49 protein-coding genes and 1 riboswitch are annotated in these 51,346 nt (G+C 29.1%); of the genes, 4 read left to right on the plus strand and 45 right to left on the minus strand.

The annotated features are described in order from the left end of the window. Window positions 1-51: 51 nt before the first annotated feature. Complete coding sequence (locus tag GOQ29_RS05345; protein WP_203371616.1) at window positions 52-240, minus strand: hypothetical protein; 189 nt, start codon at window positions 238-240, stop codon at window positions 52-54. 52 nt (window positions 241-292) lie between these two features. Further along, window positions 293-1,999 (minus strand): ABC-ATPase domain-containing protein, encoded by a 1,707-nt coding sequence (locus tag GOQ29_RS05350; protein ID WP_203371617.1) that lies wholly within the window; start codon window positions 1,997-1,999, stop codon window positions 293-295. Between the two features lie 188 nt (window positions 2,000-2,187). Between GOQ29_RS05350 and GOQ29_RS05355 the strand changes: the two genes are divergently transcribed. Then, on the plus strand, window positions 2,188-2,529 hold the full coding sequence (locus tag GOQ29_RS05355) for a phage holin family protein (protein ID WP_203371618.1): 342 nt from the start codon (window positions 2,188-2,190) through the stop codon (window positions 2,527-2,529). A gap of 341 nt (window positions 2,530-2,870) precedes the next feature. Further along, window positions 2,871-3,029, plus strand: a complete 159-nt coding sequence (locus GOQ29_RS05360; RefSeq protein ID WP_203371619.1) for a hypothetical protein — start codon at window positions 2,871-2,873, stop codon at window positions 3,027-3,029. 38 nt (window positions 3,030-3,067) lie between these two features. Here the strand turns inward: GOQ29_RS05360 and GOQ29_RS05365 are convergent, their stop codons facing one another. The 16 genes from GOQ29_RS05365 to GOQ29_RS05440 form a co-directional block, all read right to left on the minus strand. Continuing rightward, window positions 3,068-4,279, minus strand: a complete 1,212-nt coding sequence (locus GOQ29_RS05365; RefSeq protein ID WP_203371620.1) for a DUF438 domain-containing protein — start codon at window positions 4,277-4,279, stop codon at window positions 3,068-3,070. A 276-nt stretch (window positions 4,280-4,555) separates the two neighbouring features. After that, the gene (locus tag GOQ29_RS05370) at window positions 4,556-4,969 is read right to left on the minus strand and encodes a bacteriohemerythrin (RefSeq protein ID WP_203371621.1); all 414 of its coding nucleotides are present in this window, start codon (window positions 4,967-4,969) and stop codon (window positions 4,556-4,558) included. Window positions 4,970-5,119: 150 nt separating this feature from the next. Next, complete coding sequence (locus GOQ29_RS05375; protein WP_203371622.1) at window positions 5,120-8,545, minus strand: pyruvate carboxylase; 3,426 nt, start codon at window positions 8,543-8,545, stop codon at window positions 5,120-5,122. A 96-nt stretch (window positions 8,546-8,641) separates the two neighbouring features. Beyond that, window positions 8,642-8,827: a hypothetical protein gene (locus GOQ29_RS05380; protein ID WP_203371623.1), complete on the minus strand. Its 186-nt coding sequence runs from the start codon at window positions 8,825-8,827 to the stop codon at window positions 8,642-8,644. 73 nt (window positions 8,828-8,900) lie between these two features. Further along, window positions 8,901-9,320: a PPC domain-containing DNA-binding protein gene (locus GOQ29_RS05385; protein ID WP_203371624.1), complete on the minus strand. Its 420-nt coding sequence runs from the start codon at window positions 9,318-9,320 to the stop codon at window positions 8,901-8,903. Between the two features lie 62 nt (window positions 9,321-9,382). Then, complete coding sequence (locus GOQ29_RS05390) at window positions 9,383-10,630, minus strand: MDR family MFS transporter (protein ID WP_203371625.1); 1,248 nt, start codon at window positions 10,628-10,630, stop codon at window positions 9,383-9,385. Between the two features lie 159 nt (window positions 10,631-10,789). Further along, a complete protein-coding gene (locus tag GOQ29_RS05395) occupies window positions 10,790-10,957 on the minus strand; it encodes a hypothetical protein (protein WP_203371626.1) in 168 nt (55 codons plus the stop codon). 57 nt (window positions 10,958-11,014) lie between these two features. Then, a complete protein-coding gene (locus GOQ29_RS05400; protein WP_203371627.1) occupies window positions 11,015-11,395 on the minus strand; it encodes a DUF4363 family protein in 381 nt (126 codons plus the stop codon). Then, entirely contained in the window at window positions 11,392-12,084 is a 693-nt protein-coding gene (locus tag GOQ29_RS05405; RefSeq protein WP_203371628.1) for a DUF421 domain-containing protein, read from the minus strand. The genes GOQ29_RS05400 and GOQ29_RS05405 overlap by 4 nt, the downstream gene beginning before the upstream one ends. Before the next feature lie 207 nt (window positions 12,085-12,291). Then, window positions 12,292-14,172, minus strand: coding sequence for a molecular chaperone HtpG (gene htpG / locus GOQ29_RS05410; RefSeq protein WP_203371629.1), 1,881 nt, complete (start codon window positions 14,170-14,172; stop codon window positions 12,292-12,294). A 259-nt stretch (window positions 14,173-14,431) separates the two neighbouring features. Further along, window positions 14,432-15,685, minus strand: a complete 1,254-nt coding sequence (locus GOQ29_RS05415) for a TRAP transporter large permease (protein ID WP_203371630.1) — start codon at window positions 15,683-15,685, stop codon at window positions 14,432-14,434. After that, a complete protein-coding gene (locus GOQ29_RS05420) occupies window positions 15,682-16,176 on the minus strand; it encodes a TRAP transporter small permease (protein WP_203371631.1) in 495 nt (164 codons plus the stop codon). Before GOQ29_RS05420 ends, GOQ29_RS05415 begins: the two co-directional genes overlap by 4 nt. 65 nt (window positions 16,177-16,241) lie before the next feature. Beyond that, the gene (locus tag GOQ29_RS05425) at window positions 16,242-17,279 is read right to left on the minus strand and encodes a TRAP transporter substrate-binding protein (RefSeq protein ID WP_203371632.1); all 1,038 of its coding nucleotides are present in this window, start codon (window positions 17,277-17,279) and stop codon (window positions 16,242-16,244) included. Then, window positions 17,279-19,288: an FAD-dependent oxidoreductase gene (locus GOQ29_RS05430; RefSeq protein ID WP_203371662.1), complete on the minus strand. Its 2,010-nt coding sequence runs from the start codon at window positions 19,286-19,288 to the stop codon at window positions 17,279-17,281. Before GOQ29_RS05430 ends, GOQ29_RS05425 begins: the two co-directional genes overlap by 1 nt. A gap of 5 nt (window positions 19,289-19,293) precedes the next feature. Beyond that, a complete protein-coding gene (locus GOQ29_RS05435; protein ID WP_203371633.1) occupies window positions 19,294-20,049 on the minus strand; it encodes a 3-ketoacyl-ACP reductase in 756 nt (251 codons plus the stop codon). Continuing rightward, entirely contained in the window at window positions 20,042-21,412 is a 1,371-nt protein-coding gene (locus GOQ29_RS05440; RefSeq protein ID WP_203371634.1) for an oxidoreductase, read from the minus strand. The genes GOQ29_RS05435 and GOQ29_RS05440 overlap by 8 nt, the downstream gene beginning before the upstream one ends. 143 nt (window positions 21,413-21,555) lie before the next feature. On the opposite strand from GOQ29_RS05440, the gene GOQ29_RS05445 reads away from it, so the two are divergent. After that, a complete protein-coding gene (locus tag GOQ29_RS05445; protein ID WP_203371635.1) occupies window positions 21,556-22,374 on the plus strand; it encodes an AraC family transcriptional regulator in 819 nt (272 codons plus the stop codon). A gap of 426 nt (window positions 22,375-22,800) precedes the next feature. Here the strand turns inward: GOQ29_RS05445 and GOQ29_RS05450 are convergent, their stop codons facing one another. The 4 genes from GOQ29_RS05450 to GOQ29_RS05465 all read right to left on the minus strand — a co-directional run bounded on the left by GOQ29_RS05450 (window position 22,801) and on the right by GOQ29_RS05465 (window position 25,888). After that, entirely contained in the window at window positions 22,801-23,046 is a 246-nt protein-coding gene (locus GOQ29_RS05450; protein WP_203371663.1) for an NUDIX domain-containing protein, read from the minus strand. 269 nt (window positions 23,047-23,315) lie between these two features. Continuing rightward, on the minus strand, window positions 23,316-24,113 hold the full coding sequence (locus GOQ29_RS05455) for a nucleotidyltransferase domain-containing protein (RefSeq protein WP_203371636.1): 798 nt from the start codon (window positions 24,111-24,113) through the stop codon (window positions 23,316-23,318). 222 nt (window positions 24,114-24,335) lie between these two features. Continuing rightward, the gene (locus tag GOQ29_RS05460) at window positions 24,336-24,782 is read right to left on the minus strand and encodes a hypothetical protein (RefSeq protein WP_203371637.1); all 447 of its coding nucleotides are present in this window, start codon (window positions 24,780-24,782) and stop codon (window positions 24,336-24,338) included. A gap of 410 nt (window positions 24,783-25,192) precedes the next feature. Next, entirely contained in the window at window positions 25,193-25,888 is a 696-nt protein-coding gene (locus GOQ29_RS05465) for a hypothetical protein (protein WP_203371638.1), read from the minus strand. Window positions 25,889-26,179: 291 nt separating this feature from the next. Between GOQ29_RS05465 and GOQ29_RS05470 the strand changes: the two genes are divergently transcribed. After that, complete coding sequence (locus tag GOQ29_RS05470; RefSeq protein WP_203371639.1) at window positions 26,180-27,142, plus strand: AEC family transporter; 963 nt, start codon at window positions 26,180-26,182, stop codon at window positions 27,140-27,142. 36 nt (window positions 27,143-27,178) lie between these two features. Here the strand turns inward: GOQ29_RS05470 and GOQ29_RS05475 are convergent, their stop codons facing one another. The 23 genes from GOQ29_RS05475 to GOQ29_RS05585 form a co-directional block, all read right to left on the minus strand. Continuing rightward, window positions 27,179-28,783: an ABC transporter permease gene (locus GOQ29_RS05475; RefSeq protein WP_203371640.1), complete on the minus strand. Its 1,605-nt coding sequence runs from the start codon at window positions 28,781-28,783 to the stop codon at window positions 27,179-27,181. After that, window positions 28,783-29,676, minus strand: coding sequence for an ABC transporter ATP-binding protein (locus tag GOQ29_RS05480; RefSeq protein WP_203371641.1), 894 nt, complete (start codon window positions 29,674-29,676; stop codon window positions 28,783-28,785). The genes GOQ29_RS05475 and GOQ29_RS05480 overlap by 1 nt, the downstream gene beginning before the upstream one ends. A 14-nt stretch (window positions 29,677-29,690) precedes the next feature. Continuing rightward, complete coding sequence (locus tag GOQ29_RS05485; protein ID WP_350445977.1) at window positions 29,691-30,314, minus strand: TetR/AcrR family transcriptional regulator; 624 nt, start codon at window positions 30,312-30,314, stop codon at window positions 29,691-29,693. A gap of 450 nt (window positions 30,315-30,764) precedes the next feature. After that, window positions 30,765-30,905 carry a FeoB-associated Cys-rich membrane protein gene (locus GOQ29_RS05490; protein ID WP_203371643.1) on the minus strand — a complete coding sequence of 47 codons (141 nt, stop codon included), beginning with the start codon at window positions 30,903-30,905 and terminating at the stop codon, window positions 30,765-30,767. Between the two features lie 14 nt (window positions 30,906-30,919). Beyond that, window positions 30,920-33,088 (minus strand): ferrous iron transport protein B, encoded by a 2,169-nt coding sequence (gene feoB / locus GOQ29_RS05495; RefSeq protein WP_203371644.1) that lies wholly within the window; start codon window positions 33,086-33,088, stop codon window positions 30,920-30,922. A gap of 28 nt (window positions 33,089-33,116) precedes the next feature. Beyond that, window positions 33,117-33,338, minus strand: coding sequence for a FeoA family protein (locus tag GOQ29_RS05500; RefSeq protein WP_203371645.1), 222 nt, complete (start codon window positions 33,336-33,338; stop codon window positions 33,117-33,119). Between the two features lie 14 nt (window positions 33,339-33,352). Then, window positions 33,353-33,562 carry a FeoA family protein gene (locus GOQ29_RS05505; protein ID WP_203371646.1) on the minus strand — a complete coding sequence of 70 codons (210 nt, stop codon included), beginning with the start codon at window positions 33,560-33,562 and terminating at the stop codon, window positions 33,353-33,355. A gap of 536 nt (window positions 33,563-34,098) precedes the next feature. Then, window positions 34,099-34,815, minus strand: a complete 717-nt coding sequence (locus GOQ29_RS05510) for a hypothetical protein (protein ID WP_203371647.1) — start codon at window positions 34,813-34,815, stop codon at window positions 34,099-34,101. After that, the gene (locus tag GOQ29_RS05515) at window positions 34,812-35,513 is read right to left on the minus strand and encodes a fluoroquinolone export ABC transporter permease subunit (RefSeq protein WP_203371648.1); all 702 of its coding nucleotides are present in this window, start codon (window positions 35,511-35,513) and stop codon (window positions 34,812-34,814) included. The genes GOQ29_RS05510 and GOQ29_RS05515 overlap by 4 nt, the downstream gene beginning before the upstream one ends. Further along, window positions 35,510-36,364 (minus strand): ABC transporter ATP-binding protein, encoded by an 855-nt coding sequence (locus tag GOQ29_RS05520; RefSeq protein ID WP_203371649.1) that lies wholly within the window; start codon window positions 36,362-36,364, stop codon window positions 35,510-35,512. The genes GOQ29_RS05515 and GOQ29_RS05520 overlap by 4 nt, the downstream gene beginning before the upstream one ends. A 48-nt stretch (window positions 36,365-36,412) precedes the next feature. Continuing rightward, window positions 36,413-37,015 (minus strand): TetR/AcrR family transcriptional regulator, encoded by a 603-nt coding sequence (locus GOQ29_RS05525; RefSeq protein WP_203371650.1) that lies wholly within the window; start codon window positions 37,013-37,015, stop codon window positions 36,413-36,415. Window positions 37,016-37,530: 515 nt separating this feature from the next. After that, window positions 37,531-37,716: riboswitch (cobalamin riboswitch) on the minus strand. 135 nt (window positions 37,717-37,851) lie between these two features. Beyond that, window positions 37,852-38,703: a Cof-type HAD-IIB family hydrolase gene (locus GOQ29_RS05530; protein WP_203371651.1), complete on the minus strand. Its 852-nt coding sequence runs from the start codon at window positions 38,701-38,703 to the stop codon at window positions 37,852-37,854. Then, complete coding sequence (gene dgoD, locus GOQ29_RS05535) at window positions 38,681-39,826, minus strand: galactonate dehydratase (RefSeq protein WP_203371652.1); 1,146 nt, start codon at window positions 39,824-39,826, stop codon at window positions 38,681-38,683. Before dgoD ends, GOQ29_RS05530 begins: the two co-directional genes overlap by 23 nt. 67 nt (window positions 39,827-39,893) lie before the next feature. Then, window positions 39,894-41,258 (minus strand): PTS galactitol transporter subunit IIC, encoded by a 1,365-nt coding sequence (locus tag GOQ29_RS05540; RefSeq protein WP_203371653.1) that lies wholly within the window; start codon window positions 41,256-41,258, stop codon window positions 39,894-39,896. 42 nt (window positions 41,259-41,300) lie between these two features. Next, window positions 41,301-41,576 (minus strand): PTS sugar transporter subunit IIB, encoded by a 276-nt coding sequence (locus tag GOQ29_RS05545; RefSeq protein ID WP_203371654.1) that lies wholly within the window; start codon window positions 41,574-41,576, stop codon window positions 41,301-41,303. A gap of 29 nt (window positions 41,577-41,605) precedes the next feature. Further along, window positions 41,606-42,067: a PTS sugar transporter subunit IIA gene (locus GOQ29_RS05550; RefSeq protein WP_203371655.1), complete on the minus strand. Its 462-nt coding sequence runs from the start codon at window positions 42,065-42,067 to the stop codon at window positions 41,606-41,608. Between the two features lie 22 nt (window positions 42,068-42,089). Further along, window positions 42,090-42,707, minus strand: a complete 618-nt coding sequence (locus tag GOQ29_RS05555; protein WP_203371656.1) for a bifunctional 4-hydroxy-2-oxoglutarate aldolase/2-dehydro-3-deoxy-phosphogluconate aldolase — start codon at window positions 42,705-42,707, stop codon at window positions 42,090-42,092. A gap of 46 nt (window positions 42,708-42,753) precedes the next feature. Further along, entirely contained in the window at window positions 42,754-45,717 is a 2,964-nt protein-coding gene (locus GOQ29_RS05560) for a sigma 54-interacting transcriptional regulator (protein WP_203371657.1), read from the minus strand. Window positions 45,718-45,936: 219 nt separating this feature from the next. After that, window positions 45,937-46,731: an EcsC family protein gene (locus tag GOQ29_RS05565; RefSeq protein ID WP_203371658.1), complete on the minus strand. Its 795-nt coding sequence runs from the start codon at window positions 46,729-46,731 to the stop codon at window positions 45,937-45,939. 379 nt (window positions 46,732-47,110) lie between these two features. Beyond that, window positions 47,111-48,121 (minus strand): ATP-binding cassette domain-containing protein, encoded by a 1,011-nt coding sequence (locus tag GOQ29_RS05570; RefSeq protein WP_203371659.1) that lies wholly within the window; start codon window positions 48,119-48,121, stop codon window positions 47,111-47,113. Next, complete coding sequence (locus GOQ29_RS05575; RefSeq protein ID WP_203371660.1) at window positions 48,114-48,815, minus strand: GTP-binding protein; 702 nt, start codon at window positions 48,813-48,815, stop codon at window positions 48,114-48,116. Before GOQ29_RS05575 ends, GOQ29_RS05570 begins: the two co-directional genes overlap by 8 nt. A 2-nt stretch (window positions 48,816-48,817) precedes the next feature. Then, window positions 48,818-50,047 carry an ABC transporter substrate-binding protein gene (locus GOQ29_RS05580; RefSeq protein ID WP_350445976.1) on the minus strand — a complete coding sequence of 410 codons (1,230 nt, stop codon included), beginning with the start codon at window positions 50,045-50,047 and terminating at the stop codon, window positions 48,818-48,820. Window positions 50,048-50,283: 236 nt separating this feature from the next. Continuing rightward, window positions 50,284-51,156, minus strand: coding sequence for an AraC family transcriptional regulator (locus GOQ29_RS05585; RefSeq protein ID WP_203371661.1), 873 nt, complete (start codon window positions 51,154-51,156; stop codon window positions 50,284-50,286). Window positions 51,157-51,346 lie beyond the last annotated feature (190 nt).

The following is a 51,346-nucleotide window of genomic DNA, read 5'->3' on the forward strand; positions in this document are numbered from 1 at the left end:
GTATCACTCCATGCTCTTTATGAACATGGGAGGCTGTCAACATTGTAACTGTTAGTTACCTCCTGGAATAAAGTGAATATCCATATTATCCTTACCAAGAAGATTTTTGATGTAGGCCTTTGCTTTATTGCTATGTATATCTTCTCCATATCCTATATTTTGCTCAAGATTATATTTCATTAATAATTCTAATATTCTCGGATGAGCCCCTTCGCTATAATCATTCATAAAACTATACATATATATACCCTCCGTTATTATAAAATTTATTTTTTATTATATCATTATAAATTTACTTTATTTTCAAATTTCTAAATCTATTTAACATAGCAGCAATTTCATATTTCCTTGGAAGAACCATATCTCCAGGATTACCTCTATGAAAAGATACCACATCTAATCCCTTTATATACATATCATCATATACTCTTTCAACTATTTCTGATAAAGTCATCTTATTATCAACTATTTTATTCATAATATATTCTAAAACAAAAGCCATAGTATTTACTTGATTAGAATCTATTAATTGTTCTAAATCTCTAAGCTCAATATCCAATTTATTATATGTTATTTTATCTAATCCTCTAGGCTTTATTTTAACTCCTTTTTTCCCTTTTAAAAATGAGGATTTCGATACAATTCTTGGACTGTCATCTTTCAAAGATATTTTTGATTCTATTTTTCTTGAATTCTTTATTTTTTTAACTATGTTTTTTGCCTTTTCTGTTACATCCTTTGGTTTATATTCATCCATCATTATCACATGATCTGCAACTTCAAAATAATCTCCTGAACCTCCAATTACTAAAACTGATGATACTCCTAACTCACTATATAGAGTTCTTACATTGTCAATAAAAGGTGTTATGGGTTCTTTTTCCCTTATAACCAAATTCTGCATCCTTCCATCTCTAATCATAAAATTAGTCGCACTGGTATCTTCATCTATTAATAACAAATCTGTTCCTATTTCTAAAGCCTCCATTATATTTGCAGCTTGAGATGTACTTCCACTAGCATTCTCTGTAGAAAACCTTCTTGTATCTTCCTTCATAGGTAAATTATTAATAAAAGGAGATATATTCACTTTTTCTACTCTTCTGCCATCTTCAGCCTTAATTTTTACAGCATCTTCTCTAGTAACAACGTACTCTCTACCATCTTCTGAAATATGGTCATATATCCCTAATTCTAATGCCCTAAGTAATGTAGACTTCCCATGAAATCCTCCTCCTACTATAAGAGTAACTCCTTCTTTAATTCCCATTCCTTTAATTTTTCCTTTATTAGGTAATTCAATTTCTATTTCATATTCTTCTGGACTTATAAATGGTACCACATCTTTTTTCATAGGACGTTCTGATACACCACTTTCTCTGGGAAGTACACTTCCATTAGCAATAAAAGCTATTAAATCCCTTTTTTCTATTTCTTTACGAATGTAATTCTGATCCTCTACTAATTTTACTTGATTAATAAGACCATCACTATCAATAGCATTATAGAATAAAGAAGATTCTACTATCTTAGGTATAGCTTCAAAAAAAATACTTTTTGCCTTTCTTCCTAAAACTCTTCTACCTGCTGCAGGAAGTCCTACTGTTAATCTAGCCTCTACTATATTTTCATCTATTATAACATAATTTCTTTCTAAGATTTCTTGACCACAATATCCAATAGAAAGCAATCCACTTTTCCCTGATCCCTCCACTCCTTTATAGTTTTTATGTATATTTTTAGCCATAGTTCTACTTAAATAATCTACTACAGCTCTTTTCTTGTATTTAGTATCATATAACGTTGACTTAAATCCAGCCTTTTTTTCTGGTACAGTTACCCTAATTCTTGATGGAGCAGCAAAGGGATCACCTTGTACATAATCAATAGATAATGTAAAATTCATAAAATTATATTGTCCTCGTAATTCTTTATATGCCTTATATCCCTTTCCATCAATTTTATCTAATATTTTCTCTAGTTCTTTAGATGGTTTCAATTTTATTTCTCCTTTCTCTGATAACTCTTACTATTATTTTATCCATAGTTAAAGATTTTTTCAAAAAAATTTTATTAAAAAGTAATAATATACATATAAATTATTAAATCTTCTAAATTAAATATTTAATATTCATAGTTTTGGATATATTAATAATATACTTATTTTAAAAAGGAGAGTGTAAAATTATGAGTATAGGTAAATTAATTATTAAAATTATTGTTGCAGCAATTGCAATTGCAATTGCAACATTCTTTACTCCCGGAATGTCTAATCAAGGTGGTATATGGTCTTTAATATTAGCAGCTATTGTAATCGGAATATTAGACTGGCTTATTTTAAAAGTAACAAAAATAGATGCATCTCCCTTTGGAAGAGGCATTATAGGTTTTATTGTTGCTGCAGTAATACTTTATATCACTGGATTAATAGTCGATGGTTTTACTGTAACTCTATTAGGAGCTATTATCGGTGCACTAATATTGGGAGTAGTAGATGCGATTATTCCTGGAGAAACAACAACAATGTAGCATCATAAAAAGTTCTGTAATCCAAAACAAGCAAAAGAAATTTTAGATAAGACTATAAAAAATAATTAACGATAATGAATTATCTAATATTTGAAATAGAACTTAAATCTACAATAAATAAAATCAAATAAAACAAATAAAACTTAGTGTTTATTAATTCTTTTTTATCCTCTAAACACTAAGTTTTTAATTGCTTCAAATTTTTTACCATCTACTATAAAAAACATATTATATAATTCATATATTTCTTAAAATTTATCATTATTATGTATAAAAATTTAAATAAAATTCAAATAATAGTAAATAATAACCAAGAACCCATTATATAGGAGGTGAGTAAGATGAAAAACAACAGAAAAAATAAAAATAACAGAAACAATAATCTTAAAAATGAAAATAATAATTTTAATGTAGAAATGGCAGATGAATTTGATTTTAATAACAACAACGAAAATAATAAGAACAACAAAAATAACAAAAACAATAGAAACAACAGATAATTAAATGAATACACAGTTTCAAAAATAGCTCCTATTTATTAATGAATAGGAGCTATTTGTATTTTCCAATCTAATAATCTATTTTCTCCTTCTAATTTTTGTATTTCAGTTATATCTTGACTAACTTCCAATACTCCCTTATATTCCCCATTACTATTTCTCAATGGAAAATATTGAATTAATATTTTTCTTCCTTTTAAATCAATCCAAAATCTAGCATTATCCTTCTCTCCACTACGAAAACTTTCTATTATTTTATTTACAATATGTACACTATTAGGTGGATGACAATTTTTTACGTCTCGTCCGATTATAGCTGGTGAACGAGAAAAAACTCTATCTTTAGGTTTAGTAAAATATTTAACTTTATTATTTTCATCTACAAAAGTTAAATCCACTGGTAATTGATTAAAAATCATCAATACCTGTTCAAGCTCTAATTCTCCAGTTTCTGTTCTAAACAATATTTTTTCATCATCACTATTTATATATTTAATTTCACTATCGCTATCTCCGATATCTTCTCTCTTCTTATCTATAAATGGAAATCCATATTCTAAACTCTGTTTATGCATTTCATACCAATCCTGATTACTTAAAACTTCACTGGCAGATGGAAAAAGTATTAAATTTTCTTTTTTCACTAAACCTAGAATAGCAAAAAATAACTTTCCTATAGCTATATTGATTTCTTTTTCATTACTTTCCTTATCCTTCAAAATTCTAATCATTTCTTTAACTTTAATTCTTACTTCATCATGAAGTGCCCACATTATTTTCAAGCCTTCAAATCTTTCCATTCTTTTTTCTAAATATGGAAATAGTATATTTTCCTTTTTCAAATAATGTTCATTAAATTCTTGTAATTCTTTAATTCTAGATAATAATATTTCCTTTTTATTTTCAACTTCTTTATTCTTTAATATTTTTTTGATTATATTAGTTTTCTTTTCTAATGCTTCATTTTCATAGATTAAGTCCATAAGAAAATTATCATTTTCAGGTTTTTCCCACCTATAATTATATAAACTTTTATAAAATACATTTATAACTTTGTCTAAAAATACTAATATTTCCTCTGAGTCCATTCCTTCTTCTAATAAACTATAAAAAATTTCAAAGGCTTCTTGAGGTTGCACATTCTCAATATCTTCTTTGTATTTTAAGTAAAGTTCTTTATTATCATCATTATCCCTAATTCCTTGAACGTACTCAATTAATCTATCAACTCTTTTCTTATCTACATTCATTTTTTCGCCCTCTCTAAATCAACTTATTCATATATTTAGAATCACCCAAATAGTATAGAAATTACACAATATATTATTCTTTAATTTGAATTTTCTCCAGTAATTACATAAAATTCATCATTCAAATCAATAATCATAATATTACTAAATCCTAAATCTCTCAAACCCTTATAAAAATGTTTAAACTATACTATTCAATTTAGCAATTTATATGATATCGTATATTAAGTTAACTAAAAAAACAGTTAGAAAATTTCTTAACTGTTTCTTAGTTATTTAGTATACTCCTTTTTCATTTAACATATCCTTATATTTATGATCAATTTTTAATATATGTTTTTCTATCCAATCAGCTACAAACATCAATGCATCCATCACAACTTTATCCTGTTTTAAATCTATATCTTCTGTTTGTAATTCTTTTATTCTTTCAACAAACATAACATGTTGCTTTTTATGTTCTTCTAATTGATCATAATCATACTTTTCCATAAGCTTTTCTTCATAATCAAAATGATATATAGTATAATCTTCTAATTCTTTCATTATAGCCATTATCTCATCATAATGGTCTAAATCATCCTTTGAAGTTACTAGAGTATATAAATTTCTTCCGATCTCAAATAATCTCTGATGTTGTTTATCTATCTCCTCTATATTGCAACTAAAATCATCTTTCCACTTAAACATAAGATTCCTCCTCTAAATAATATATATTTTTTATACCCTCTCATAACAATTTTAACCTTTTATAATTGATTATAACGACTTTTTTATTTTTAAAATTCTGTAGTAATTTTAAAAAATCTCTAGAAGCATATCAAAACTCCTAGGGATTTTCTATTGAAGTTTTAATAATAATTCTCCTGATTTAATCTGCTGTCCTTCTTTTACCTCTAGACTTTCAACTATGCCATTATTTGTAGCCTTTATATTTACTTCCATCTTCATAGCTTCTAATATCATCAAAGTTTGATTTTCCTTTACATTATCTCCTTCATTTACTAATATCTTCGCTATAATACCTGGGATATTTGCTCCAATTTCATTTTCATTTGCTGGATCTGCCATTTTACTGATAGATTCTAAATTATTTATCCTAGCAGCCTTATCTAAAATTTTTATTTCTCTTCTATTTCCATTAACTTGAAAAGCTACAGTAATATATCCATCATTATCTCTAACTCCTATACTTAAAAGCTTAATTATAAGAGTTTTACCCTCTCCTATTTCAACCTCACAAGTTTCTCCTACTTCTAAACCATGGAAAAATATATCACTTCCCATTCTACTTAAATCACCATATTCTTCTAAATATCTTAAATAATTCTCAAATACCTTTGGATAAAGAGCATAACTCAACAATTCACTTTTATCAAAGCTTTTATTATATCTGTCAGATAAATATTTATCAGCATCGTCAAAATTAAAATCATCTAAAAGCTCTCCTGGTCTACACTCAATAGCTTTCTCTTCTTTTAATATAATATTTCTAATATTTTCAGGAAATCCTCCCATTGGCTGTCCCATCATTCCTTTAAAATAATTCACTGAAGAATCTGGAAATGTAAGATTTTTACCCTTTTCTTCTATGTTCTCTGGTGTTAAATCATTTTGAACCATAAATATTGCTAAATCTCCTACTACTTTTGATGATGGAGTAACCTTTATTATGTCACCAAGCATTTCATTTACTTTCTTATACATTTCTTTTACTTCTATAAATCTATGCTCTAATCCAAAACTTTCAACTTGAGGCTTTAAATTTGAATATTGACCTCCTGGAATCTCATATTTATATATTTCAGCAGTACCTGATCTAAGATCAGATTCAAAATCTCTATAAACAGGTCTTACCGCATTCCAATAATTAGATATTTGTTGTAAATTTTCAAGACAAAATCCTGTTTCTCTAGATGTATTCTCTAATGCTGCAACTACAGAATTTAATGCTGGTTGACTAGTAAGTCCTGACATACTATCAAAAGCTGTATCTACAATATCTACTCCAGCTTCAGCTGCCATAAGTAATGTAGCTACTCCATTTCCACTAGTATCATGAGTATGAAGATGTATTGGTATAGATATTTCTTTCTTTAAAGCCTTAACTAAATTATAAGCAGCATAAGGTTTAAGTAAAGCTGCCATATCTTTTATACCTAATATATGAACTCCCATATTCTCCAATTTCTTTGCTGTTTTTATATAATAATCTAAAGTATATTTATTTCTAGTATTATCTAATATATCTCCTGTATAACATATACAAGCTTCTGCTACTTTTCCTGTTTTTAATACCTCATCTATTGCTACTTCCATACCTTTTATCCAGTTTTGTGAATCAAATATTCTAAATACATCAATTCCTTTATTTGCAGATTCTCTTATAAATTCTCTTATCACATTATCAGGATAGTTTTTATATCCAACACCATTAGAACCCCTTATAAGCATTTGAAATAATATATTTGGTACTCTTCTTCTAAGTTCTTCCAATCTTTTCCATGGAGATTCATTTAAAAATCTATATGAAACATCAAAAGTTGCTCCTCCCCACATTTCGAGAGAAAATAAATCTTTTGCTAATATAGATGTATCCTTTGCAATCTTTATCATATCTCTACTTCTCATTCTTGTTGCCATCAGTGATTGATGGGCATCTCTCATAGTTGTATCTGTTAAAAGCAACTTATCCTGATTCTTAATCCATTTTACTAATCCTTCTGGTCCCTTCTCATCCAATATTTGTTTCGTCCCATTTTCAACTTCACCATTGTTTCTTGGTACTATAGGTATATTAAACTCATTTTTTACTCCCTTTGTTTCATTTACAACTTTTTCTCCAAGATACTTCAATACCTTAAGTTCTTTATCTTTCTTAGGTTTTATATTAAAAATATCTGGATTATTTTGTATAAAACCTGTATCACATTCTCCCTTTATAAATGCATCATGACTTAACACATTGATTAAAAAATCTGAATTAGTTTTAATTCCAGTTATTTTATGTTCTCTTATAGCCCTAATATTTTTCCTTATTGCATCCTCAAAAGTTCTAGCCCAAGATGTGGTCTTAACTAAAAGACTATCATAATAAGGACTAATATAAGCTCCAGTAAATCCATTACCACCATCCAATCTCACACCAAATCCTGAACCTGTTCTATATATATCTATCTTTCCAGTATCTGGAGCAAAATTATGAAATGGATCTTCAGTAGTAATCCTTGATTGTATAGAATATCCTCTAACCTTTATAGAATCTTGAGAAGGTATACCTATTTCCTTTGAATCTAACGAATATCCTTGAGCAATAAATATTTGACTTTGTACTATATCTACTCCTGTAACCATCTCTGTTACCGTATGTTCAACTTGAATCCTAGGATTCATCTCTATAAAATAATGATTACCATAGATATCAACTAAAAACTCTACTGTTCCTGCACTTCTATATCCTACATATTTTGCAATTTTCAAAGCATCTTCACATATTTCTTCTCTTTTCTCTTGATTTAAGGAAAAAGCAGGAGTAAATTCTATAAGTTTCTGATGTCTTCTCTGTATAGAACAATCTCTCTCATGTAAATGAACAATATTTCCATATTTATCTCCTAATATTTGTACCTCTATATGCTTTGGTTTTTCAAGATACTTCTCAATAAATATATCATCTCTCCCAAAGGCTTTTTTTGCTTCACTTCTAGCACTATTAAACTCTTTTATTAATTCGTCTTCCTTCCTCACTATCCTCATACCTCTTCCTCCACCACCGGATGAGGCTTTTAACATTACTGGATATCCACACATTCCTGCAAACTTCAAGGCTTCTTCCTCTGAGCCTATAGGTTTTTCAACACCTGGAATCGTTGGTATTCCTGCTTTCTTTGCAATCAGTTTTGAATTGATTTTATCTCCTAACATATCCATCATTTTATAATCAGGACCTATAAACTCCATACCTGCTTCCATACATTTCTTTGCAAATTCTACATTCTCAGATAAAAATCCATATCCAGGATGTATTGCATCTACGCCCTTATTAATTGCTAATTTTATAATTTCATCTATATTTAGATATGCTTCCACTGGACCCTTATTCTTACCTATTTCATAAGATTCATCGGCCTTAGTTCTAAAAAGGGAATGTTTATCTTCATTAGTATATATTGCAACAGTTCTTATTCCAAGTTCTTGGCAAGCCCTAAATATTCTAATTGCTATTTCGCCTCTATTGGCTACTAAAATTCTTTTAAGTTTCACCATAATAAATTGCCTCCTTACAATATTACTTTATTTAAATGTATCTTTACTATTATATCATAAATATTATAATTTTGTAATAAGTATTGTGTGTTTATCTTAATTGGTTCCTAGAGTAATTTCTGAATCAAATACTAATTCATTATCCATATACGTACTTCCAATCTCTTCTACTATAGCATTTGAAACTTGTCTAGTAATAAATTTAAACCCATCATCAGTTAATTTTTTCCATGTCAAGTTGTAATAATTTCTTTGATACAACACTAGAACTAAAAAAGGCATATTTTTTCTTAAGAAAAAATATGCCTTTTTTAGTGTTTAGATAAATATAAAAAACTTTTATATTACAAATTTACTAAAACTTTAAGATATTTAGCCCTATATTATCATCATGAATTCTATCTAACTCCCCTTCATATACATCAACAAATATCTCACAAGTAGCAGATATACTAGCAGAATTTAGATGTCCACCAAACGCTCTATTTTTTTCATCTCCTATAGTTATATGTAAATGTAAATAAGGTTCATTCTCTATAGAAGAAATATTACCTATCAATGCTGTAATTTCATATTCTCCTTCATAATCATTAGAAATATATTTTCTTTTATTTACATCATATAATCCTATAGTAACTTTATCTGCTGCACCAATACCTGTAACATTAGCAAGTTTAACATTAGTTTCTTGAATGAATCTTTTAATAGACTCCACTATTTCTTCACCTCTATCCAATCTAATTACATACTTGCTTCCAAATTTTTTATATTCCATTATAATACATCTCCTTTATAAATATAATAAACTTCTAATATATTTTTAAATAAAGTTCATAATTAAGTTATATTCATCTTTTTATCTTTCCTAAATTCTTTTAAATAAATTCCATACATTAATATTACACCTAATAATGCAAGAGCAAATATCAAAGGCCATACATTTCCTACACCGTATATCTCAATAAATCCTCCTGTTATGTATGGCGCTGTTGCTGAACCTACTCCTGTTATCAAAGGAATAATGGCATTAACTCTTCCTCTATGGGTCATAGGTGCATGATTAGCTATGTAAACCCCACTATTTGTAACATTTAAAATCTCTCCAACAGTCCATATAATTGTCGAAACAATGAATAGTGGATATGCTTTTGCAAAGTATAACATTCCAAACCCTATAGCATAGAAAATTCCAGCTAAAGAAATATTGAGAATTGGCTTGAGTTTCTTTGTAATACTAGTAACAAATAATGTCATTATAAGAACCATCAAAGCATTAGTTGTACCTAATGTACCATACATCTTTGTACCCTTATTCATTCCAAATAGTGACTTCATCTGTAATGGTGTAGTATAGCTATGTTGAGCATATATAAAGGAATATATAATTGACACCATAGCAAATATAATTAGTGCTGGTCTTTTTAATAATATAGTAAATATTGATCCTTCTTCTGCTCTTTCCTTTGTGCTAAGATTATAAGATTTTTCAACTTTATCCTCTGAAGGCTTAGATTCATCTACAAATTTCACAACTAAAAGCAAAGAAAGTAAGGTTGTAATAGCATCTCCTAAAAATATCCATTTAGTATGATTGTAGTATAATAAACCAGCAATCAATGGACCTATAGCAAATCCTACATTAATACCAAGATATATTAACGAAAAAGCTTCTTTTCTATTAGATTCATCTGTTAAATCTGCAGTAATTGCACTATTAGCTGGATGAGCTGCTCCACCAAAAAAATTAGCTAATATCAAAAAATAAGGAATTAATAGTGAATTTCCCAGGAAAGCACAAGGAATAAAAGATAAAGCAGCTAATCCTTGGGAAACTATCAATATCTTTTTTCTTCCTATACGATCTGATAAGTACCCACCTAAAAATGATCCTGGTATTGATGAAATAGCTAGCATCATAAAATAAAGACCAGTTTCCTGTTCTCTCATACCCATTTTATCTGTTAAAAAGAAGGTTAAAAAAGGATAAACAAAAGCTCCCATACTATTTATTATCCTGGCAAAGAAAAGAATATATATACTTCTTGGCAATCCATAATAATCACTAAAATATCTTTTAACTCCCATAATAGTAATCTCCTTACTACATAATATTTTATTACTTTTATATTATATAGCATTAGCATAGAAAAATATAGTATTGTTTGAATATTTGATAAACTATCATTTATAACATAATTTAAATATATTTCTTACTTAAACATTTTTTATCATTGTAATATTATTTTAAACTTTCAATATAGCCCTACCTAAACCGATTAAATCTAATTTACCTTCAGAGGGTAACATTTCAACAATATCAGGATATGTAATTCCACCTGTTAATATCACTGGAATAGATATAACTTTTTTAATTTCTTCAGTAAGAGGTAAAAAATGTCCTTGTTTATTCATATCTGGATTATATGTTTTATCACACTTCCTCTAATTTATTAAATTTACATTAAATTTTTATAGTATATTTGAAATAGTAAGAACTTCTCGTTCCTTTACTATTTCAAATAATTTTTTTAATACTTCTATCTCTCCAAGAGAAAGAGCCTCATTATTAATACTTATATATTTATTAGCCTTGGTAATAGATAAATCTATATTATCTATTTTTCGATAATCCAAAATAATACTCCAATATCTTCTTGTTCTATTCCATTTCTTCTCCACATCTTGAAAATCTTGAATTGCTAAATTCCAATTACCTTTCTCTATTTGAACAATTACTTTATTTAAATCCTTAATAAAAATATCAATTTGTTTATCTATATAATCTAAAATAAATAACCAACCTACTATTATTATCAAGATTAATATAGCAGAAAATAAAAATATCTTCATTTTGAACCCTCACTATGCATGTTTTTCTCTTGAACATATATTTTTTCTCTTCCATCTATATATGCAAATAATACATTTTTTACATTATTTACTCCAAAATTTTTTAGTTGTTTCTCAAGCCATATCTTGTCCTTTTCTATTATCCGTAAACTTTCAAAATTAATATGTCCATCAACTACTAATGTAATAGGAATTCCTTCATGTGAACACACTATATTCAAATCATCTAAAGTTGGAATCTTTTTGTTTGCCTTAGGTATTATACTCAAATCACCATTAGTTTCTAAAATAGCATATTCTACATCATTTAAAGAAGGATAATTTTTTATTCTTATCTGTTCAACTAAATCATTAATATTTATTCTTAATTTTTTTAATTCTTTTTCATTTATCTTACCTTTACTTATTAATATACTAGGTTTTCCACATATTATTTTTCTAGTTTTTTCACTCTTTAAATTAATATAAGATATTAATACCTCTAAAAATAATAATGCACTAATTGCAATTAAACCATTAATCAGAGGAACTTCTAAATTTTCCATAGGTAAAGTTGCGAGTTCAGCAATCATAAGGGTTACTACAAGCTCAAATGGTTGCATCTCCGACACCTGACGTTTTCCCATGATTCTCATGCCTATCAGTACAAATACATATACTATGATTGTTCGTATTAAAATTATTATCATAAATTAATCTCCTCAATGAATATCTATATTATTGAAGTATCACCTTTTTATGATATTTTATTCTACATTATTAAAATCACAAAAAACATTTAACCCTAACATCTTAAATGTTTTTAATTGTTATATTAAATTACCATTAAGAGTAATAAGGCAGAAGGAAATATTTCCTTCTGCCTTATAATTTACTCAAAATAATCATCAATTAAACTAAATCATCACTTTACACATATTATTAGTAAATTCTACTGGATCATCAATAGGTAATCCTTCAATCAAAAGAGCTTGATTATATAATAAGTTTGTATATAAATCTAACTTATCTTTATCATCTTTTTCATAAGCGTCCTTTAATGACTTAAATATATCATGATTAACATTTATTTCTAAAATCTTATCTGCCTTTACATTTTGATTATTAGGCATAGCACTTAATACTTTTTCCATTTCAATTGAAACATCACCTTCATTGGCTAAACATACAGGATGATTTTTTAATCTCTTTGATGCTTTAACATCCTTAACCTTATCTGATAATATTGTTTTCATATTCTCAAATAATTTATTATCTTCTTCTTCAACAGAACCTACATCTTCATTTTCTTTTGATTCTATACCTAAATCTCCACTAGATACAGATTTAAATTCTTTATCTTTATATTTCATTAACATTTTTATAGCAAATTCATCTACATCATCAGTAAAGTATAGTATCTCATATCCTCTATCTAATACTACTTCTGTTTGAGGTAATTTTTCTATCCTATCAATAGAATCACCTGTAGCATAATAAATGTACTTCTGTTCCTCTGGCATTCTAGAAATATATTCATCTAAAGTTACTAGTTTTTTCTCCTTTGAAGAATAGAACATTAATAAGTCTTGTAAAACATCTTTATTATTTCCAAAGTCACTGTATACTCCATATTTTAATTGTCTGCCAAAAGATTCATAAAACTTCTCATATTTTTCCCTTTCATTTTTAAGTAAACCTAACAACTCACTCTTCATCTTATTCTTAATATTTTTAGCTATTAATTTAAGCTGTCTATCATGTTGCAACATTTCTCTAGAAATATTTAAAGATAAATCTTCTGAATCAACCATTCCTTTAACAAAACTAAAATAGTCAGGTAATAGTTCGCTACATTTATCCATAATCAATACACCATTCGAATATAGCTCTAATCCCTTTTCATACTCTTTTGTATAATAATCAAAAGGAATATTTTCTGGTATATATAATATCGAATTATACCTTACCATACCCTCTGCTTTAATATGAACATATTTAACTGGTTTATCAAATCCATAGTGCTTTTCTTTATAAAAATTCTCATAGTCTTCTTTTGTAAGTTCATTCTTATTTTTTCTCCATATTGGAATCATACTATTTACGGTTTCTTCTTCTATATACTCTTCATATTCACCCTCACTGTCCTCTTTAGGCTTATGTTTAGTTAAATCCATTTTTATTGGGTATCGTACAAAATCAGAATACTTCTTAACTATCTCTTTTAATTTATATTCTTCTAAATACTCATCATAATTTTCATCATCTGTATTTTCTTTTAACTTTAATATAATCTCTGTTCCTATAGAATCTTTATCACATTTTTCTATAGTATATCCATCTGCCCCTTTAGATTCCCATTTATAAGAATCATCACTTCCTAAAGCCTTAGTTATTACAGTAATAGTATCCGCTACCATGAATGCTGAATAAAATCCAACACCAAACTGTCCTATTATATCATAACCATCTTTTAACTGATTCATCTTCTTAAAATCAAAAGAACCACTTTTAGCTATAACACCAATATTTTCCTCTAATTCTTCCTTAGTCATACCTATACCAGTATCAAAAATCTTTAAAATTCTATTTTCCTTATCTGGTGTGATTTTAATATAATAATCCTCTTTATTAAACTTTAGTGTAGTATCAGTTAATGCCTTATAATAAATCTTATCTATAGCATCACTAGCATTAGAAATAAGCTCTCTTATAAATATTTCCTTATGCGTATAGATTGAGTTAATCATTAAATCTAGTAGTCTTTTAGATTCTGCCTTAAATTCTTTTTTTTCCACTGTAACTCTCTCCTCCCATTAATTTAAACTTGCCTCTATTAGCACTCTTATTTAACGAGTGCTAATCCATAATTGATTTTTATCATATTTTCTTTTGTATGTCAATATATATATGTTTTATTTCCTAAGGTGTATAATAAATAAATAATTATAAAAAGTAAGGGAAATAATAGTAGATGACTTCAGCGAAGAATAATAGAAATAACAGATAGTTTATATAAAAACAACCCCGTTCAATAAGTTGAATGGGGTTTACATATTATAGTAACATTAATGATAAACTAGGTACAAAGGTAATAATCAATAAATCAATTATTAGAACTAATATGAAAGGTATAGTACCTTTAATAACATCAGATATTGACATATTACTTATACCCGAGGCTACAAATAGATTCAACCCAAATGGTGGTGATAACATTCCTATAGCTAGATTTACAATCATTATAACTCCAAAGTGAATTGGATGTACACCTATATTAGTTAATATAGGTAGGAATAATGGTGTCAATATAAGTACAGCCGCACTGGAATCCATAATCATACCTACAAATAATAATAATACATTAATAGCTAATAAAATTAGAATTGGTGAGCTTCCTAATCCTAGGACACTTTCTGCTACCTTTGTAGGAACTTGTTCAAAGGTTAAATACCAACTGAAAATCTTAGAATTGGCTATAACAAACATAATCATAGCCGAAGTTATAACTGATTTTCTTGCGATAGAAAATATATCACTAAATTTAATCTCTTTATAAATAAATATTGAAATAATTAGACTGTATATTATAGCTACGGCTGCTGCCTCAGTGGGTGTTGCAAATCCAAAATATATGCCACCTAATATAATAACAGGCATCAGTATACTAAAAAGTGTATCTTTAAAAGAAACAATTACCTCTTTGAACTTTGGAAATGGTAATTTTTCTTGTCTATTTAGCCTTGAATATATATAACTAAATACTATAAGAGATAGTCCAATAAATATTCCTGGCATAATAGCAGCAATAAATAATTCACTTATAGATTGTTCTGAAACAACTCCATATGTCATCATAGTAATACTTGGGGGTATTATAATTCCTAGAGAACCAGCAGCACATAATAGTCCCACAGTAAATTTCTTAGGATATTTATTTTCTATTAAGTTCGGTATCATTACTCCACCAACTCCGGCCACAGTAGCAGGACTTGATCCTGATAGTGCAGCAAAAAACATCGATGATATAATTGCTGTGATAGGTAATCCACCAGTAATCCATCCAAATAATTTATTGGCAAAATCAATCAATCTCTTGGATGCTCCACCCTTTAACATTATATCTCCTGCAAAAACAAAGAAAGGTATAGCCATTAAACTAAAGGAATCCACTCCAGAAAACATCTTTTGAGCTGCAACCTCTAAACTAATATCACTGGCTAACATAGCCACTATGGTAGACAATCCTGTTGTTATACTAATAGGAACACCTAATAAAAGTAATATAATAAAATTTACTAATAATATCATTCCCTCACCTCTTTTCCATTAACCAGGTCTATTATTCTGTTCACTATACTAAATACATATCTAACTAGCATAAATGATACTCCCACTGGTACTGAAGCATAAGGAATATATAATGGTAAAGGTATTGATGTTGCTATAGTACCTAAAGATATAGAACTTTGTATCATTTTTACTCCTGCCATTATAGTCAATATACAAAAGGCAATATTTATTAAATCTATTATAATACTAATTACTTGACTGATTTTCCCTTTAATTAAATTAGATAATGCATCCATATTAACATGGGCATTCTCTTTGACCGCAATACTACTTCCTAAAAATATAAACCAGGCGATCATATATCTTGCCACTTCCTCTGTCCAGGATATAGAGTAATTAAACATATACCTCATTAAAACTTGCACAAATACTAATAGGGAAGTAATAATTAACAAGCTTGAAGCAGTTAATTCTTCAGTCTTATTAAAAAATTTAAAAACTTTTTTCATTTAATCCACCCTTACTCTTCTATAAATGTATCAAGAGTAAATTTACTCTTGATACATTATCATTATTATTTTGTATATTTATCAACTAAATTAAGTAATTCTTCTCCATCTTCTTTTTCTAAAAATTCATCATAAGCTTCTTTAGTAACTTCCTTAAATTCTGCCTTTTCAGCTTCATCAAACTCATCTATAGTTACACCTGCATCTTTAATCTCTTGTAAATATTCCTCATCTTTTCTTACTGTTTCTTCCCATTCCCATTCCATTACTTCCTGAGCTACTTCTTTAGTTAATTCTTGTAAGTCTGAAGGCATAGATTCAAATTTGTCTTTATTCATAAAAAAGGAATATCCCATAAATCCATGGTCGCTAATTGTCATATAATCCTGTACTTCATAGAATTTTTTAGTTGCAATATTTGCAAATGGATTTTCCTGTCCATCCACAGTTTTAGTCTGTAATGAAGAGTATAAGTCACTGAAAGGTACAGATATTCCTCCAGCATTTATAGCTCTAAATTGAGTAACTAAAAGAGGACTTTGACTAACGCGAATCTTTAATCCATCTAAATCCTTAACTGACTTTATTGGTTTAACAGAATTAGTGATTTGCTTAAATCCACCTGTCCAATATCCTAGAGACACTAATCCCTTTTCTTCTAAATAACTATCTAATTTTGCTCCAACTTCTCCTTCTAGTGCAGCATATGCACTTTCATTAGAAGTAAATAGATATGGTAAATCAAATAGCTCAAATTCTTCAACAAAAGATGTAACTGTTGATAAGAAAGGAGCATTCATATCTAGTGTTCCTTCTAATATCTGTTCATTAATTTCCTGATCGTTACCCATTTGTGAATCAGCATATATTGTAACCTTGATTCTTCCATCACTTTTCTTTTCTATAAGCTTTTTAAATTCTTCTGCTGCTGCACCCTTTGGAGTTGTAGGTCTGACAACATGGGCAAATTTTAATTCATAAACTTCATCTGTTCCAGCATCTCCTGAAGTATCCTTGTCATTACCACAAGCTGCTAGTGGTAAAATCATAGCTACCATTAATACAATCGTTAAAACATTTTTTTTGATTTTAGTAATTTTCATTATTTACTCCCCCTATATATATTATTTTCTCTGTATTCTTGCCAAACATTTTCAAACCAGGATTTATACTCTGGAATAGGTCTGACTTGAGTCCAATATTGACTAAATTCTATTAAATTACTATTTTCTACAATTTGCGTTTCACAAATCTTGTCATTAGTTGTGTTATTTAATGAATACTTCAAGTTAACTCCTTGATAATCTATTTTATAGTCTCCATTTTCATTATGAACCAAATACGATCCCCTACTATCTCCTCCTTGATTAATATACTCTTTGATAGAACTCAATACTGAAATTTGAGTAATAATCATATCATAAATACGAAATACATTAGGTAATTCCTTTAAATCATTTATACGTATTAAATCTGTTAAAGAACTAAATGTCCTATTAAAATTATCAATGGATTTTCTTACTTCTGAAACTTTTCTTATGAAAGCTCCGTACTTTGACATTTCCTTTTGAAGTTCCCCTTGGAATTCCAGTAAATTAGATTTTTCATTTTTATCAACTTTAATAGTTTTAATAAAGTCAATTTTCTTCTCTACTTGACTTCTAACCTTGTCCTCAAATTTATCTACTTCCATGGGCTTTTCAGTATAAACTTTTGAAATATATTCTGCTGCCCTATAACTACCTACTTGAGTAGAGTTTAGTGCTGTTCCTCCTGGGCGATATACTCCTAGAGTTCCGTTAACTTCTCCTACTGGGAAGAAATGTTTTATATTACTCTCCCACCAAGTGTCTCCAATCAAACCACCATTTTGGTGTTGAGCACATACATCAATTTCTAAAAATTCCTTTTCTATATCAATATTGTGATCCTTATATAACTTAATAGCCAATGGATTCATCTTCTTTAACCTATCAATAGGAGCTCCAAATAAAGCATTAGAATTAGCTAAATACTCATATGCTTCTTTACCTAATAGATCAAATTGAAATTCTCTGTCTATATCTGCACAACTTGGATTTCTTCTAAAGTCCATGAAAACTCTTCTACCCTTTATTTGGGTTTCCACATATATAAGAAGATCTACCATAGAAGATCCATTATTAGCAAGTTTTCGTGAATCAAAGGGCCATTGATAACCCTTTAAGAATACCGCATTTAATAAATCTGATGGGTTTTTAAAGTAATCCTCTAAAAACTCCCTTTCATCTTCCATATTCTCATCAGTAGATACATATCTAGGTATTACCTGTTGATATGTTCCTGAGAGGTTCCATCGGAACTTTGTAGAAGCTATTCCATATTGCCATTCAGTTAAATTATGACCTTTAACTCCAGCTTCTAAGGCAATTCCTGTAGCTCCAGACTGGCTTTTAGGATATACAGATCTATAGTAAGTGGAAGCAGGACCTCCAGTACCATAGACAATATTCCTACAATTAAAAAGTGTTAATCCATAGTTTGAATCATTTATATTTTTAATATCTATTGCTAGTACTCCTACGGATTCATTTTTATCTGAATCCTTTAAAATTCCTATAACTAGAAATCTATCAAACATATCAGTACCATTTTTTCTAACTTGTTCTTCAAGTTTTTCAGTCATATACTTTGAAGTCAATGGTCCTACAGAACTGGCTCTGCTGTTCTCATCATGATCCGTCTTATATCCAATATATTGTCCATATTCGTCATGGGGAAATGGTACTCCTATATTAATTAAATTGTAAAATCCTTTTAAAGATAGTGCAGCTTCTACAAGGGCAATATCTCCATGAATTGCTCCACCACTATACAATGTATTTGCCATTTTTAATGGACTGTCTTCATCCATTATAGTAGTAGATTGTTTATAATAGGTTTGCTTATCGGAACCAGTATTTCTTGATGTTCCTTTATTTATTCCCTCAGTTATTATAGCAACATCTTTTTGACCCAATTTATATAATGAATCTGCAGCATTAAAACTTGCTGCTCCAGAGCCAATAACCACTGTATTGTACTTGTAAACGTCTATTTTTATACCATTTATTTCAACTTGTCCACTAATCATTTTCACTATAACCTCCTTATATGATAACCTCCATCAACATTAATAACTTCTCCTGTTGAATACATCATTTTAGGAGAACTCAATAAACTAACTGCTCCTGCTATATCTTCTGGATATCCCCATCTCTTTATAGGAAGTATTCCTCCTTCAATTAATTTATCATATTTATCTGTTACTGTTGCTGTCATATCTGTTTTAATGATACCTGGACGAACTTCATAAACAAAAATTCCATACTCTGCTAATCTATCCGCGAATAGTATAGTTACCATACTTATTCCTGCCTTAGATATACAGTATTCACCTCTATTTATTGATGATGTATATGCAGACATGGATGAAATATTGATTATCTTTGGTATAAAATCATTCTTATCTTGATTAATCATGACATTAGCAACTGTCTGTGTCATGAAATAAGTTCCTTTAAGATTGATATTCATTACAAAATCAAAGCTTTCAGGAGTTGATTTTAAAATATCATTTCTCTCCTTTGGTGCTACGCCAGCACAGTTAACTAGTAAGTCAATTCTTCCAAATTCCTCTACTATTTTTTCTACTCCATTTTTAATTTTATCAATTGAACCGATATCAACAGGGATAAATTTAATTTTACCATCAGAACTTTCAATTAATTCAGCTAATTTATTATTTAATGTTCTACCTAAACATGCTATAGAAAAACCTTCAGAATATAATTCTTTAACTATTCCTAACCCTATTCCTCTAGTTCCTCCACTAACTACGGCAACTTTATTCATTTGTTTCAACCTCCTTACTTTTCATATCTTTATATATTGGTAAGTAGACTTTAGAATCCCTTACTACACATCCACAAGTACCAATTTTCGCTTTCATTTCACTGCATTTACTGCATGAAACACAAACTCTATTTAATTTCATTTCTCCACTTTTAAATATATCTCTTGCAAAATTAGGGTACGAAATACTTCCTCTTCCAAATCCAACTAACTTACATAGTCCCTTTTCTAAACTTCCAGCTCCTACATAAGGGGCAAGTTGTCTAAACCAGCTATATCCTACCCCGACAATATTAACTTCAGGATTACTCTGCTGAATTTCACCTATTTCTTTAATCAATCTATTACAGCTAATAATAACCTCTTCATCTGGGACATAGTTTCCCATATCGTAGGGTTTATTTATATGGGGTATGAAGTAAGGATTCCCCATAGTAGTGCTAATTAATCTTACTCCATCTTCAGCTAGTAATTTTATTAATTTTTTAGGCTCCTCTAAATCAACCTTTATTCCTTTCGTTCTTGAAACTCCCCAACCATCAGGATATGGTAATGCATCATAAATATTTAATCTGGAAGCTAATAATAATCCTTTACATTCTTTATCAAGTCTTATTCTTTGAACAATATCTCTCATTAATCTGGTTCTATTTTCAAAGCTTCCACCATATTTACCTTCTCTATTATAAGCAGATAATATTTCCCCTAATAAATATCCGTGACAAGCCTTTATATCTATACCATCAAAACCTGCTTTTTTACTCAATCTTGCTGCTTCTACGAATCGTACTACAAGATTGTCTAAATATTCATCTGTCACAGTAGGATAATCTTCTGAAATTCTTATTGCGTCATCTAATGGATCCTTATGAGTTGCAATAATAGGATTTCTCTTTCCTTTCATTTTACAATAACGCCCTGCATGATTAAGTTGTATTATTGTCTTAGGTTCATAATCTTCACCAAACTCTTCTTTAGCAGAAGATTTTATTAGATCATTTAATGCCTTAAAGTATTCCCAATTATCCTCTGTTATCCATAACTGTTTATCATTAGATCTACCATCTTTACATACACTAACTGCCTCTAACCATATAAGTCCTGCTCCACCTCTAGCCATTCTCTGATATTTTCTAAAGGTTAATTCAGTAGGTCTTCCAAATTCATCAGAGTCCCCTCCCTCCATTGGATGAGTTGTCAGTAAATTGGGAATTGTATGTTCACCTATTGTAATCGTTTTCTTAAATACATCTAAATTATTAGAAATTGCTATATCTAAATCCAATCTTTCAATATCATTTTTTAATTCTTCAATATTTTTATAACTAAAGCTTCCATTACTTCTGACTGTATTCCTTGACAATATAATGCCTCCTTGATATTAACACTAATGGCCATTATGTTTTATTTGTTTAATTATTATCATTATAATATAATAGTTAATATAGTTATATTAAATAATTGCTTGAAAATTGATAAAACTTGTCATTATGGAGGAGTGATCTAATGAATTACCAAAATATTGATATGAATTTCACCACACTTTCATCTAATAAAAAAGGTCTAAAAGACCACTATCACAATGGGTATGAGTTAATCTTTATTACTGAAGGAAATTCAAAATTTGTGATTAATGGCTCAAACTATGATTTCTCCAAAAATTGCTTAGTTTTTATAAATAATGTAGAAAAACATAAAATGTATCCTATAAATACTCCTTACTCTAGATATATGATAATTATTGACTCTGACTATTTAGATAGTGTTATAAAGGAACATGCCCTACTATCCATATTCAAAATTAGGCCTAAAAATTTTAATCATGGATTTAATATCAGGAATGAAGATGCTCAAGTAATAAAATCTCTGTTAAATAATCTTTACAACATTTATATTAATAAAAATATACTTTGGCATGTAGAGTTTATATCAATGCTATCTTCTTTATTGATTCTGATTTATAGGAATTATACCAAAAAATTCCCCATTATGAATGTTAGAAAGCCTGAGCTGAGAATTTTTGAAATTCAAAGATATATTGATAAAAATTTCAAAAAAAATATTACCTTAGACTCTATTTCTTCAGATTTTTATATTAATAAGTACTACCTATCCCACTCTTTCAAAGATATTACTGGGTTTACCATAAAACAATATATACTATTAAATAGAATTGCCCATGCAAAAAATCAGCTCTATTATACTGATAATGACATTACTACTATTGCATTAAATTCTGGATTCAATAGTCAAAGTAATTTTATTCGCCTTTTCAAAAAGAAAGAAAATACAACTCCGCTACAATTTAGAAAACATTTTAAGTAACAATAAGATTAAGTATTATAAAGGGACTATCATAAAAAAGATATCTAAGAAATAATCTGGTGGTTTCCACCAGATATTTTTACGCAAAAAAAGAGACAGTTAAAATAACTGTCCCCCTTGTCTCTACAATTTTTGGGCAAGATATAAGTCTACTGTATCATTAATAATTATTTCATTTCCAAATTCTTCGATTGCTGCTATAATATTGTCAAAGAGCTATAATCTTATTGATTTTTCTAAAGCCAGATGGTCTGAATAAGTATTCAACAATTCTATATATTCAACTCCAGTCATTTTCCTAATATTCTCATATAGCTTAAACTCAATATTAGTAAACCCACATTGCTCTATTCTATTTATTATCCCTAAATATATTTTTGATTTATCTTCCTGTCCATTCTGATATATATTCCTGTATTCTACGCTTTATTCCTCCAGATATTTATCAGGTAGTTCTCTTAAATCAAAAAACTGATATTTTTCAACTTCTCTATTTACTGCTCCTTTAATAACAAAATCATCTGAATGAAAAATAACTATACTATCATTTTTAGATTCATAGAAATTATTATATATACCGAACAACTGAAAATCATTTAGAGTCGCTCCAAGTTCTTCTTTAAACTCTCTTTTTATTCCTTCTTTAAAAATCTCCCCTTTTTTATTAATTATTTTTTAATCTTTCTAAATATCTTGTATATTATTATACATAGTATCTAACTTTCATCCATAGGGAGGAAAGTCTATTAAAAAGCACTCTTCTCCCTCCAATCTAACTATTATATAACTTAGGATATCTCTCTTTTTCACTTATGAATTTGTAACCATCATATGCTTTTAACCCCTCTTTTTCTAATAATGATCCAATTATTTCAGTCTTTTTATTTTCCATGATTTCTCATATAATTCTCAATAAATCTATTTTTTATCAAAGTTTCTTTTTAATAATACTTTTCTATAATTTCTAAAGTAAAGTTGCAAAGCCTACTCCTAAAATCTCCTACCATTAGCTTAGAATTTTCTTTGTTTAGATAAAATCCATATAGATCTTCAATAGTTAATAATTCTTCCCTTTCTTTAAAAAGTTCTTTTGAAAATCTATATACATCATTCTTATTTATACTTTCTAATCCGTTAGCAATACATATACACCTAATGGCTTCCCAAGCATTTTTTATCTGAGTTATCCCACCTTTATTTAATTCATAATATGAAATATTTCCCTGTAAATTTTTCACTGATTTAATGATACGTTCTATGCGAATAGGAACAAAGTATTTAGGTGAAATTTTAGTGTATAATTCTGTCATGTCTTCTCCGTATATAACATTATGATATTTAATACTGTCAAAAGCATACAACCATAATTTAGGATAACCAGAAGGAATATTAGATGAATTCCATTCCTGTATTTCCCTATGACCCGTTTCTCTTACTATTTCCAGATTCTGCCATTGTATATCATATATTAACGGTTTTCTCGGAAATTCTCTTATAGGTAGCTTACTTTCAACCTCTCTAATAGTTTCTTCTACCCGTTTTTTAATATCTAAGTCTATATTATTATTTGATTTCGTAATAGTAATATCTATATCACTTGAATTCTCAAGAAAATCTTTTCTCACAACACTCCCATCAATAATTATACTAATAATTTCATCTTGTATTAATGAATCCATTTTTAATAGTTCCTGTTGTAATAGTTTTATATTTTTTAAAACTATATCTATGGTCGTCATTGTGACTACCTCCTGAAAAATTTCTTATCCGTATTACTCATATTCCCTCTCCTTTTTAATAACACTTTTTCTAATTTTATATACATATAATTCTACAAATTACTCCCAATAATCACTAATATATTTCTTTTAATTTACCAGCCATGAAACCATTTTTATTTATTATATCAAAAAATATTAACTTTCTTAATACAATAAAAAATAACGAGGACTTCCTCGTTATTACATTTTAGTACTATCTTTTTTTGATTGGATTTTTGCTATTGCTCTCATATTATCTGCAGTAACTATTTTAACTGTGGAAAAGTCCTGGTTAAGATCGGTGATTTTATCATGAACATATTGAATCTCATGCTTTGTTTCTTCTCTTGTTATTTCATGTTCTTCTGTTATTCTATTATTTAATTTTTCTATATCTTCATTTACCTTATTAAAGCCATCAGTCATCTTGTCTTCCACACAGTCAAACCTTTTTTCCACTGCATCAAATCTTTCATCCATGCCGTCAAGTCTTTTTTCCATCACATCAAATCTTCCGTCCATACCATCAAGTCTTTTTTCCATCACATCAAATCTTCCGTCCATGCCGTCAAGCCTTTCTTCCATCGCATCAAATCTTCCATCCATGTCATTTAGTTTTTCTGCAATTTGGTTCAATATTTTTTCCATTGACTTCACCGTCCTTTTATTATATTATACCATATACTTTTTTTAGATGAAATAGAAGTTTATAATGGACCACAGCAATCCCATGAAAAGTTATCTTAATAAGAACTTAGAATTTAAGTTTTCAAAAAAATGGCTTTTCACCACTTAAAATATGAAATGTAACTATTTTCTTTGTGAAGAGAGCTGAAGCATAAATCTTTACAAGCATGACAAATAAACCTTTGTTATCTGTCACTAGGCCAATCTGCCCTCATTATGAAAATGACATTCAAAATTTAAAATATATACGTCTTATAAATAGAAATCTACTAAAAAAGTAGATTTTCTATCTATAAGGCATAATTTGTTTTCCAGAAATTTTACTACTACTTATATTTTTATATAAGTCATTTAAGCTTGTTATGATTAACTTAACATAATGTAAAATACACAAATTTATTTCCTTTAAATGGTTTAAAGTTAAAGGAATACTGCCTACTCCAGCTAGAAGTTTCTATATATTCCTCATTAGTTTTAATATTCTTATAATACTTTGTTATAGTCTGCCAATGCCAGTTAAATCCTTGTTTCCTATAATATTGCAACATTGCAACAGGAGAGTCTAACTTCAAGCCCTCCTTAACGAATTTTGAAGAATCCATTCTCCAAGGCTTGTAATGAATCTTCAGATTAACACCTTTACTGCGAGCATATGAGGCCATTCCACGACCTAAATTATAAACAGTAGGAACTCCTAACAAACAAGGCTTAACAAAAGTAAGTATTTCATTCATATGCTCTGTAAAATTATCCATTGAGATGTCCTCTTTTGTATATAAAGCTTCGCATCCTGATATATTTTTACTCATATACCAAGCAATATTGGCAGCTGCTACCGTACCACATCCTCTATCCCTATAAAACTCTTTATTAAACCATTTCTGATTTCCACCATAGTAGATTTGATTTTGTTCAAATACTGGTACGAAGGTTTTAGTTGTATTTCCTTGTAGCATAACTAATTCATATTCATCTAAGTTATTTTCCGATACATTACTAGTCTCTGCAGATTTTCTATTCAATTTTTTATTATTTTTATGCCTTTTTACTAAAGAAATTATATTCATTATCTATTTGCTCCCTTTATATGGGCTAATCATCATATTTTCTTTTTATTAAATATGGCCTCTTAATACTATAATATGTGCTAAACCCTATGAATATATCATTATTATCCTTTTATTAATTAAGGAGTAAAATACAACTTAAATCTTTTTGGCTACAAAAATAATTAGATTTACCCTGTTAATAAGTTTATTAAAATTTTATATTTCTTATTCTTAATCTCATGCTTTAATATTTTATGATAAAATATCTTAGTAAACTAAAATATTAATATACTGATAGGAGACTTTATAATGAATATATTCTTTTACATTTTAATAAATAACATAATGCCAATATTCTTTCTAATTACTATAGGTTTCATATTAAATAAAAAATTCAACTTTGATATATATACATTAAGCAAGTTGAATTTCTATGTTTTTGTACCTTCATTTCTCTTAGTAAAACTTTACACTACAGATTTAGAAATAGGAATGGTGAAGGTTTTTTTGTTTGCAATATTATTAATTACTATCAATTATCTAATAGGAATATTAATACCCAATATTCTAGGATTTGAAAAGTCCCTAGGAAATGCATTTATTAATTCTATATCTTTCATTAATTCAGGTAATATTGGCATTCCTTTAATAACTTTAATCTTTAGTAATAATGCCTTTATTGTTAATGGTGTCAATCCTTATCTTGATATAGCATTATCTACTCAAATAATTATATATATAACTCAAAATATTTTTACCAATACTATTGGATTTTACAATGCAAGCCGAGGAAGTACCGACTGGAAAAATTCTTTAAAAAGTGTATTTAAAATACCTGTTATATATATGATACCCTTAGCTATAATACTAAAATTTCTTCCTTATGATATAACTAAAAACCCTATTTGGTCTGGTTTGGTCTATGCTAAGGAGGGTATGATATCATTTGCTTTAATAGTCTTAGGAGTTCAGTTGTCAAAAACTAAAATAACCTTTAGAAATAATACAGTCTATCTTTCTAATTTTGTCAGGCTTTTAGGTGGCCCTATCATTGCTTTTGTATTAATTAAGCTTTTAAATATAGATTCTATAATAGCTCAAACCCTTATGGTGTCCTCCGGATTGCCTACTGCAGTTAATACTGCTCTAATATCTGTTGAACATAATAATGAACCTGAATTTGCATCTCAAGTTGTTATGACCTCTACAATTTTTAGTGCAATCACATTATCAATTGTAGTATATATAGCTGGAATATTATTCCCATTATAAAAAGACCCCCAGACTTTAGTCTGAGGGAATATATAATTAACCTTGTATATCTCTCTTATTATATCCTATAAACCCAATTGCAACTAAAGATGCTGCTATGAGAGTTAATACTGAAATTATAGTAAAATTCATATCATCAATTGGTATTTTAGGAACATGCCCAAAAGGTGACAATTTAGTCATCCATTCAGGAACTTGTAATATATCTCCTAGATATACAACAAAGAAGGAATATCCTAGATATAACCAAGTTAAACCTGTTAATTTAGGTATCAATCCAATCAATAATGCTGCTAAACCAACCATCCCCCACATCGCTGGTAAATAAACCATTGCAGCCTTAAACATAGTACTAAAGGCAATAGGATCATCCATTACTGCTGATGCCGCAGACCATAACCCTATTACTGCAAGAAACAATGAAATAAAACCAACTATAATAGATATTGCTAAAAAATTTCCCATTATATGATTGCGAGATACTGCTCTAGCCAATAGATGTTCAGTTCTATTTCTTTTCTCTTCACCCTTAATTTTTAAAACCATGATTAAAGCAGGAATAGTACAAATCATGGATATAATTGCCATAAGCATTGTTAAAAATTGTTCTGTTAAGGAAAGTCCTTCTCCAGGAGGTAATATTTGTTGTATCATTTCATTAGTCTCAAAAAAAGACTCTAAATCGCCAAATACTGATCCATATGAAACTCCTAGAATAAACATACCAATAAACCAAGAAATTATAGCCGTACGTTGAAGCCTTAACCCCAAACCAAATAGACTTTGTAAAAATGATGATGCAGTTTTCCTCCCTGGTTTTGCGGGTATAAATCCAGCCTCTAAATCACGAATTGAATTCAAATAATAAGCGAATGCCAATATAATTAGTGACTCAACTATAACAATTAAAATTGGCCACCAATAGTTATTTACATATACTTCAGTACGTAAAACTAATCCTAAAGGTGAAATTCTTGCTAAGGTTTCGCTGCTAATATCACCAATTGCACGTACAAGATAAGCTAATCCTAAAAATGTAAAAGAAAATCCAATTGCTCCTCTATCACTAGATGAAAGTTGTACAAATAATGCTGTAATAGATGTAAAGAAAATTCCAGTAGCTCCTAATACAACTCCATATAATATTGAACCATTCAAATCCATACTTTCAATACCTAAAGCATATAATCCAAATCCTACAATTATGGCTAAAATTATATTAGTAATAATAGAAACAATAGTAGTTGATGCTAAATTAGACAATCTTCCTACAGGAAGAGAACGAATCATTTCAATACGTCCTTCCTCTTCATCCAATCTAGTATGTCGAGAAACCAATAATATGCTCATAATAGCTACAGCTAAAGCAGTAAAAAGAAGCATCATATGAGCCATCATTGCCCCAACTGTATAATTATCTAAGCCATACCCTGGCCCTACCATTGCAGTCATAGCAGGATTTTCCATGGTAGCAGCCATTCCCTGTCTTTCTATTTGACTAGGATACATCTCAGAAAAAGCAGGAACAATAATTAATGTAATCAATGTAATTGCAATTAACCAAATAGGTATACGAATACGATCACGACGTAATATAAAACGGGTAAGTTTTCCTGTATTATAATATAATTCTTTTGGCATTATAACTCACCTCCGTCTCCTTTATAATGTCTCATAAATAAATCTTCCAATGTAGGTGGTGCACTTTCCAATTTAACTATTTTAAATTGATTTACATATTCTATTACATTGCTTAGTTCTTCTGTATCCACTTGGAAAGAGATTGTATTATCCTTCTCTTGAATTTTATGAACACCTTTAACTGTACTTAAAGATTTTATTGGTTCTCTTGTCTCTACAAAAACACTTGTTCTAGTTAAATGACGCATTTCATTTAAAGTTCCAGATTCAATAATTTCACCTTGACGAATGATACTAACTCTATCACATAATCTTTCTACTTCAGATAGAATATGACTAGAAAGTAAAATACTTTTTCCTGATTCCTTAGCTTCCATTACATATTCTTGAAACACCTTTTCCATTAGTGGGTCTAAGCCTGATGTTGGTTCATCCAAAATATAAAGTTCTGCATCTGATGCAAAAGCAGCAATTAATGCAACTTTCTGTCTATTACCCTTTGAATAAGTTCTACATTTTTTTGATGGATCTAAATCAAATCTCTTAATAAGTTGTTCTCGACGATTCTTATTATTAGAACCACGAAGTTTTACAAATAAATCTATAACTTCTCCCCCAGTAAGATTAGACCATAAGTTTACATCACCAGGAACATATGCTATTTTTTTATGGATTTCAACTGCATCATTCCAAGCATCCTTACCAAAAATCGTCGCTTTACCTTCAGTTGCCTTTAATATACCAAGTAATACACGAATTGTAGTACTTTTACCTGCTCCATTAGGTCCTATAAATCCATAAACTTCTCCTTTATTCACCTCAATATTAATTCTATTTAAAGCAGTAAATTTCCCAAATTTTTTAGTTAAATTATCTATTTTTAAGATTGACATTCTTATACCCCCTCCTATTTATAATAAATTTTTTTTAATAGCTCTAAAAAATCATCAAACTCATCCCAATAAGGATCCAATTTAACTGATGATAATTTTTGACCTTTAAAATCATTAATTAGATGCTTTTCATAACCCTCTATTGTATAATTAATTAATTTAATTATATTATCTGAATCTATATCCTCTCTAAATAAAGATGTATCTATATTTTTAAAGAGTTTAGAAAAACCTAAATCCCTCAATTTTGTAAATCGTTCTTGTAATTCCTCTGATAACTCTACATCTTTATTTATATAAAAAGTTCCAAAGAAATTGAAAATATAAGGATTTTTAGCATATGCTTTCATTTTTATCTTAGCTACTTCCCTATATTTTCCAATGAAATCTGACTGATTTTCATTTATCCGATTTAAATACTCATCAATCAAATAATTTATTCCATAATCAATTAAATAATTAAAAAGCTCTTTCTTACTTTTAAAATAATAAAAAAGCATTCCCTTTCCTATACCAGCCTCCTTTACAATAGTATTTGTTGAAGCACGTTCATAACCTTGATCAGCAAATTCTTTAAATGCTGCATCTAATATTCTCTGTTGTTTCTCAGAATCTAATTTTAGAAATTTTTCTATAATTGTGAATCACTCCTTAATAGGAATTTCATACTTCGACCATGTCGGTCTATAAAAAATTATACCATCAGTAGACCATATTAGTCAAGAAATATTTCCTCATTTTTTATGAATAATTATAAAAAATCTTCAGAAATTCAAAGTGTCTAATTTATAAATTACACTTTATTAAACCTGATGAGTTTTAAAATCTCAATTATTTTCATCTGATATAAATATTATGATAACTTCATATTAGTTTTTATTCATATATTTTTTCAACAAATATCTTTTTTATATTTTATATAATTATATATCTAATAAAATAGTATGCAACAGAAAAAGCTAGACTAAACGCCTAACTTTACAAAATTTATTTATACTTTTAAAACAAATTGAGATTTTAATTTCACATTTCCAAAACCTAAATAAAAATACTGAGGACAATAATACTATCCTCAGTATAAATAAAATCTAACTACACTTATTATGCTTTTCTGAAATACTACAACCACTACAGCCTGCACAACCACCTTGATTTTTCTTTTTTCTGATACTATATATAGAAAAAATTAATGCAGTGACTATAATTGCTACAACAATGAAATCAACCATGTTTCCCATCCTTTCTACTTAGAAACAGCTATATGTTTTTTTGAATTTCTTATCTTATTTGTAACTCCTATTGCAATAGCTACTAAAAGAATTATCCCAAATACAATAAGTACAATATCACCATTAACGACTGCTGATTCTGATGCTTCTTCCATAGCTGAAATATTAAGAGTTTTTGATGTTGTAACCTGACTACCTTTAAATATAATACTACCTATTGCATTAACTAATAATGCTAATATATATGCTAACCCAGTTTGATAGCCAACAGCAAATAATGTCAATTTCCAGTTACCAAACTCTCTCCTCATTGCTCCTATTGCTGCAAAACATGGTGCTGCAAAAAGTGTAAATATCATAAATGCAAAAGCAGTTACCTGAGTAAACTGAATTGGCATAGCATTACCTACAGATGCAAATGTAGCTACTACAACTTCCTTCGCAATAAGTCCTGTCATTGATGCAACAGCTGGTGCCCATGAATCTCCAAATCCAAGAGGTACAAACACCCATCTAATAGCTTCACCAATTCCTGCTAACATACTTTCAGATACTCTTTCAGGTGGTAAATATTCTAATGAAAAACTAAATGATTGTAATAACCATATTACAACACTAGATACAAATATTATGGTTCCAGCCTTTTTAATAAAAGACTTTGCCTTTTCCCACATATGAATTGCTACACCTTTTAATCTTGGAATTTTATAAGTTGGAAGTTCCATAACAAAAGGCGCGGGTTCTCCTGCAAAAAACTTTGTTTTCTTTAAAAATATACCAGATATAATAACAGTAAATATTGAAATAATATAAATTGATGGTCCTACCCATGTTTGCTCAGAAAACATCATAGCAATAAACATTGCAAATACAGGAAGTTTTGCTCCACAAGGTATAAAAGGTGTAAGCAAAATAGTCATTCGTCTATCTTTCTCATTTTCAATAGTTCTACTTGCCATTATACCTGGTATAGAACACCCTGTTCCTATTAACATAGGTATAAATGACTTTCCAGATAGCCCAAACTTTCTAAAAATCCTATCCATAATAAATGCCACACGAGCCATATATCCACTATCTTCTAATAAAGAAAGGAAGAAAAATAATATCATTAATTGTGGTACAAAAGTAAATATGGCACCTATACTACCTATAATTCCATTACCCACAAGATCAAGCGTCCATTCTGATGCGCCAAGATTAGTTAAAACAGATATAGAACCATCTTGAATTATTCCAAAAAAGTCTTCAACATATCCTATTGTCCAATCTCCTACTGTAGATATTGATACATAATAAATAAGCCATAATATTCCAAAAAATATGGGCAATGCAAGCCATTTATTTGTTACAATAGAATCTATTTTATCTGAATTAGTCATCTCTCTATATACTTTTTTATAACATTTAAATATAACTTTTTCTATATAATTATATCGTTCAGTGGTAACTATACCTTCTGCATCATCATCAAACTCTTCCTCAAGTTTTTCTACTATTTGTTTTATTTTATTTTGCTTAGTTTCGCTCAAATTCAATTTATCAATAATTTTTTCATCTTGTTCAAATAATTTTATCGAATACCAATATTTATTACTTTCATCATCAATATCATTTTTAATTAATTCAGAAATTTCGTTTATACTATCTTCTATCTTATCACTAAATATGTTCTTAATGATATTTTCTTTATTACTCTTTGCCAGTTCTATAGATTCACTAGCCAAAGCTCTAATACCATTACCTTTAATAGCCGAAGTCTCTATAACTGGACATCCCAATTCTTTAGAAAGTTCTGCTACATCAATTTTGTCACCATTTTTATTTACAACATCTATCATATTCAATGCAACTACTGTAGGAATACCCGTTTCTACTAATTGTGTAGTAAGATAAAGATTACGCTCCATATTAGAAGCATCAACTATATTTATAATTACATCTGGTTTCTCATCAATAAGATAATCTCTAGTAATTACTTCCTCCAAAGTATATGGCGATAACGAATATATACCTGGTAAATCTATTATAGAAATATCTTTATGCTTCTTAAGTTTTCCTTGTTTCTTTTCAACTGTAACACCAGGCCAATTACCCACATATTGTGATGAACCTGTAAGTTCATTGAACATTGTAGTCTTACCACTATTAGGATTACCTACAAGTGCTAAATTAATATTCAATTATAATTCCCCCTTATTCATATACATTTTATTCTACAACTATTTTGTTCGCATCTTCTTTTCTTAATGATAACTCATATCCTCTTACAGTTACTTCTATAGGATCTCCTAATGGAGCAATTTTACGAATAAATATTTTTGTTCCTTTAGTAATTCCCATATCCATAATCCTTCTTCTTACAGCACCTTTACCATCAAGTTTTTTGACTTTTACAGTGCTACCAGGCTCTATATTTTCTAATCTTTTCACATCATCAACTCCTTTTAAATCATAATCCTATTTGCCATAGTTTTATCAATCGCTACTCTCGTACCTTTTATATTTACGATAAGATTTCCTTGAAATTTTGATACAATTGTAACCTTCTCATTTACTATGAATCCAAGACTTTCTAAAAAATTTTTTGTTTTATTCTTCCCATTTATCTTCTTAATTAAGTTTTGTTTCCCTACTTCAGCAAAGGTAAGTGGCATAATTAATTCACCTCCAACTATATCGTATTAATCAAATTATGTATTAAAATCAATAGAAAGTAATAGTAATTTTAATATGATATTGATAATTATTATCATCATCTAATTATATAGTATCAATTTTTTTTAAATGTGTCAATGAAATTAATTAAAATTTTACAAATAAAAAATACCCTCAAACATCAATTTCAAGATAGATATATAATATATCTATCTTGAAACAGAACTGATATTTATAAAATCTAATCCTTAAATAAATCTCATTAGCATTTGTTTCTTTATAAATCTAATTGAATCAACTAATTTCATAAAATCCCTTTTTATTTAAAATTAGGTTTTTATAAAACATCCAAGGAATTTTAAGTTTTACTTTGTTATGATTCTATAAAATTGATATTAAATCATTATATTACTTAGTTTATAAAAATAAAACAGAAAAAATACTAAGTTGTATAGTATTTAAAAAGGGATTAGAAAAGAACACTTACCTGAGATAGCTAGTAAGTGTTCCGGAGATATACCTTAGAATTAATGGTTTATTTAGAATTGGTATTGGATTTACGGCAAAAATTTATTATGATAAAAAGCCATAATCCGTGAATTACCACTGATTTTAGTACTAATATTATATTAGAAGAATCATTAACTAATCTTGTTACCCAATAAAAAGGCAACAGTGCTCCTAAAAAACTGGCCCATGGTAATTTTAATAAATCAATAAGTGCTAAGATAGTAAAGACACCAAAGCCTTTAGCATAGGTGAGTCCCTTTACTTTATCGTCAGCCACTGTAAATAATAAAAGTCCTATAATTATTGAATCAATACCAAGAAGTATACTAATAAGAGCTAAAGTAAATGTGGGAATATAAAATATATTTAAGATATAATATCCTATAAAAGTGTATATTATACTTAATATAAATGGTATTACTAGTCTATTACATATATATCCTACAGAACCTAAAGGAGTAACGGACATTAATTCATATATTTTAGCATCCCGCTCATCAATCATTAAGAAAGCTACAACAGCTCCTAACATATTAGGAGTAAATAGTAGAGACGCAGAAAGAACATATCCATAATAATTTTCCAAATTAAATCCGGTCATATTGTATAGTACGGGAACAAAAAATACTATCAAGAGTTTGAATACTACAAAAATAAATATTGGAATGAACATAAATAAAATAAGTAGAGGCTCTCTTATCATCATTTTAAAATCTGCTTTCAAAGAAGTAGTACTTATCATTTACTTTCACCTCCATAAACAATTCTATTCTCAAAGACATTTTCAGTATAATTAAATAAAAGTATATTTGTAATAATCCCTGAAATAATAAAAAAAGACACATTGGCTGCTGATATTCCATAAAATGCACCAAATATTAATCTAAGTCCCAAAACACTGGGGAAAATATTAAATAACCAGTTATAAGGGAAGTCTATTAAAGAAAAACAAGGAAGAATACCAATAAACATATACGGTATCATATCGATAAAATATTCATTAACACTATCAGATCTTGTAACCGTTAGGAATCCTAAAAGAGTAAAAAACACGGAAGATATTAAGATTCCTACCATTAAAAGAAGCCAGTTAATAGATTCTCTGTAGGTGGTAGCACCAATAATAATACCAGCAATTTCACCAAGTATGCTAAGTGATATGATTTTTGATAGCAAGTATTCTCGTATTCTAAGAGGGGTTACGACAATGTATTGAAGTACTCCTTGTATTTTTTCCAACATAACTATTCCACCAATGAAGAAAAATCCTACAATAGAAGGATCCCCAAAAATAATAAGAGGAATAGCAATTTTACTTGCATCGCTGGGAAGTTGACTGATTATTAGCATATATATAAGAATAAGAACTATATATACAATATAAAAACCCTGCTTTAATTGAAAAAGCACATCCGCTTTAAGCGCTTTTATAGTTCTCATAATAATTCCCTCCCTGTAAGTTTGATAAAAATATCTTCTAAAGTTGCTTCTTGGCTATGTATTGTTTTAATATTTTTTGACTTTAGAATTTGAAAGAAGTTTGAATTATGAGAAATGGAATCCATTGGAAATTCTTCTTTTTTTAATACATTATTTTCAACATATTTAACTTTAACCGTATGTTTACCGTACTTTAATTTCAAATTATCAGGTCTATCAATAACAGGGATACCGCCATCTACAATAAACGCAACCCTATCACAGAGCTGTTCAGCTACAGTCATATTATGAGTAGTTAAAAATACTGTCTTTCCTCTCTCTTTTAATTCTACTATCATATCCTTAACTATTTTTGCATTAATAGGGTCAAGGCCAGAAGTTGGTTCATCAAAGAATAGAATCTCTGGATCATGCATAATTGAGCGAATAAAATTAAGCCTCATTTTCATTCCTTTTGAGAACCCTTCTACCTTTTTATCCTTATCTCCCAACAGTCCCACTCTCTCTAGTAGTTCATCAATATTTAAACAGTTATTTTTATAATAAGAACCTATTAGTTTTAAATTTTCTATAGCTGTCAGTTTCTGATATAGATTAGGAAAATCGAATGCAACTCCAATGTTTTCAAAAAAATCCTTACTCAACATCCTCCTTTCTTTTCCCATTATCTCAACACTACCTTGGTAGCCACGAAGCAGTCCGATAAGAATTCTTTGAGTCGTTGTTTTCCCTGCACCACTGGGACCTAAGAATCCGAATATTTCTCCTTTTTCAATATTAAAGTTAATTCCTTTAATTGCCTTTTTCTTAGATTTTTCATATGTAAAATCCATTTCAGAAACTCTAATCATATATATCCTCCTTTTAAAATCACGTGTTCTTTTTTGAGTTAAAAAAAATTACCACTTCCCTATAAGTCCCATAGCTCCGATAAAATAGAATAAAAATAGTTCAGTTATAAGACGCTTTCTAGTTTTTTCATCCTTATGTTTTTTTAAGATAGTTATAAGACCGCTTAATAATTGTTCTGAAATTATTTCTGCTAGTAAAGGATCTTTACTAGCAGGATTAAATCGCTCCATATGGTCAATAAAATGTTCCTTCATTAAGTTAATAGCTTCCAAGCGAGTATTTTCATAAGGAGTTCCTGCACTACATTCGATTAAGAGCACGAAACCATCGGAAAAAGAAGGCATCATACGGATAATTAATTCTCCTAAAACCTTTCGCCACTGACTAACATCAGAAATATTCCATAGAAAATCTGGTCTTTCTATCTTCTCATGATTTTCCATGAAAAACTGAAAGTTTCTATATTCTTTTTCTACCAATAATTTAAATAATGCTCCTTTATTTTCAAAGTAATTATAAAAATTACCTATAGTAGTTCCTGCAAGTTTAACTATTTTCCTAATAGAAGCATTTTGGTAACCTTTTTCTAAAAATTCTTTTTCGGCTTCTTTTAGAATAGATTGCCTTATTTCATCTTTTTTTACTTGCATTAAAAATCACCTGCTTTTTTTTAGTATAATACAATATCTTTTATATGTCAATATCTATTAAATTTTATACTTAAAATGATTTATATACTATATTTAAAGTTCCAATATCTTGATTTTCAATAATTCTACATTCTACTCCATATAATTCATTTATTATTTTTTTAGTAAGGATTTCTTTTGGTGTACCATATGCAACTATCTTACCAGATTTCAATATCTAATATATTAACAGATAGATTATTCTATATAGGATAGTACCACCAATCACTTATAATAAATAATTTAGTATATCATTTACACCTATAAATTATAAAGATTCTCACTAAATTAAAATAAATAATTATAAGGTATAATTAGCAGATTTTATAATCTAACTGTTAAAAATAAAAAAATCAGCGAAAATTTGCTGATTTATTACAAAATAAAAACCTTTCTAAAATAGAAAGGGTATTATCGAATTTAAGCAGGATAATCCTACTTTTTAAATGACACTTCCCCATCCTCGTGAGTAATAAATAGCGTTGTTAACATTGGCAGGTCTCCTGACTTAGGAATATAACAAACCTTATACCTTCCCATGATTTACACAGTGGTTTAAATAAGGTTCTATCCATTACAGTGGCGGGACCGTGTCGGTTTTTCACCAGACTTCCCTTTTAAACAACCTCTTGATAGATTGTACCAATAGTCTTCTTATTCAATTTGACTAAAATATATCATCATTCTTTCAAATTGTCAAGTTTCTTATATGAATTTTTTTATCCATGCACAACGCACACAAAAAGCACTTGGAAAATTATATCCAAGTGCCTAAATAATATCTTTAATGGAAAATATTATGTGTCTAATAGTGCATATTTTTCAATTGCAACCGCTACTCCACTCTCTTCATTCAACAATGTCACAGCATCTGCAGCACACTTTATTGCATCAGTTCCATTTTCCATAGCAATAGCTAGTCCTGCTGCATTTAACATTTCTATATCATTATTACTATCACCACAAGCCATAACTTCTTCCATATATAATCCAAGATGTCCTGCCAACCGCCTTAAAGCAAAGCCCTTATTTGCATTTTTGTGATTAACCTCAAGATTATTATTTAATGAAGAGGTTATAGAAACTTCAGATATACTCTTTAATTTCATCTCTACATGACTTCTCATATTTAAATTTTGGAAAAATAGATTTACTTTTTCTATATGTAATTTATCTACCTTTACAAGATCTAAAATATCATCCACACAAGTTCTCGTATCATAAATATATGGAATCATATTATCTGGAATTAAGAACTCATTAAGCCGTTTTATATTTCTATGTTCTGTAAATATTCTCCCTTCTGCAAATATATCTAAAATAGGATCTAAAGGACGCAAAGCTTCAATGATTTGAATAACTATTTCCTGCTTTAGATAGCAACTATATAATACTTTATCTTCTCTAAGATTTACCACAGCTGCCCCATTAGAACAGATAGCATATTTAATGTCTTCATTCTTTAAGATTTCTTTAGGCATACCTGCCATCGGTCTTCCAGTAGCAGGAACAATAATAATACCTTTATTTATAGCCTGATTTAATACTCTCTTGTTCTTTGCTGACAATGTCTTATCATCAGATAATAAAGTTCCATCCATATCAAGTGCTATAAGATTTACCTTTCTACCATTCTGCTTTTGTTCCATCATAATTCTTCCAATTAGGATTAGACCATTGTAGTCCTTCTGCTGCAACTTCTTTCACCTTTTCCTCATCAATAATTAGACCTAAGCCAGGCTTATCTGGTAATCCAACAAATCCATCTTTATATTGGAATATCTCTTTATTCTCAACAAAATCAAGAAGATCAAAACCCTTATTATAATGAATTCCTAGTGATTGCTCTTGAATAAATACATTTGGACTACAAACATCCACTTGTAGAGTTGCAGCCAATGCTATTGGACCATAAGGTGCATGTGGTGCAGCTGCAATATCATAAGCTTCAGCCATAGCAATGATCTTTCTTGTTTCCAAAATACCACCAGTAAGTGCCACATCAGGCTGTATTATGTCTATATGTCCACTGCTCAATATGTTTTTAAACTCCCATCTAGTATATAATCTTTCACCAGTTGCTAGAGGAACTGTAACATGATCTGCTACTTGTTTAAAAGCTTCTTGATTTTCACTTAATACTACTTCCTCTAAGAACATAGGACGATATGATTCTAACTCCTTTGCCAAGACCTTAGCCATTGGTTTGTGTACTCTTCCATGAAAATCAATCCCTATATTTAAATCCATACCGAATGTTTCACGAAGTGCTGCTACACGTTCTACAACTTCATCTATCTTTTTAAAGCTATCAATATAGTGTAGCTCTTCAGTTGCATTCATCTTAATAGAGTCAAATCCCCTATTTACTCTATCCCGTGCGTCATCAACTACATCACTTGGACGATCTCCTCCAATCCAAGAATATACTTTTATTCTATCTCTTGCTGAACCCCCAAGTAGCTCATAAACAGGTGCATTATAATATTTTCCTTTAATGTCCCATAAAGCCATCTCAAATCCTGAGATGATTGTCATATTAATAGGACCTCCCTTAAAGAATACACGATATAACTCTTGCCAAAGTTTTTCTATTTCTAATGGGTTACGTCCAATAATTCTTCTTGACATTTCATATGCTCCTGCTACAACAGTTTCAGTCTTTGTCCCTGACACCATCTCACCCCAGCCTTCAAACCCATTATTGGTAGTGATTTTTACAAATATCCATCTTGGTTTTACAGTATATACCTTAACATCTGATATAATCATTTTTGACCATTCCTTCCCTAGCTGTAATTATAAAATACAATAAAATATTTACTTAAAATAACTTTCATTATTTATCTGATTGCTGTGAAGCTAAGATTTGTGTTCTTTTCTCGCTTAACTTCTTCATAAATACCCAAACACCTATCAATATAATTATAAGAATAGGAATACTGATTACTAAATTGCTAATAAATGTTTTATATACAAGATAACTCACTGTCAAACTTGTTGCAGCAAATGAAGTTATTAAACCATCTCCAATATTAACACCTACAGATGCGGCTAACTCTGTCAATACAGGTGCTGTTGCTGTACCCGCCAAAAGAACTGCTGCCATCGCAACAAGACCCATTACGATACTTTTAAATATGTTTCCACGAGCAATTGCCACTACCATTGCAACTCTGAACGTTACAACCGCTAAATCCGCAAATGGTAGTACACGGTTTCCTGGTAGTATTGATGCCATTGCTATTGTTAATGGTATAATGATTAATGATGTTGTAATTACTTGCTCATTCCCTACAACAACTGCTGCATCAAGACCAATTAAGAAATTTCTACCTTTGAATCGAGTTTGCATAAAGTTCTGTGCTGCTTCTGAAATAGGCATTAATCCTTCCATAAACAGAGATGTCATCTTTGGAATCAATACCATTACTGCTGCCATACTAACACCTAATCCAAGAATATCTGATATTGGATATTTTGCTAATATCCCAATAGCACCTCCAAGTATTAGCCCAATTACTGCTGGTTCTCCAAAGAATCCAAGATATTTCTGTACATCTTTAATATCAAAATTAATTTTATTAATTCCAGGAATTCTGTCTAATAGCCAATTTAATGGTGCTGCTATTATAACAGAAGATAATGCTGACATGGTTGGAAGGGAAACCCCTGGGATTCCAAAGAAGTCTTCAACAAGTGGTGCTGTCCAGTCAGAGAGTTTAAATGTAACAATAGCCATAACTACAGTTGCTAATATCCCCAATATAACGTTTTCCGTTACAAAATAAACCATAATTCCTACAATTGCCATATGATGATAGTTCCAAATATCAACGTCTAACGTATCAGTTGCTTTTAATAAAAGCATAATAATATTTGTTGCTAATATAGCAAAAATTAAAATTGCTATAATTGGTGAAGCCCATGTAACTGCTGCTATAGAGCCCCAGCCCACATCTATAATATCTAATTTAATACCAAAATTTTTAACCATTGCTTGTGCTGCTGGTCCAAGATTTTCTTTCATCATGTCAATAATCAAAAGGATCCCAGCAAAACCAATTCCAACTGTTAAGCCAGAACGAAATGCTCTTGATAATTTCAATCCAAATATCAATCCTACGATTGTAATTATAACTGGAAGTAAAACAGTTGCTCCAGCATCTAAAAGCAAATTAAATGCGTTATACATAAATTCCATTTGTGCATCCCTCCATATATTTTATTATTTCTATTCATATAATTATTTCAAATAAGATAATATTTTTTCAAATATTTCTTCTTGTCCAATACCTGTTAATAGCGATATAGCTCCTACAATAGGTGTGGATATTTTCCCAACATAATTTCCTGTTGTTACCACTAAATCATAATCTTCTGCTTTTGAAGGAACTTCTAATAACTTACATTGTGTTATCGTTGCTTGAATTCCTTCATCTGCTAATCTGTCCTTAATCTTACTAGCTACAACTGTTGATGTTGCAATTCCATTCCCACATGCTACTAATACTTTTTTCATTTTCTTTTCCTCCTATAATTTAAATATTTTTATAATAATTGTTCTTTAATCACTTTATAAATTGTTTTTGAATTATTAGATTGAATAATCTCCTTTACTAATTTCTGATTCTGAATTAATTCTATAACTTTTTGAAGCATGTTCACATGTCCATGTACTTCTGTTAATGCTAGCATAATAATAAGACTTACATCTATCTTCTTGCCTGGATTATCCATGGCATGAAATTTTACTGGATTTTCTAAAATCCCTACACAGATAGCTGCTTGGTTCACATGCTGTATATCAGTATGGGGAATAGCTATATTTATATTTCCTGTAAACAAACCGGTTGGATATTCTTCTTCACGAGATAGAATTGCATTCTTATAAGTATCCTTTACCAACCCATGTTTACATAAATATTCTGCCAAGGTTGATAACACTTCTGTATTGTTTTTTTCTTTATTTAGTTTTAGTATAAGTGATTTGTTAAATTTAATTTCGCTCATATTGTCTCCTTTTCAATATTACTTATTTTAATTTTGATTCAAAGTACTGAATGGATTCTCTTAATCCTTCTTCATTTTCATTTAATATATCTTCTTTTTTGAAAATACCTGTTCCTATTCCTACAAATTTTGCTCCTGCATCAAAATACTCCTGGACATTTTCAGCGTTGATTCCTCCAACAGCCATAATTGGAAATTCACCTAATGGTGCTTGAACATCAGAAATATACTTGCTTCCCAGCCTCGATGCTGGAAAAAGCTTTATAATATCAGCTTTAAGATCAAGAAGTGTTTTCATCTCAGTAGGTGAAAATGCTGCTGGAACAGATAAAACATCATTTTTCCTACATAAATCGATTATTTCTTGACTTAACATTATTGGCGATAAGATAAACTTAACACCTTTTCTTATAGCTGCTTCTGCTTCTTGGTAGGTCATAATAGTACCTGCCCCTACTTGAATGAAATCGCCAAATTCATAATTAATCTTTTCTATTATGCTCAAAGCATTCGGCGTGTTCATAGTAATTTCAACAGCTTGAAGTTTAGTACCTATCAGATTTTTTACAACCGTTCTGACTTGAGAATAATGATATCCTCTTAATATAATAGTAATTTTGGAAAATTTATTAATATTCATTTCAAAGCTCCTTCCTTGCCTTATAATAAAGCAAGAAAGGTGCCAACTATTTGACTGGTTTTGTATTTATACACAAAATGTTTAAAATTTCTTCACTCGATTGGCTACTACGAATTGCAGAAAGTAAAGATTTATTAGAAATTATTGAATATAATTCATCAAAATATTTTTTTGAATTTTCATTAAGAGCCAATACAAAAATAATATCTACAAAGTTCACTCCATCCCAAATAATAGGGTTGTCCAGTTTTGTGATAGATATGACTGGTTTTGTAACGAGTTCTGTATAACCATGGGGAATAGCAATACCGCCTTCCAAATATGTGGTCATTTGACTTTCTCTTTTGTATACACTAAGTAAAAACTCTGGTTTCACATATCCATCCTTTATCAATTTATTAATAGCATTATCTATCACTTCATCTTTATAAGTGTATCTAGGATTCACAAAAATATTTTCTGATTTAATGACTTCATTTAAATGATTTTCTTCAAATAAATTATGACGTTTAATCATTCTTTGTAATTTATCTAATCCTTGAGACTTAAATATTTCTGTTACAGATATAAAAGGATATCCCATGACTTGTGGATCTATGGTCCCAACGACTGCAACAATTCGATAATTTTTTGCAATGGATTCAATAATATTTTCTACTTTTTCTCCTTCTATATATCCTTTGGTCAGTATAGTAATATTTTTTAAATCCTCTTCCAAATAAGTCCTAATGTGATTTCTTACTGTTTTTGCTACACCTTCTCCCGTGATACAAAGACAGAGGATTACATTTTGTTTGTCCTTATCTTTAAGCTCTTGATTGTTCTTTTCCTTTGTTTGTAAAGTTCCATTATTTTTTATATCAAGTTCCTCAGCTATTTGATCAAGAGATTTAGAAGTCCATAGCACTTTTCTAATAGCCTCTATTACCATAAGAGTATCAGCTCTTGCCACTATTCGTACTGAAATTCCAGTTTCTCTCTCAATCTTTCCTCCCATTGTTGTAAGAGAACCCATGTCTGCCAATATAAGGCATCCCTTTTCCTGGTCAATCTGCTTTACCACGTTTATTACTTTATCGATCATAGAAGAAGGAGAATCCTGAAAATTCATCTCTAGACCAACAGCATAATCTGTACCCATGATGGTATTTGCCGTTTCAGACATGCCACAAGCCACTTTACCATGGGATACGACTAGCAGTCCTATCTTTTCTTTATTCATTTGACTGTGACTTTGAAAATTTTTAAAATACATTGCTAAAAATCCTATTTCCTCTTCTAAAAGATTAATATAATATTTTTGTTGGATTATTTTTACTATTTTCTTTGCCACTGTATATTCTTTTGGGGATTGCTCACTAATTGCTTTTAAGTTTAAATTATTAATTCCCTTGTTACTTCTAACACGTTCCATAGCCATATTAATATGTATTGCTAGTGGGAAAATAATAGTATTTCTTAAAGAAGGTAACGACTTTTTAGCATTTTCATAGATTTCTTTTGTAATATTAAGAATCTTATCTCCTACAATACTAGATACTTCTTGAAGACTAAATTTATAATTTTCTACATTCTTTATATATTTGGACAAAGTCTTTTCTAATTCCTGAGATAACACTCCACTAATTTTTGTTTTCGATATGCCCTGTCTTTTCATTTCCTCATATTTATAGTCTAATTCATCATATATATTCTTACTTCGCTCTATGGCTGATTGTTCATATACAATATTATCTTCCGGTGAATAGTAAATATCACTATAAATTAAATCATTTATTTCTTTTCTTACTAATCTGTCATCATAACTTTCCTTTAATTCTTCTGACAAACTATCTAATCTTACTACAATAGTATCTTTATGTCTAATTTTCGCATCTAAAAATGCCTTAGCACAGCATACTTGTATATCAGATTTTAGTTGTCCTAAATTCCCTTGGTACTCTGCATCTAACAGGCATTTAAGTACATCTTCTTTTACTTGAAGTTCGCAACCAATTCTTCTGCTTTCTGTCATGAAATTATTCTGAGTAAATTGAAGCTTCTCACTTAATGGTCGATCTTTAATTGGAGGAATTTCAATGAGCATAGGAATTCTTCTTCGAAATGTTAAAAGTAACGTGCTTTCAGGATTTTCTGTAGTAGCTCCAATGATCATCACAGTGCTTTTACGCTGAGTATCTATCTCTCCTAATCTTCTAAATTTTCCTTTGTCAATTAAATAAAAGAGCATTTCCTGTCCTTTAGGTGTTAATCTATGTATTTCATCTAAAAATAATATTCCTCCGTCACAAAATTCTACAATTCCTGGTTTGTCTACTACTGCGCCAGTAAAAGCACCTTTATTGTATCCAAATAATTGAGTCAACAGTAATTGTGGGTTATCTGCATAATCAGCACAATTGAATTCATAAAAGGGGATATTTTCCCTATAATTACGAATTTTAACAGCATATTTGTACATCATTTCTGCTAAAAAGCTTTTACCTACACCAGATGGACCATAAATTAAAGTGTGAAGACCGTAGGGTGGATATAATATAGCAGCTTTTGCTCTACTTATTTGACTTTTCATACTTCCATCGTATCCTATGAATGCACTAAATATATCTGAAGCATTCTGAGATTTTTCCTTTAATGCCTTCTCACTGGAAGTCTCATCCTGAATCAAATCTAAATGTTTCTCTTTTTCTGTCTTTATGGGCTTAAATTCCTGTATTTCTTCTAATTCCTTTTTTAAACTTCCAATTACAAACTTCCCCACATCATAGCCCTGATCATTTAAAAGCCTTGTCAATTTGCGCACAGATAGATCCCCATGCTCTTCTATTAATTTCTTAATATCTTGGACTAATAATCTATTTCTTCTTTCCCTAGAATTTTGTATATTATATTTATTTCTTATAGTAGTTACATTCTCTCTAAATATACTAAGTTTTTTTGCAATCTGTTCATCACTTAAAGGATTTTTCTTATCTTCATTTTTAATTAATTGAATTACCCTTTCTTCCATATCATCCATCCTTTCATAATAATAAAACTAAAATATCAGAAAAATGCAATAGATATTGTCGCATATGCCACTATTTTATTATATAACAATTTTTCTTTTAAAGACTTTAAAACAATTTGTATATCTAAAAAATTCAATGATAAAAACTCTAGTATAAAAAATACTCCTCCTTGTAGTGACATTTTAACTATCTACTACAAGAGGAGTATATTATTCCTATTAATTTCTACTTTTTTTAAATATATATCTCTTTTTATATTTTAAACTAGCATATTTACCTATTTTTCTTATAATATTATAATTTACTATTCCCCCTACTGCTCCTGCAATAGGAATCCCTTGAATAAATTTTGCAGTTAACATTGCCTCTGATAATATCTTAGCTGTAATTTTCATTTGTTCTTCTAAATCTATTTCAGTATGTGTACCACTGTCTATATCATTAGCCAGTTTATCTATCTGTTTACTAAACTCACTCTTTCTGTCATATTTTACCATAGCTCCACTTATTATAAGAAGAATATAGGCCTTTTCTTCTTTGCTTTCATAAGTATATCCATAACTAAGGGCAATTTCATACATATTTTTCATTATAACTGATATGAAAAGAGGAATATCCGGTAGCCCAATTCCCAATAACCCCAGTACTCCTCCCTCTAAAATTGATAAGGATGAATTCATCATCTTAGATCTATTAGCTTGTTTATCTAGCTTTTTGAAATATTTTTTTCCTTTTTCTTTATCTATCCTATAGTTATTTAAATCATGTTCTAATTTGATTTTATCCTTATCATAGGTTTTCTCAATATATCCAGTACCTTTTTCAAATACTAACTGAAATCCCTTTAAAAAAACAGTTTCTAAAGTGATTTTTAATTTATCAGGTATTTTACTTTGAATTTTATCCATAACAGGATCTACTTTAGATTTTAATAATTTACTTTCTCTTTTATTTAAAATCCTATTCTCTCGCCTCTTTAGTCTTTTAAATTGCTTATTTAATTCTTTTTTCATATTTTCCCCCTTCCTATTGGATATACTATAATTATATTACTTACTTTTAAATAATCAATATCTATAGATCATTATTAACCTAATCTATCAGAACATTCATTGTGAACAACTCCATTATACATGATATTTATAAAAATCCTTTGAAGCATAAAACTATCACAATTAAATCTACATTATCCACCGCTGTAAACTTTCCAAACCTCTTAGTAAGATTTTTTGTTTCAATAATATTTTCACTCATTTTTAATACTTCCTCTATTTCATTACTTGGACATTATAACTACTCTTTTTCTTCTTTATCATAGTCAATAAAAAAATAAAGCTTTATAACATTTACTGTCATAAAACTTATCTTAAAGTTCTAAAATACTACTTAAAACTATTTATTTTTTAGTACCTCACCTTTTCTAAGATTTGCCCTCATCGTATTAATAATATCATCCATCTTTTCTAACTCTTTTAATATCCCTTTTTCTTCAGCACCTGTGTCTATTACTTTATGAATTCCACCATTTTTTATTACAATTCTTTTATCGGCCATAAGAGTTAAACTAGGATCATGGGTTGCCATTAAAACAATTTTTTCTTCATTAACGAGAAGGTTTAGAGCTCTTTTTCTATCTATTCCTGCATTTTCTATTTCATCAATAAGAACTATAGGTGAAGTGCTTAATATTGCAGTATCTGCTATCATCAATGCTCTAGATTGTCCGCCACTTAAACCTGTAACTTGGGTATCTAAATCAAACTTTTCTCCTGCTAATTCATTTGCAGCTTCAATTATTTTCTTAATCACTTCTTCTTCGTTGTCTATCATTCTACTCTTTGCATGTAATTCTAAAAATTCTCTTACAGTTAAATCCATTATAAAATTCATGTTTTGAGATAATTGTGCAACTAGCTTATTACTTGTTGAAAATCTAAGGCTTTTATCAGGTATCTTACCATTTACAAGTATAACTCTCTCTGTAGGAGTATCTTTATTAGCAGCCCATTCTATATCTGCCAATAACCTACTTTTCCCAGCACCAGTTGGACCAACTATAGATACGATTTCACTCTTATTAATAGTCAATTCTTCAAAATTTTCTTTGTTTCCATGTTTATCCTTGCCTGCAATTATGCTTATAGAATCAACTGTATCCTTTTCTAAACCTAAAAATTCAATCATCTGATTAATATATGATTCTAAATCTAATTTTATCTTTTCAACATCTATTGCCCACTCTTCAATTTCTTCTTCTGTAAAATGATTTAAATATTCTTTTAATGTATACTCTTCATATTCTTCTACATCTAGCTTATTATCTTGAAAAAAAGATAATATAAAAGGATATTGTTTCTCCAAATTTTTTATTTTTATAGATTCAAGTTCTTTTATTTTAACCATTTTTATCGCTCAACTCCATTTTCCTTACATTTCCCATTTGATACTCTTCTCCTATTCTAGTTTCACCTAAGCAATATGAGCATAATGCTGATGGCATTGGAAATTTTAATTGTCTATTGTTAACAGTTTCAATATTTTCATCTTCATCATATAAAAGAGTACTAAATTCAAAAGCTCCTTGTCCAGTTAAACCATTTACATGTATTGTTACTGCTTGTGGATTTACTGAATTAACTTTAGAGCCAAAAACTTCTCTCTCTGCTTGAGATACAATATCTCCTTTTGTTATAACGATAATATCTGCAGTTTTTAACATAGGTCCTATTTTTTTAGGAGTATTTATACCACTCAAATTATCTATTACACATATGGATTGGATTCCTTTTAAATAAGGAGAACATCTATTACACAATCCCGCACTTTCAGTTATTAATAAATCTAAATTCTTTTTATTGCCCCATTTTACAACCTCTTCAATGTTACTTGCAAAATAATGATCTGGACATAGTGCCCCAGATAATCCCTTTCTAACAGGTACACCTGCCTTCTCATAAAGCTTATCATCATCTGTATATAAACAATCAAATTTCACTACTCCTACTGATAATCCTCTTTTTTTAATAGCCTCTATGGTTTTTAATATTACAGAAGTTTTTCCTGAAGAAGGAGGGCCTGAGACAGTTACTAAATTCATATTTATTTATCTCCCTTCACGACATCATTAAATATATTTTCACATTTTACTATTAAACCTGAAATATCATTATTCTCTATATAATCCCAGCCTAACCACATATATTTATTTTCATCTGGAATCATATTATCAACATCAGGGTTAATACTTGGAAATTTCCCATTATGAGATAATATCTCTCCTACTTCCTTTGAAGCAAAAAAGTTAACGATTGGTTTTAATTCTTCTTTTTTCTCCTTTTTGCTTAACATAAATATTGGACTTATTATAGCTCCATCCTTAGGCCATATAGGAGTCATAGGACCTCCCCTAGTAGTCATTTTGGTAAAGAAATACGGCATTATAGTAACTACTGGTTTTGCAAATTTCCTTCTATGGGATTTAACCATTTCCGATGGATGCATACTTGTTTTTAATATCTTACCTAATTTTTTAATTCCTTCTTCACCATGTAACTTATAAATATTTAATAAGATCGCATTAAATAAATCAAAATCTCCTATTGGTAAACTCACACTATTCTCAAATTCTGGTTGCAATAATTCTTCCCAACTTGTTGGTACTTCTCTTCCATTTAATTCTTCCTCATTTACTAAAAAGACAGCTGGTACAACCCCTAACATGGCATATTGATTATTAGGATCCTTTAAGTTTATATAATCATTATTAAAATCTTTATTATACTTCGTAAAATCTGTTATATCTTGAAATATATCTTTTCCTTTATATTTACCAAATAAATTTTTATCAAAAAATAAATCAAAACCTGCCGACATAAATATATCAGGAAGCTCTTTTTCTGTTTTCTCTTTTAAAATATCTTCTAACCAATCAACTCCTGAAGATGCAGCTTTTAGCTCATACTCTAAATTGAAATCCAAGTTTTTATCCTCTAACCATTTTTCAAAAGCTTCTGTTAAAGGTACTCTAACAGGACAAGGCAATACTCCAGTTATTTCTATAGAATCTTTTTCTTTAGATGATTGATTAATTTTATCTCCATTATTTTCAATTCTCTCTATTACTTGTGAAACAAAAGTATCAATATTAATTTTTTTTAGTTTTAAAGCATTTTCTAGTGAAACGGATTTCCCAAATGATTTTCTCATATTATCATCTTTCATATTGTCAAATCCTACAGAAACTAATAATTCAATTGCTTCATCATATTTCTCAGTAATATCATATAAAGTATCTTTTATATCAAAATATTTATTATCCAATCTCGCCACAATCTCCCTTCTCCATAAAATGGATTTCACATCTAATTGTATAATACCATAAATATATTTCTTAGAATGTGATATTCATCACATATATATTTATCCTTATTTACTAATCTTTCCTACCCATTCATAATTATTTTTTATACTATTAAAATATCCCATAAACAGAATACTTCCTCAAATTGATATTTGAGGAAGTATAAAACATATTATTAAGTTTAATAAAAATACTTAAAGCCAACCTATTTTTTCAAAACTGGTATCCATATTTCACTTCTAAAATTTGGTGAAGTTAAATCTTTATCTTCATTCCATAAAATTTCTGGTCCCTCTGCTATTTCATAATTAGATGATGGAAACCATTCTGAATAGATACGCCCCCATATATTTTGTAGTGTATTAGGAAATGGACCTACAGATTCAAACACTGCCCATGTTGAGGCAGGAACTTCAAGTTGTTCAAAATCGTCAGGACATTCATGGGTTGTCGCTACTCCTATATATTGATCCAGTTCTCCCTTTTCTTCCATTCTTCCATCAGAAAAATTCGTTGATGCTTGAATAATTCCTGATGGCTCTACATTAGAGAGCTCTTTAAGTCTGCTAATTTTCTCTTCATTTAAACTCTTCCACATAAATGCAATCTCTGGATTTTCTCCTTCGAATACAATAGGAACTCTTTTCATAATACCAACTATACTAAATTCTCCTTTTTCTACAATTCGATAATTCATTTCACTTCCTCCTCTAATTGATAATTGAAAGGTCATTGATAGATAGGCCTTAAGTGAATGACCATTATTTCTAGCTTCTGAAGGTGTTATGCCATGCAAACTTTGAAAAGCTCTAGTAAAAGAATCTGGAGAACTATAACCATATTTAATTGCAATATCAATAATTCTTATATCATTATTGTTTAGTTCAAAAGCTGCAAGAGTAAGACGTCTTCTACGGATATACTCAGACAGTGTAACACCTGCTAGAAAAGAAAACATTCTTTGAAAATGATATTTAGAACAACAAGCTAATCTTGCAACTTTTTCAAAATCAATATCATTAGTAATATTTTCTTCAATATAATTCAATGCTTCATTCATTTTTTTAAGTGAATCCATTTTTCATGACCTCCTCTTATCAATAGAATAACAAAGATTCATGATACTAATCCGACATTTCTTGCACAATTGTGTAGGGTTAATTTTATTATAGTGAACCTCACCCCCTGAATAAAATATTCAGAGGGTGCTTCTATTTGCATTAACAAATAGACTCTCTGACTTAAATACAGCTATGCACACGATTGTT

It is taken from the genome of Anaeromonas gelatinilytica (genome assembly GCF_016820635.1).
Lineage (GTDB): Bacteria > Bacillota > Clostridia > Tissierellales > SIT17 > Anaeromonas > Anaeromonas gelatinilytica.

Coding starts and splice junctions, on each gene's coding strand:
- GOQ29_RS05345 (WP_203371616.1), bottom strand. CDS start 240: ATGTATAGTTTTATGAATGATTATAGCGAAGGGGCTCATCCGAGAATA.
- GOQ29_RS05355 (WP_203371618.1), top strand. CDS start 2,188: ATGAGTATAGGTAAATTAATTATTAAAATTATTGTTGCAGCAATTGCA.
- GOQ29_RS05360 (WP_203371619.1), top strand. CDS start 2,871: ATGAAAAACAACAGAAAAAATAAAAATAACAGAAACAATAATCTTAAA.
- GOQ29_RS05365 (WP_203371620.1), bottom strand. CDS start 4,279: ATGAATGTAGATAAGAAAAGAGTTGATAGATTAATTGAGTACGTTCAA.
- GOQ29_RS05370 (WP_203371621.1), bottom strand. CDS start 4,969: ATGTTTAAGTGGAAAGATGATTTTAGTTGCAATATAGAGGAGATAGAT.
- GOQ29_RS05375 (WP_203371622.1), bottom strand. CDS start 8,545: ATGGTGAAACTTAAAAGAATTTTAGTAGCCAATAGAGGCGAAATAGCA.
- GOQ29_RS05380 (WP_203371623.1), bottom strand. CDS start 8,827: ATGCCTTTTTTAGTTCTAGTGTTGTATCAAAGAAATTATTACAACTTG.
- GOQ29_RS05385 (WP_203371624.1), bottom strand. CDS start 9,320: ATGGAATATAAAAAATTTGGAAGCAAGTATGTAATTAGATTGGATAGA.
- GOQ29_RS05390 (WP_203371625.1), bottom strand. CDS start 10,630: ATGGGAGTTAAAAGATATTTTAGTGATTATTATGGATTGCCAAGAAGT.
- GOQ29_RS05395 (WP_203371626.1), bottom strand. CDS start 10,957: ATGAATAAACAAGGACATTTTTTACCTCTTACTGAAGAAATTAAAAAA.
- GOQ29_RS05400 (WP_203371627.1), bottom strand. CDS start 11,395: ATGAAGATATTTTTATTTTCTGCTATATTAATCTTGATAATAATAGTA.
- GOQ29_RS05405 (WP_203371628.1), bottom strand. CDS start 12,084: ATGATAATAATTTTAATACGAACAATCATAGTATATGTATTTGTACTG.
- GOQ29_RS05415 (WP_203371630.1), bottom strand. CDS start 15,685: ATGATATTATTAGTAAATTTTATTATATTACTTTTATTAGGTGTTCCT.
- GOQ29_RS05420 (WP_203371631.1), bottom strand. CDS start 16,176: ATGAAAAAAGTTTTTAAATTTTTTAATAAGACTGAAGAATTAACTGCT.
- GOQ29_RS05425 (WP_203371632.1), bottom strand. CDS start 17,279: ATGAAAATTACTAAAATCAAAAAAAATGTTTTAACGATTGTATTAATG.
- GOQ29_RS05430 (WP_203371662.1), bottom strand. CDS start 19,288: ATGATTAGTGGACAAGTTGAAATAAATGGTATAAAAATAGACGTTTAC.
- GOQ29_RS05435 (WP_203371633.1), bottom strand. CDS start 20,049: ATGAATAAAGTTGCCGTAGTTAGTGGAGGAACTAGAGGAATAGGGTTA.
- GOQ29_RS05445 (WP_203371635.1), top strand. CDS start 21,556: ATGAATTACCAAAATATTGATATGAATTTCACCACACTTTCATCTAAT.
- GOQ29_RS05455 (WP_203371636.1), bottom strand. CDS start 24,113: ATGACGACCATAGATATAGTTTTAAAAAATATAAAACTATTACAACAG.
- GOQ29_RS05460 (WP_203371637.1), bottom strand. CDS start 24,782: ATGGAAAAAATATTGAACCAAATTGCAGAAAAACTAAATGACATGGAT.
- GOQ29_RS05465 (WP_203371638.1), bottom strand. CDS start 25,888: ATGAATATAATTTCTTTAGTAAAAAGGCATAAAAATAATAAAAAATTG.
- GOQ29_RS05470 (WP_203371639.1), top strand. CDS start 26,180: ATGAATATATTCTTTTACATTTTAATAAATAACATAATGCCAATATTC.
- GOQ29_RS05475 (WP_203371640.1), bottom strand. CDS start 28,783: ATGCCAAAAGAATTATATTATAATACAGGAAAACTTACCCGTTTTATA.
- GOQ29_RS05480 (WP_203371641.1), bottom strand. CDS start 29,676: ATGTCAATCTTAAAAATAGATAATTTAACTAAAAAATTTGGGAAATTT.
- GOQ29_RS05490 (WP_203371643.1), bottom strand. CDS start 30,905: ATGGTTGATTTCATTGTTGTAGCAATTATAGTCACTGCATTAATTTTT.
- GOQ29_RS05505 (WP_203371646.1), bottom strand. CDS start 33,562: ATGCCACTTACCTTTGCTGAAGTAGGGAAACAAAACTTAATTAAGAAG.
- GOQ29_RS05510 (WP_203371647.1), bottom strand. CDS start 34,815: ATGATAAGTACTACTTCTTTGAAAGCAGATTTTAAAATGATGATAAGA.
- GOQ29_RS05515 (WP_203371648.1), bottom strand. CDS start 35,513: ATGAGAACTATAAAAGCGCTTAAAGCGGATGTGCTTTTTCAATTAAAG.
- GOQ29_RS05520 (WP_203371649.1), bottom strand. CDS start 36,364: ATGATTAGAGTTTCTGAAATGGATTTTACATATGAAAAATCTAAGAAA.
- GOQ29_RS05525 (WP_203371650.1), bottom strand. CDS start 37,015: ATGCAAGTAAAAAAAGATGAAATAAGGCAATCTATTCTAAAAGAAGCC.
- GOQ29_RS05530 (WP_203371651.1), bottom strand. CDS start 38,703: ATGGAACAAAAGCAGAATGGTAGAAAGGTAAATCTTATAGCACTTGAT.
- dgoD (WP_203371652.1), bottom strand. CDS start 39,826: ATGATTATATCAGATGTTAAGGTATATACTGTAAAACCAAGATGGATA.
- GOQ29_RS05540 (WP_203371653.1), bottom strand. CDS start 41,258: ATGGAATTTATGTATAACGCATTTAATTTGCTTTTAGATGCTGGAGCA.
- GOQ29_RS05545 (WP_203371654.1), bottom strand. CDS start 41,576: ATGAAAAAAGTATTAGTAGCATGTGGGAATGGAATTGCAACATCAACA.
- GOQ29_RS05550 (WP_203371655.1), bottom strand. CDS start 42,067: ATGAGCGAAATTAAATTTAACAAATCACTTATACTAAAACTAAATAAA.
- GOQ29_RS05555 (WP_203371656.1), bottom strand. CDS start 42,707: ATGAATATTAATAAATTTTCCAAAATTACTATTATATTAAGAGGATAT.
- GOQ29_RS05560 (WP_203371657.1), bottom strand. CDS start 45,717: ATGGAAGAAAGGGTAATTCAATTAATTAAAAATGAAGATAAGAAAAAT.
- GOQ29_RS05565 (WP_203371658.1), bottom strand. CDS start 46,731: ATGAAAAAAGAATTAAATAAGCAATTTAAAAGACTAAAGAGGCGAGAG.
- GOQ29_RS05570 (WP_203371659.1), bottom strand. CDS start 48,121: ATGGTTAAAATAAAAGAACTTGAATCTATAAAAATAAAAAATTTGGAG.
- GOQ29_RS05575 (WP_203371660.1), bottom strand. CDS start 48,815: ATGAATTTAGTAACTGTCTCAGGCCCTCCTTCTTCAGGAAAAACTTCT.
- GOQ29_RS05585 (WP_203371661.1), bottom strand. CDS start 51,156: ATGGATTCACTTAAAAAAATGAATGAAGCATTGAATTATATTGAAGAA.